The organism is Radiobacillus sp. PE A8.2 (assembly GCF_045635475.1).
In the GTDB taxonomy this organism is placed as follows: domain Bacteria; phylum Bacillota; class Bacilli; order Bacillales; family Amphibacillaceae; genus JBJGXI01.
Genome location: NZ_JBJGXI010000050.1, coordinates 1 through 40,556 on the forward strand (window position 1 = coordinate 1; position 40,556 = coordinate 40,556).

A 40,556-nucleotide genomic window follows, 5' to 3' on the forward strand; every position below is an offset into this window, starting at 1 on the left:
GAAGACTAATTACTAGTTGAACTAGTTCGTGAATTATGATATATTACTTGTTGTGCCCTGCGTAATTTGGAGGGTCGTATAAACGATGTTCCGCTTTCTGTCAATTAGGTGTGGTATACCTATGGATATGAACATTGGTTTGGAAGGAGTGTGACAGGATGCAAAACATAATCGAAGCAGTAACGAAAGAACAACTTCGTACTGATCATCCTGATTTCCGTCCTGGAGATACGGTAAAAGTCCACGTGAAAGTTGTGGAAGGAACCCGTGAGCGTATCCAGGTGTTTGAAGGCGTAGTAATTAAGCGTCAAAACGGCGGAATCAGTGAAACATTCACTGTACGTAAGATTTCTTACGGTGTTGGAGTTGAACGTACTTTCCCAGTACATTCTCCACGTGTTGATAAGATTGAAGTTTCTCGTCGTGGTAAAGTACGTCGTGCGAAACTTTATTACCTACGTGCTTTACGTGGTAAAGCAGCACGTATCAAAGAAATTCGCTAATTGTATTGTAAAAGGAGCTTGCATTGTCAAGCTCCTTTTTTCAGTATATCGTTATACAATTTTAAAATTAGGACAAATTTATTGTAAGAAGCACAATTTTTTTGGGGGTAAAGATTATGGCAAGTAACAAAAAGGAATGGTTGGATTGGGTTAAAGCTCTTGTAATCGCAGGTGTTTTGGCTTTTGTCGTCCGCATGTTCTTTTTTACGCCTATTGTTGTAGATGGTCTATCAATGGAACCGACCCTGGAAAATGGTGACCATATGATTGTCAACAAGATTAGCTACAATTTTGGAGAACCACAGAGGTTTGATATCGTAATATTTCATGCAACAATACAAAAAGATTATATTAAGCGTGTGATTGGTCTTCCTGGTGAGCATGTAGCTGTTCAAGATGATGTGCTATACATAAATAATCAACAAGTGGTAGAACCTTTCTTAGAAGAGTCTAAAGCACAGCTCACAGATAAGATGTATACAGAAGATTTTAGTTTAGAACAGCTTCCAGGAGGCTACGAAACAATTCCAGAAGGGCATGTGCTAGTTCTTGGTGACAATCGAGGCGACTCAACTGATAGTCGATTATTAGGTTTAATCCCTTATGATCAATTGGTTGGTAAGGCAGAGCTATTATATTGGCCATTAGATCGACTTCGATTTGTTAAGGATTAGGAGGATATTATGACTATTCAATGGTTTCCCGGACACATGGCGAAAGCAAGAAGGGAAGTACAGGAAAAATTAAAGTTAGTTGATTTTGTAATTGAGCTAGTTGACGCAAGGGCACCAGGTTCATCTCAAAATCCAATGCTTCATCAAATATTACAAAATAAGCCACGTATGGTGGTATTGATGAAAAAAGATTTAGCTGATCCTGTCATAACACAGCAATGGTTATCGTATTGGAATTCAGCCAACATTCCTGCGCTTGCAGTCGACGTTCAACAGAGGCAAGACATTCAGCAGGTGATTACAGCTGCAAAAGAACTTGGTAATGAAAAATTGGAAAAATTAAAGAAAAAGGGTGTTCGTCCAAGAGCTTCACGTGCCATGATTATCGGTATCCCGAATGTAGGTAAATCAACATTGATTAACCGTCTAGCAAACAAAAAAATAGCTAAAACAGGTGATCGGCCAGGTATTACTACGAATCAACAGTGGATCAAAGTTAAAAAAGATTTTGAATTGTTGGACACACCTGGAATATTGTGGCCAAAGTTTGAAGAGGAGATCATAGGTTATCGGTTGGCTTCTATAGGTACAATCAGAGACCAAATTCTCTCGCTTGAAGATATTGCTGCGTTCGTTGTCAGGTATTTACAGCAGAATTATCCAGACATTCTTGCTTCTAGATACCAAATACCTTCAAAAATGACGGATATGATGGAAATATTTGAGACAATCGGCAAACTGCGCGGCTGTCTTGAAAGTGGTGGAAAAGTTAATATCGATAAGACTGCTGAAGTGGTTATAAGAGATCTTCGTTCAGCTCGGCTTGGACAAGTATCCTTAGAAATTCCAAGTGAATAAAAAACACTAAGGCATTAGTTATGAATAATGCCTCTTATAAGTTTTAAAATGGGGGAATAGAGTTCGTGGGCGACAAATTTTCGATTACAGAAATCAAACAATTACTATTGGATGAAGAAGTTAGTGTCGTCCAATTGGATCAGCTTAAGCAGGATGTACGAATCGGCGTGCAACGATTGTTAAAGCAATATGAAAAAAAAGTAGCAAAACAGCAACAACTTGAGCAGTTATACCATAAAATGTTACATTTTGAGAGAGTGCAGTACCAGCTTGGCAAAAAGATGATTGCTGGTGTAGATGAAGTTGGCAGAGGTCCCCTAGCTGGGCCAGTTGTTGCTGCTGCCGTAATTTTACCTGATGACTTCTACTTGCCAGGAATAAACGATTCTAAACAACTCTCACAACAGCAAAGAGATAAATATTTTGATGTGATTTCAAGTGAAGCAATTAGTTTTGGAATAGGAATGGTACATAATCAAGAAATTGATGAAATTAATATATATCAAGCTACTAAACTGGCTATGAAAAAAGCTATCAATCAATTAACGCTTACCCCAGAGCATGTGTTAATTGATGCTATGCAATTAGAAGATCTGCCTTGTTCGAGTGAGTCTGTAATAAAAGGAGATCAAAAAAGTGTTTCTATTGCGGCTGCTAGTATTGTCGCAAAAGTAACGAGAGATAGATTTATGGAAAATATAGATCATAAATATCCAATGTACAAATTTTCTTCTAATATGGGATATGGAACAAAGGATCATATCCACGCCATAGATAGGTATGGTACCTGTCCCTACCATAGGACATCATTCGCTCCAATAAAACAAGTTCTCACTAATGCCTAATCAATTTAAATGAATTGATGACTAATTGTGGACAGTAGGAGACTTTTTTTTATACAATAAACATGTATGTTAATTAGATAGGGAGGAAGGAAGATGAACATTCACGAGTACCAGGGTAAAGAACTACTTCGAAAATACGGGGTTGCTGTACCTAATGGACACGTTGCCTATACAGTCGAAGAAGCTGTCAAAGCAGCAGAATCATTAAGTAGCAGTGTTACCGTAGTAAAAGCGCAAATCCATGCCGGTGGTAGAGGAAAAGCTGGTGGTGTAAAAGTAGCTAAAAGCCTTGATGAAGTACGTACATATGCGGATGAAATTTTAGGTAAAACCTTAATTACACATCAAACTGGTCCAGAAGGTAAAGAAGTAAAGCGTTTGCTTATTGAAGAAGGTTGCGATATTAAACAAGAATATTATGTAGGCCTAGTATTAGACCGTGCCACTTCAAGAGTTACGATGATGGCTTCTGAAGAAGGCGGTACAGAGATTGAAGAAGTAGCAGCAGAATCGCCGGAAAAAATATTTAAAGAAGTTATTGATCCGGTTGTTGGCTTACTCCCATACCAAGCCCGTAGACTTGCATTTAACATTAATATTCCAAGCGAATATCTTTCAAAAGCGGTTAAATTTATGATGGGCCTTTATCAAGTTTTCGTTGATAAAGATTGCTCAATCGCTGAAATTAATCCTTTAATTACAACCGGCGATGGCGATGTATTAGCACTAGATGCAAAAATGAATTTTGATGATAATGCACTATTTCGTCAAAAGGATATTGTTGCCTACCGTGATTTAGAAGAGGAAGATGAAAAGGAAATCGAAGCTTCTAAATATGATTTAAGTTATATTGCCTTAGATGGAAATATTGGATGTATGGTAAACGGTGCTGGCCTTGCCATGGCAACGATGGATATTATTAAGCATTATGGCGGAGACCCCGCTAACTTCCTTGACGTTGGGGGCGGTGCCACTACAGAGAAAGTTACGGAAGCCTTTAAAATTATCTTATCGGATAAAAATGTTAAAGGAATTCTTGTAAATATATTTGGCGGAATTATGAAATGTGATGTCATTGCAGAAGGTGTAGTTCAAGCAACTAAACAAGTCGGTTTAGAAATTCCACTCGTTGTTCGTTTAGAGGGAACTAATGTTGATCTTGGTAAGAAAATCCTTGCTGAGTCTGGTTTAAACATTACAGCTGCAGAATCGATGGCTGATGGTGCAGAGAAAATCGTATCATTAGTTTAATTCATAATTATATTGCTAAGTTCGTCGGAACTAATAACGAAAGGATGGACCGAAATGAGTGTATTCATAAATAAAGATACAAAGGTTATCGTTCAAGGTATAACTGGTTCTACCGCACTTTTCCATACTAAACAAATGCTTGAGTATGGTACAAAGATTGTTGGTGGGGTAACACCTAAAAAAGGTGGATCAGAGGTTGAAGGAGTACCCGTATTTAATACGGTAAGAGAAGCTGTTGAAAAAACTGGAGCAAATGCATCAGTTATCTATGTGCCTGCTCCATTTGCTGCAGATGCTATTATCGAAGCTGCAGATGCAGAACTTGATTTAGTGATTTGTATTACTGAGCATATTCCAGTCTTGGATATGGCTAAAGTGAAACGTTATTTAGAAGGTAAGAAGACTCGTCTTGTTGGACCAAACTGTCCAGGAGTAATTACGCCGGAAGAATGTAAAATCGGTATTATGCCGGGCTATATTCATAAAAAAGGACATATCGGTGTTGTTTCACGTTCAGGTACATTAACATATGAAGCTGTGCATCAACTGTCTGAGAAAGGCTTTGGCCAATCGACTGCTGTTGGTATTGGTGGAGATCCTGTCAATGGAACGGATTTTATTGACGTGCTACATGCATTCAATGAAGATCCAGAAACAGAAGCGGTTATGATGATTGGTGAGATCGGTGGTACAGCTGAGGAGGAAGCTGCTGAATGGGTTAAAGCCAATATGACAAAGCCAGTTGTTGGCTTTATTGGTGGAGCTACAGCACCTCCAGGAAAACGTATGGGACATGCTGGAGCGATTATCTCAGGCGGTAAAGGTACAGCTGATGAAAAAATTAAAGTATTAAATGCGTGTGGCATTGAAGTTGCTGAAACGCCTTCTGTCATGGGTGAGACTATTATAAGCGTACTAAAAGCAAAAGGCTTGTACGACAAATGTAAAACACATTAACAATTTTTGGGCTGATTCGATGATCGGATCAGCCCAAAAAAATAATATAGTAAGGGAAAGATGTCTGTGAATAATAAAAAATGGTTGTTACTCCTGCTACACAGAACAAGAGGTATAACAAGACCGCTAATTCGAAAAATGTTAAAAAAAGACCCCACATTGGAAAGTATATATCCTTTATCAGCTGCTAATCTTGCACAGACATTTTCTTTGAAACAATCACGAGCAGCTACAATTTATCATGACTGGCACCATGTTTCTACCTCGAAATCATTAGAGAATGATCTTCAATGTTACGATATCCTCACCATTTTTGACCACAACTATCCACCTATGCTTAAAATGATCCAAGATCCTCCACTTATATTGTACCTGCTAGGAAATAGAAATCTATTAAATCATCTACCATCTTTAAGTGTAGTTGGTACTAGAAATCCTACACGCGAAGCAAAAAGAAAAATGGATTATATTTTACAACCGTTAGTAAAGAAAGATTGGTTGTTTGTTAGCGGTATGGCTAGAGGAATCGACACCTATGCACACCAGCTTGCGTTAAATAATAACGGTAAAACAATTGCCGTACTCGGCGGTGGGTTTGACCATATATATCCAAAAGAAAATGAACATCTTTTTTCCGTTTTAGCGAACGCACAATTAGTAATTTCTGAATATCCACCTCATATTCCACCTCAACGTTATCACTTTCCTGAAAGAAATCGAATCATAAGTGGTCTTAGTTTTGGTACAATTGTAATTGAGGCAAAAGAAAGAAGTGGTTCGTTAATAACTGTTGATCAGGCATTAGATCAAGGCAAGCAAGTATTTGCAGTACCAGGGTCTCCTTATATAGCACAAACAACCGGATGTCACAAAATGATTCAAGATGGCGCTAAATTAGTAATAAATACCTATGATTTGGAAGAAGAATGGGAACAAGAACAGCTGAAATGGTGTCGAAATTAATCGAAATTTAATGAATATTGTAGCAATTTATAGGTGTGGAAAGAAATTCATGTTTGACAAATCATTAGTAATTATTTAATAATAAGTAGGATTTATCATTCATATAAAAACACATTATATAAATGTAAAAACGAAGTACCTCTTGGGAGGAAAAGATATGGCAGATTACCTAGTAATTGTTGAATCACCGGCAAAAGCTAAGACAATTGAAAAATATTTAGGAAAGAAATACAAAGTAAAAGCTTCTATGGGACATATTAGGGATTTACCGAAAAGTCAGATGGGAGTCAATGTAGAAGAGCAATTTGATCCTAAGTATATCACTATTAGAGGTAAGGGCCCCGTCCTTAAAGAATTAAAAACCGCAGCGAAAAAAGTAAAAAAAGTTTTCCTAGCGGCTGACCCGGATCGCGAAGGGGAAGCAATTGCATGGCATTTAGCTCATAGCCTTGACATTGATGAAACATCAGAGTGTCGCGTTGTATTTAACGAAATTACCAAAGATGCTGTTAAGGAATCTTTTAAGCATCCTAGAACGATTAATATGGATCTTGTCAATGCGCAACAGGCGCGCAGAATCTTAGACCGGCTTGTCGGATATAACATTAGTCCTTTGTTATGGAAAAAGGTTAAAAAAGGACTTAGTGCGGGTCGGGTACAATCTGTTGCGGTAAAAATGATTATGGACCGGGAAAGAGAAATAGGCAGATTTGAGCCAGAAGAATACTGGTCTATTGAAGCAAGCTTTATGACAAATAAAGAGGAATTTGAAGGCGCTTTTTATGGAATAGATGGTAAAAAGCAAGACCTACCTAACAAAGAGGAAGTAGATCAAATTTTAGCTAAGCTAAAAGGTAAGAGCTTTCAAGTTGATAAGGTAAATAAACGTGAGAGAAAAAGAAACCCAGCATTGCCTTTCACGACTTCTTCCTTACAACAGGAGGCAGCGCGCAAACTTAACTTTAGAGCTAGGAAGACCATGATGGTTGCGCAGCAATTATATGAAGGAATAGATTTAGGCAAGGCAGAAGGCGGTATAAACGGGTTAATAACTTATATGCGTACAGATTCAACAAGATTATCGGAAACAGCAAAACAGGAAGCCGCTAATTATATCACCGATAACTTCGGAAAAGAATATTTAGGATCTTACAAGCAGGGGAAAAAGGCTGAAGGAGCACAAGATGCACACGAAGCGATTCGTCCAACATCTGCTTTCCGTGATCCGAAATCAATTAAAAGTATCTTATCCCGTGACCAGTATAGACTGTATAAATTAATATGGGACCGCTTCACTGCTAGCCTTATGGCACCTGCGGTCATGGATACGATGACTGTTCATCTACTAAACGAGGGTGTAGAGTTTAGAGCAACCGGCTCAAAGGTTAAGTTTAATGGGTTTATGAAAGTTTACATCGAAGGTAATGATGATAATAAAGAAGAGAAAGATAAATTTCTACCAGATTTACAAGAAGGAATGACTGTTGCCGCAGAGGAGATTATACCAAATCAACATTTCACACAACCACCTCCAAGGTACACAGAAGCTAGATTAGTCAAAACGATGGAAGAACAGGGCATCGGCAGACCTTCTACTTATGCGCCGACTTTGGACACCATACAACGCAGAGGTTACGTTACGTTAGATAATCGACGTTTTGTGCCAACAGAGCTTGGGGAAATTGTTATTGATTTGGTTGAAGAATTTTTCCCGGAAATCATTGATGTAGATTTTACAGTAAAGATGGAGTCTGACCTAGACTCTATTGAAGAGGGTAAAATAAAATGGGTTAGTATCATCGATGGTTTTTATCAAGGATTTGAAAGTCGTTTAGAAATTGCCGAGAAAGAAATGGAAACGGTAGAAATAAAAGATGAGCCAGCAGGAATTGACTGTGAAAACTGTGGTCATGGCATGGTTTATAAAATGGGTAGATATGGAAAGTTTCTGGCTTGTTCAAATTTCCCGGAATGTAGAAATACAAAACCAATTCTTAAAGAAATTGGAGTAAATTGCCCGAAATGTAAAGAAGGCAATGTGGTTGAACGTAAAACAAAGAAAAGAAGAACATTCTATGGATGCGATCAATATCCAGAATGCGATTTTATTTCCTGGGACAAACCAATATCAAGACCGTGTCCAAAATGTGACGAATTACTTGTAGAAAAGAAAATGAAAAAAGGAACACAAATTCACTGCACCAATTGTGACTATAAAGAAGAGCCGCAGAGTTAAGTTAAGAAAAAAAGCTACTGAAAATCAGTAGCTTTTTTTGCTGTTGTAATCATAACAATATCGATCGGTGAAAGACTAGTATCAAAATCAAAAAAATATTTTGTCAATTTAGATGGATTAAGTGTAGATTTGTATTATAATGGCTATGCTTTATTAATAATAAAGTGAATTAAATAGGATTATAAACAATTCAGAATTTTATTGCAATTTAGTAAAATTTATTGCATATACAGATTAGTTATGTTACTATTTATCTGCCTTAAAGCGAGGTGAATAATATGGAAAAGTTTGAAGATTACGGCAAATCATTTCTTGAATATTTACAAATAGAAAAGAATGCTTCACCGTACACAGTTAAATTTTACTTACAGGATTTAGAAAGCTTTTTCAGTTTTATATCTCGAGAAGGTGTAAATTCTTTTGATGCAGTAGACTATCAAATGGTGCGAATTTATCTAACAATGTTATATGAGCAAAAATTGTCAAGGCGAAGCGTGTCCAGAAAGATTTCAAGTTTAAGGTCCTTTTTCCGGTTTTTAGAAAGAGAACAAAAAGTTGAAAGCAATCCATTTGTTAACGTTACCTTGCCCAAAGCGTCACAGCCTGTGCCTGAGTTCCTATATAAGGAAGAACTAAAACAATTGTTCTCCGTAAGTGATATAAGCACCCCCACTGGTCAAAGAAATCAGGCTATATTAGAATTAATGTACGCAACCGGTATTCGCGTAAGTGAGTGTATAGGGTTATCAATTGAAGATATTGATTTTTATTTAGGTACGATACTAGTAACTGGTAAAGGAAGAAAAGAGCGTTACATCCCTTTTGGACGTTTTGCGGAAACGGCATTACAGCAATACATAAATCATGGTCGTTTAGTCTTGTCTGAACACACAGATAAGCATACTTCGAAGCTATTTCTAAATCATCGAGGTGCGCCAATTACCGCAAAGGGAATAGCTTATATTCTAGAAAAACTGGTTGAGCAAGCCGCACTAACAATAAATATTCACCCACACAAACTAAGGCATACATTTGCTACACATATGCTGAATGAAGGTGCTGATCTCAGAGCGGTTCAGGAGTTGTTAGGTCATGAACACCTATCAACAACTCAAATCTATACGCATGTAACGAAAGATCACTTACGTAACATTTATATGAACAGTCATCCTCGATCTGGGAAACAGAAAAAATAAGGAGTGAGGTGGATCGATGAATCACGAATTTCATGCAACCACCATATTCGCTGTACAACATAATGGACAATGTGCAATGAGTGGTGATGGTCAAGTTACAATGGGAAATGCAGTTGTAATGAAACATAAAGCTAAGAAGGTCCGTAGATTATTTAAAGGGCAAGTGCTTGCTGGTTTCGCTGGATCTGTAGCAGATGCTTTTACCTTATTTGAAAAGTTTGAAGCTAACTTAGAAGCCTTTAACGGAAACCTTTCCAGGGCTGCTGTTGAACTAGCAAAGGAATGGAGAAGTGACAAGGTATTGCGCAGGCTTGAGGCAATGCTGATCGTGATGAATAAAGACGAAATGTTGCTCGTTTCAGGCACTGGTGAGGTCATAGAACCGGATGACGGTATTCTGGCAATTGGGTCTGGTGGGAATTACGCATTGAGTGCAGGTAGGGCATTAAAACGCTATACAAATGAATTTACTGCTAAACAAATTGCGCAAGCAGCGTTAGAAATTGCCGGTGAGATTTGTGTTTACACGAACGATCAAATAACGTTAGAAGTGCTTGAATAATAAGGAGGCTTACAATAGTATGGCGATAACGATGACGCCTAGACAGATTGTCGAGCAGCTAGACCAATATATTATCGGTCAAATGAGCGCCAAGAAATCCGTTGCTATTGCACTGCGTAACCGCTATAGACGAATGCAACTGGATGACAAAATGCGCGATGAAATTGTACCGAAAAACATATTAATGATTGGTCCTACCGGGGTCGGAAAAACAGAAGTTGCTCGAAGGCTCGCAAAATTAGTTGGTGCCCCATTTGTAAAAGTTGAGGCAACCAAATTTACAGAAGTTGGTTATGTGGGTCGTGATGTAGAATCAATGGTCCGTGACCTAACTGAAATGTCTATACGCATTGTAAAAGAAGAAAAAATGAAGGGTGTTATGGAAAAAGCCGAGCATTTGGCGAATAAACGATTAGTAAAAATAATCGTCCCCTCAGAGAAAAAGCAAAACAATTTTAAGAATCCATTAGAAATGTTCTTTACTCCTCAAACAGATGAGGAGCCAAAAGCGCAGGAAGATGATAAACAAGAAATTGAATCTAAACGTAAGCAAATAGAACACCAGTTGTCACTTGGCGAGTTAGAGGACCGAATGGTTTCTATTGAAGTAGAGGAACAAACATCATCATCCATGTTTGATATGCTTTCAGGTTCTGGTATGGAGCAAATGGGCATGAACATGCAGGATGCGCTCGGTCAGTTTATGCCTAAAAAGAAAAAGAAACGAAGGTTGCCAGTATTAGAAGCACGAAAAGTTCTCATTCAACAAGAGGCTCAGAAGCTAATTGATATGGATGAGGTAATCCAAGAAGCTGTTGAGAAAACAGAACAAGCAGGTATCATTTTCATTGATGAAATTGATAAAGTTGCCGGGAAAAGTGATCAACAGTCAGCAAATGTTTCCAGAGAAGGCGTCCAGCGTGATATTCTACCAATAGTAGAAGGTTCTACTGTAGTAACAAAATATGGTCCAGTCAAAACAGATCACATTTTGTTTATAGCTGCGGGAGCATTTCATATGGCTAAGCCTTCTGATTTAATTCCTGAACTACAAGGTCGTTTTCCAATTCGTGTTGAATTTGAAAAGTTAACTGTTGATGATTTTAAGCGTATTTTAATTGAACCATCCAATGCATTATTAAAGCAGTATACAGCACTTCTGAAAACAGAAGGAATTAATGTTGTATTCAAGGATGAAGCGATAACCAGGTTGGCTGAAGTAGCATTTGAAGTTAACCAGGAGACTGATAATATTGGTGCAAGAAGATTACACACGATTTTAGAAAAATTATTGGAAGACTTGTCTTTTGAAGCTCCTGATATTAATATGGAAACGATTGAAATTACAAAAAGCTATGTAGATGATAAACTAAGTACAATTGCAAAAAACAAAGACCTAAGTCAATATATACTATAACTGCGAACAACAACCTATACAAGTCAAGGAAGGGATAGATACACAACATGGAATTATTAGATCGAGCAAGGAAAGTCAACTCAATGCTACAAAAAACAACAGGGAAGACAGTTAATTTCAATCAAATGGCTGCAACACTAAGAGACATTATTTCTGGAAATATCTTCGTAGTTAGCCGTCGAGGCAAGCTATTAGGATTCGCTATTAACCAGCAAATTGAAAATGAGCGCATGAAAACAATGCTAGAACAAAGACAGTTTCCTGAAGAATATACAGATAGCCTGTTCACTATTCAATCAACAACATCAAATTTAGATATTGAAAGTCCATATACTGCTTTCCCGATTGAAAACAAAGAACTATTTAAAACAGGCCTAACTACAATTGTGCCGATCATAGGCGGTGGAGAGCGCTTAGGTACATTAATTCTTAGCCGTTTAACACAAAGCTTTAGCAATGATGATTTGTTGTTAGCTGAATACGGAGCTACAGTAGTTGGAATGGAAATATTACATCAAAAAACAGAAGAAATTGAAATGGAAGCAAGAAGTAAAGCTGTTGTTCAAATGGCAATTAGTTCGTTATCTTATAGTGAATTAGAAGCGATTGAACATATTTTCGAAGAACTAGATGGCGATGAAGGCCTACTTGTTGCTAGTAAAATTGCAGATCGCGTAGGTATCACAAGATCAGTAATCGTTAATGCTTTAAGGAAGTTAGAAAGTGCAGGCGTAATTGAGTCTCGTTCTCTAGGAATGAAGGGAACATATATTAAAGTATTAAACGGAAAATTCTTAAATGAACTTCAAAAAATAAAATCTAGCTAACCATCCAATTTTTAATTGAGTGATTATAAAAATGATGAAGTTGACACAAACACAAAAGTATTCCTCCTAACTTTTTGGCGGAATGCTTTTTCTTTTGTTTTTTGTTTAGATAATGAAACATAAGGAAATAATCTAATAGAAGCTAGTATACATATTGTTGTATTTTATTCAGTTAGTACTCGCTAGTACATCGACTGTAGAATTTAACACAATCAATCTCGCAGAAACAGTTGGATTCTGCTACAAAAGGACAATTAGTCTGTACTATTAAATAAAATCAGACAGAATCATTCAAAATTGCTTGATTGCAAGTGATGGCTATGGTATATTTACTTTTGGTGTTATTACACACGTTTGTGGATTTGGTAAGGGGTGCTAATGAATCCATTAGTCTTTACGAATGATGAAACAAGCGGAGGGACACAAAACCAATCTTAGGAGGAAATTTTCATGGCAGTTATTTCAATGAAACAACTACTTGAAGCTGGTGTACACTTTGGTCACCAGACACGCCGTTGGAATCCGAAAATGAAGAAGTATATCTTCACGGAACGTAACGGTATTTATATCATCGACCTACAAAAAACAGTGAAAAAGGTCGAAGAAGCGTACAACTATATTAAGGACGTTACTGCTGATGGTGGTACTGTACTTTTTGTTGGTACGAAAAAACAAGCACAGGAATCTGTGAAAGAAGAAGCAATCCGTTCTGGTATGTATTTCGTTAACCAACGTTGGTTAGGCGGTACATTAACGAACTTCGAAACAATCCGTAAACGTATTAGCCGCTTAAAAGACATTAAGCGTATGGAAGAAGACGGTACATTTGATGTACTTCCTAAAAAAGAAGTTGTTGGACTTCTTAAGGAAAAAGAACGTCTTGTTAAATTCCTAGGCGGTATTGAAGATATGAAAAAAATACCTGATGTATTATTTATTATTGATCCACGTAAAGAACGTATTGCGGTAGCAGAAGCTCATAAATTACACATTCCTATCGTTGGAATCGTCGATACAAACTGTGACCCAGACGAAATCGATTATGTAATTCCAGCTAACGATGATGCTATTCGTGCTGTAAAACTTCTAACCGGTAAAATGGCTGACGCTATTTTGGAATCAAAACAAGGTGAAGTTACTGAAGAAGTAGAAGAGCAAACAGCTGAAACTGAAACTGTAACAGAGTAGTAAAGGTTTAGGGAGGTGATAAGAGGGAAACCTTTTATCACCTTTTTTACAGATAATCTGAATTAATTTTCCATAAGGAGGAAAACAAAATGGCAGTAACAGCTCAAATGGTTAAGGCACTTCGTGAAAAAACTGGTGCAGGTATGATGGATTGTAAGAAGGCTTTACAGGAAACTGATGGTGATATCGAACAAGCAATTGAATATCTACGTGAGAAAGGTATCTCAAAAGCTGCTAAAAAAGCAGACCGAGTTGCAGCTGAGGGCTCTACACACATTGAGGTAGACGGAAATACCGCTGTATTATTTGAACTTAACTGTGAAACAGACTTCGTAACGAAGAACGATCAATTCAAAAACTTACTTAGTGAATTAGGTAAGCACTTAGTACAACAAAAACCAGCATCGGTTGAAGAAGCTATGAAACAGAACCTTCACGGAGATGGTCAAAACGTAGAAGAATTTATCAACTCTAATATTGCAAAAATTGGAGAAAAATTATCACTTCGTCGTTTCGTTATTGCTGAGAAATCAGATAATGACGCATTTGGTGCCTATATACATATGGGTGGTAATATCGGTGCATTATCTGTTTTAGAAGGTACAACTGATTCAGATTTTGCAAAAGACATTTCTATGCACATTGCAGCTGTTAACCCACGATACGTTTCTCGTGACGAAGTGGCAACAGAAGAAGTTGATAAAGAGCGTGAAGTTCTTAAAACACAGGCGCTTAATGAAGGTAAACCAGAGAAGATCGTAGAAAAAATGGTTGAAGGACGCCTAGGTAAATTCTTTGAAGAAATTTGCTTATTAGAGCAAAGCTTTGTTAAAGATCCAGATCAAAAAGTGAAAAAAATCGCAGAAGCAAAAGGTGCTACTGTTAAAGGATTTGTACGTTATCAAGTTGGAGAAGGTATGGAAAAACGTGCAGATAACTTTGCAGAAGAAGTAATGAGCCAAGTGAAAAATAAGTAAGAGTCAAATAGGGGACACAGCGTGTTCCCTATTTTCAAAATCATTTCGAGGTTTAACTGAAAAGCCGAATTAATTGATGAGAGATGCCGATTTTTATCAATTATCAGCAAAATCGTTTATAATAACCTTAAAGCTTGACTGAAAAGATAGGGGAAATTATGTTTTTCAAAATACATATAAAGTGGAGGTAATTATGACAACTGCTCGCTACCAAAGAATCGTATTAAAACTGAGTGGAGAGGCTTTAAGTGGGGAATTGGGATTCGGAATCGAACCACAAGTCATTCAATCAATTGCCAAGCAGGTAAAAGAAGTTGCTGAACTAGGTGTTGAAGTTGCTGTAGTCGTAGGTGGCGGTAATATATGGCGCGGTAAAGTTGGTAGTGAAATGGGTATGGATCGAGCGAACGCAGATTATATGGGAATGCTAGCAACAATTATGAACTCATTAGCACTCCAAGATAGTTTAGAAAATCTTGGAATACCTACACGAGTACAGACATCGATTGAGATGAGACAAGTTGCAGAGCCATACATTCGTAGAAAGGCGATCAGACATTTAGAAAAGAAACGTGTAGTCATTTTTGCTGCAGGCACTGGCAATCCTTACTTTTCTACAGACACGACTGCTGCATTAAGAGCAGCAGAAATCGAAGCGGAAATTATTTTAATGGCTAAAAATAATGTTGATGGGGTTTACAGCGCAGATCCAAAATTCAACAAAGACGCGAAGAAGTATGACCGATTAACTTATTTAGAGATTCTAAATGAAGGGTTAGCCGTAATGGACTCAACAGCGTCTTCACTATGCATGGATAACGATATTCCTTTATTGGTTTTCTCTGTATCAGAAGAAGGCAACATTAAACGAGCAGTTCTCGGTGAAAATATTGGCACTATTATAAGGGGGAAATAACTCATGACAAAAGAGATTATTAAAGATACGAATCAAAAGATGTCTAAATCAGTTCAAGCATTTTCTAAACAATTAGCGACTGTTCGTGCAGGAAGAGCTAATCCTTCTATACTAAACAGCGTTGTAGTAGATTACTATGGTGCAGCTACACCATTGAATCAATTATCAACGATTTCTGTCCCGGAAGCGCGCTTGTTAGTTATCACACCATTTGACAAATCTTCTACAGGTGACATTGAAAAAGCTATCATGAAGGCTGACTTAGGCTTGTCACCTTCAAGTGATGGAAATGTCATTCGTATTAATATTCCTGCTTTAACGGAAGAACGCAGAAAAGAGTTAGTTAAAGTGGTAGGTAAATATGCTGAGGAAAGTAAAGTACAAGTAAGAAATGTGCGACGCGATTCCAATGATCAGTTGAAAAAGGCAGAAAAAGACGGCGAGTTAACAGAAGATGAATTGCGTGGATTCCAAGAAGAAGTACAAAAAGAAACAGATAAATATATTGCAGAAATCGATCAATTAGTTAAAGATAAAGAAAAAGAGATTTTGGAAGTTTAACAATCTGCTTATTTAAGTAATAAGAACCCTCTTAATAATAGGGGGTTTTTGCACTTTTTTACTGGATAGATAACTATAGATTACTTATATTGTGGTTATCTGTAAAGTTAGGGTTAGCCACGGTTGCTGATGATCGATATACAGTATTATTCACCTTTGTCTCCTTAAATATCAAATCCTTTATAAGTACATCACGATGCAAATCCTTATCTTTACATTATGACAGTGATTTGCTTTACGACATCATTAAATAGAATCAAAATAGGAAATATGGACAAGTATTCTTTATCTTCTTGCGCAAAAGTAATATACTAATCTTTAGGGTATAGATTTATTGAGGGATGCTTGACCTTATGGAGGATTTTTTATGCTTATCAACGGATTTCCTTTTTTTAAAAAGAAAAACCAATCAACTATAAATCACTCAGAATTACATTTGGGTGTGATACCTAAGCATGTAGCAATCATTATGGACGGTAATGGACGATGGGCCAAAAAGAGAGGTCTGCCACGTATTGCTGGTCATAAAGAAGGAATGGACAATGTTAAAAGAATCGTAAGAGTGGCTACAAAACACAAATTAGAAGTATTGACATTGTATGCCTTCTCAACGGAAAATTGGAAAAGGCCAAAAAAAGAAGTGGATTTTCTAATGGGACTGCCAAGTGAGTTTTTAAGTACATATTTACCGGAATTAATTGAAAATAATGTCCGAATACAAACAATTGGTGATTTTGAACCTTTACCAAGTTTAACAAAGCAAGCAATGACCAATGCTATACATAAAACGAAAGATAATGATGGTTTAATTCTTAATATTGCATTAAATTATGGTAGCAGATTTGAAATGTTAGAAGCTGTTAAAAAAATTGTTGAAGATGTGAAAGTAGACCAATATCCAATTGAAAATATAAATGAAGAATTATTTTCTAATTATTTATATACAAAACATATTAGCGATCCGGATTTTCTTATTCGTACGAGTGGTGAACAACGATTAAGCAACTTCTTATTGTGGCAGTGCGCTTATTCGGAGTTTTGGTTTACAGATGTGTTATGGCCAGATTTTGATGAAAAACTATTTGAACAAGCTCTGAGTGATTATGAAAAGCGAAAAAGACGCTTTGGGGGCTTATAGGGTGTGTGTATATGAAGCAAAGAACAATTACTGCTATAGTAGCCATTTTATTATTTTTTCCGTTTGTATTTTATAGCGGATGGCCTTTCTATTTACTTATTTACATTTTGGCAACGATTGGTGTATTAGAATTGCTTAGAATGCGAAAAACAACCATTTATCCAATCCCTACGATGTTTACATTGATTTTGTTATGGGCGTTATTGTTTCCTTACACAGAAGAAAATCCGTTTTTTGAGTTTGACATAACAAAATCAGAAATTATCTTGATGGTTGTCTTATTGTTGTTAGCGTACACCGTTTTAGTAAAGAACAAATTCACTTTCGACGATGCCGGTTTTTTATTGTTGTCTGGGTTATATGTTGGCCTTGGTTTTTATTACTTTATGGAAACTAGGGATGCCGATCAAGGCTTAAAATACGTGTTTTATGCGATTGTTGTAATATTATCGACTGATACAGGAGCATATATTTTTGGTCGTCTGCTAGGAAAACGAAAGTTGTGGCCTGAAATAAGTCCGAACAAGACAATCGAAGGTGCAATTGGTGGAATGCTTTTAGCTGCTATAGTTGCAATTACTTATCATACGTTTGTAGATTTGCCACATTCATATGTTGTTATTTTAATTGTTACTGTCTTAGCTTCTGCTGTTGGTCAAATCGGTGATTTAGTAGAATCAGCTTTTAAAAGACATTATGAAGTGAAGGACTCTGGTACAATTTTACCAGGACACGGAGGCATATTAGACCGATTTGACAGTTGGATATTTATTTTTCCGTTTTTGCATTTTATTCATTTTGTTTCATAGAATGGATTAGACATGGGGACGTGACTAGATGAAAAGAATTACGCTTTTAGGTGCTACTGGATCGATCGGATTACAAACATTAGACGTCATTCGTAATCATCCAGAGCAATTTAATTTATACGCTTTGGCTTTTGGAAGCAATTTTAGTAAAGCCATTCCATTAATTAAAGAATTTCAACCTAAGGTTGTTGTCGTAAAAGACATAGAAACAAAAGAAAAACTTTCACTAGAATTTTCTAGTACGAGCATTTTAGTCGGGAATACTGGTATGGTTGAAATAAGTGTTGATCCAAATACAGATATGCTTGTAAATGCTGTCATGGGAAGTGTAGGGCTAGAAGCTACGTTGGCTGCAATTAAGGCAAAAAAGAAGATTGCTATTGCGAATAAAGAAACGTTAGTTACTGCTGGTCACCTAGTTATGGAGGCAGCAGCAAAATATCAAGTACAGTTGTTACCAGTTGATAGTGAGCATTCAGCAATTTTTCAATGTTTGAACGGTGAGAAGCATCAAGAAATTAACAAACTGATCATAACGGCCTCAGGTGGTAGTTTTCGTGATAAAACACGAGATCAATTAGAAGGCGTTACTTTAGAAGATGCATTAAAGCATCCAAATTGGAGTATGGGGGCCAAAATAACCATTGATTCAGCAACAATGATGAATAAAGGATTAGAAGTTATTGAGGCACATTGGCTATTCAATATCCCATATAAACAAATTGAAGTAATTCAGCACACAGAAAGTGTTATTCATTCCATGATAGAATTCGCGGATAGCAGTGTAATGGCACAGCTAGGTACTCCTGATATGAGAGTTCCGATACAATACGCATTATCTTATCCTTCCAGACTTGATTTTCCAACAGCTAAAAAGTTAAACTTAGTTGACATAGGAAAGTTACATTTTAAGGAAATGGATTTCGTGCGATTTCCTTGTTTGCAAATGGCTTTTGATGCAGGAGAAGAAGGCGGAACAATGCCAACTGTACTAAATGCTGCCAATGAAGAGGCGGTTAGTCTATTTTTACAAGGGAAAATTTCTTTTCTAATGATAGAAACATTAATATATCGTGCGATGGAAAATCATCTATCGATTAAGGACCCAGATTTAGAAACGATTATACAGGTTGATCAACAAACACGAAAGCTTATTTCGTCTTATTTATAATAAAGGAGCGTGCTACCATTGAACACCATCATTGCATTTATTTTAATGTTTGGTCTACTCGTGTTTGTTCATGAGTTTGGTCATTTTATTTTTGCTAAAAAAGCAGGAATGCTCGTGCGAGAATTTGCGATTGGAATGGGACCGAAAGTATTTTCTATAAAAAAATCTGAAACACTTTATACCATTCGCCTGCTGCCGCTTGGTGGTTATGTTCGAGTAGCTGGAGAAGATCCTGAAATTGTTGATCTCAAGGCTGGACAACATATCGGATTGGAATTTAATAGTCAAGGCAATGTAAATAAAATTATCGTAAATAATAAGTCAAAGCACCCTAATTCCCGAGTAATTGAAGTAGAGCGTGCAGATTTAGATCATCGCCTCGTAATTGAAGGTTATGAAGTGGATGAAGAAGAGAAGTTGTTTTTCAATATTGATCCGCAAGCTGTATATGTTATGGATGAAAATGAAACACAAATTGCGCCTTACGATCGTCAATTTGCGTCTAAAACCAAACGCCAACGAGCGATGCAACTTTTTGCAGGTCCACTAATGAACTTCTTACTAACCGTAGTAATTTTCTTAGTGCTTGGCTTGTTACAAGGTGTACCTGCAAATAATGCGCTAATAGGTGATGTGTTAGAAGATAGTCCTGCCGCAGAGGCTGGTTTCCAAAAAGGTGATGAAGTAGTTCAGATAGAGGGATCGACGATTTCTACTTGGAATCAATTTCAAACATTAGTGCAGGACAGTCCTGAAGAAGAACTAGCAATGACAGTTATTCGAGATAATGAAAGAGTTGATTTAACTGTTGTGCCCGCTAGACTTGAAGCACAAGACAGAGTTGTTGGCCAAGTTGGTGTTCAAATAGCGTTAGAAAAATCTGTTTTCAAAGCAGTTCCGTATAGTATTGAACAAACATATTCATGGGCGAAAATGATTCTTGTTAACTTAGGAATGCTCGTTACTGGTCAATTCTCAATTGACATGTTATCTGGACCAGTAGGCATTTATGACGTTACAGATCAAGTCGTTCAAACTGGATTTTATAACTTCCTAACATGGACAGCAGCATTGAGTGTTAATTTAGGGATCATTAACTTGTTGCCATTACCTGCACTAGATGGTGGAAGATTAATGTTTGTCGGATTAGAAGCCGTTCGTGGTAAACCAATTGATCCACAAAAAGAAGGTATTGTACACTTTATTGGATTTGCCTTATTAATGCTACTCATGATTGTTGTAACCTGGAATGATATCCAGAGGTTATTTTTGTAAGTTTGTTGCGATATAAAATTCAAAATTGAAGTAATATCCGTCGTAGTAGTGATTGCTAATCCGGCGCTGTGGAAATATACGCCCTTTCCGCGGGGAACGCTCTACTCCTCCTCCCTCGCAAAAGGCGCTCACTGCGGGGTATTCAGACTGTTCCTTTCCCGCTGGAGTGGTGTATTTTTCCACAGCTTAGGGTAGTTTTCTGTTACACACCTTTTATGAAGCGTAAGGCCTACACTTTGAATCCTGAGGCCAGGTAAGGGTCATGCAGGCGTTGTCCGACAAAGACGGTTTTAGCCTGTAGTCCATAAGAGACTCACTAGCCCCCTGCGGAAAGAAAAGTGGATTTCCGGAGCGGTGCTAGCACTCTCAAACTACGATGGATATTAGGTATATTGTGCAGTAACAATTATCGGTTAGAAAACAGAGTGTAAGAAAAAGACGTATTCGGATTAAAGATATTTATAGAGGTGAAAGTGGATGAGGCAAAGCCAAACATTAATACCTACACTAAGAGAAGTACCATCAGACGCAGAAATTAAAAGTCATCAGTTATTAGTTAGAGCTGGTTTCATTCGTCAGACTGCTTCAGGCGTGTATAGCTATTTACCGTTAGGGAAAAAAGTATTGCGTAAAGTTGAAGAAATTGTTCGGCAAGAAATGGACAAGGCTGGCGCTAATGAAATGCTGATGCCTGCCCTTCAACCTGCAGAGCTGTGGAAAGAGACTGGTAGGTGGAACACATTTGGTCCTGAACTTATGCGAATGCATGACCGTCATAATCGTGAATTTGCACTTGGAGCTACACATGAAGAAGTAATTACGAGTCTCGTGCGTGATGAAGTATCGAGTTATAAAAAGCTACCGATAAATCTTTATCAAATTCAAACAAAATTTCGTGATGAGAAACGCCCTAGATTTGGCCTGTTAAGGGGGAGAGAGTTTATCATGAAAGACGCCTATTCTTTTCATGATTCTTTTGAAAGCTTAGATGAAGGTTATCAAAAAATGTACGCAGCATATAGTAATATTTTTAAAAGGTGCGGACTAAACTTCCGTGCTGTTATTGCTGATTCGGGTGCAATGGGTGGGAAAGACACTCATGAATTTATGGTGTTATCTGAGGTTGGTGAAGATACCATAGCATATTCAGATTCATCAGACTATGCTGCCAATATAGAAATGGCTCCTGTCTTGAATAATTATACAAAACAGGTTGAAGCTTTTAAAGAGTTGAAAATGGTGGAGACACCAACCCAAAAGACAATGCAAGAAGTTGCTGACTATTTAGGTCATTCTCTAGAAAAAGGCTTAAAATCGATCATGTTCAAAGTGGATGATCAGTTGGTACTTGTCGTTACTCGTGGTGACCATGAAGTAAACGATATTAAGTTAAAGAACTTAAATCAGGCTTCAGATGTTGAATTGGCAACAGAAGAGGAAACGAGAGCAGCTTTAGGTGCTGGATTTGGCTCGTTGGGTCCTGTAGATATTGAGGATAAAGTGGAAGTTGTTGCTGATTATGCCGTAGCGGCTGCAGTAAATGTATCATGTGGAGCGAACAAGGATGGTTACCACTATATTAATGTTAATCCTGACCGAGATTTCAAAATAAATAACTATGCTGACTTACGTTTTATTCAAGAAGGTGATGCTTCTCCTGATGGTAAAGGTGAAATTAAATTTGCTAAAGGGATTGAAGTTGGACACGTCTTTAAACTAGGGAAGTTATATGCTGACAAGCTAGGAGCGAGTTTTTTAGACGATCAAGGTAAATCCCAAACAATGATTATGGGTTGTTATGGTATTGGTGTGTCCCGAACAGCAGCATCAATTGTAGAACAATATAATGATGATAAGGGTATTAATTGGCCAATTGCAGTAGCACCGTTCCATGTCCATTTATTATCGGTCAATGCTAAAAATGATGAACAAAAACAGTTTGCAGATGAACTTTACCAGAAATTAATCGCAAAGGGCATCGAAGTTTTATACGATGACCGTAAAGAACGTGCAGGCGTTAAATTTGCAGACAGTGACCTGATCGGAATTCCTTTCCGGATCACGGTAGGTAAACGCGCAAACGAAGGGTATGTGGAATTTAAATACCGTAGTACGGGAGAACAAGAGGATATACATGAGGCTACAATAATTGGAAAATTATCAAGCTTATTAAAATAAAGGAATACAAATTAGGTAATTAAACCCTTGTCATATCAATTAATGACAAGGGTTTTAATTCGTAGTAGAATAATAAAATAAGCTTCTGTACTACATAGGTTTTAAGGATTATGTGTACTGGATACGGGGAGGAAGAAACATGAACATATCCAGCATGGAAAAAATGAATATGTTGTTAGAACAAATAGAGATATCTGAAGAAATGAAAAATGATTACTTCCAGGAAAGTGCGCTCATAAAACTAGAAATATATAAACAGCAAAAGAAATGGCACTTCCATTTTCAATTACCTAGTGTTTTGCCACCTTCCGCCTATCGTATTTTTACGATGAAATTACAAGAAACCTTTTCCAAATTTGCTACGATCGTAGACTGGACGATTTATACTGATAATAAAAAGCTAGACGATGATGCCATTTGTGATTATTGGATGGATTTCATCCGTTCATTGGAGGATTTATCGCCAGCTTATCGAGACCTAGTATATGAGCAAAGGCCAGCAGTAAATGGAGCTAAGCTTGTTTTAACTGCCCGTAATGGTGCAGAGGCAAATGCGCTTTCAAAACGATTAGATGGTGCTTTTAAAGCATATTGTGTTCGTATTGGCACATTAGCTTATACGTTACAGGTAGATGTGAAAACTGAAATAGATGCCATTGAAAAGTTTAGGGAGCAAAAAGCGATTGAGGATCAAAAAATCGTTCAACAAGCTGTGCGAGATAAAGAAGAACGAGCGAAACAAAAACCAGATGAATCGCAAAAAGGACCAATCTTTATTGGTGCCCAAATTAAAGACGATCCGATTCCAATGGAGCAAGTGCTAGAAGAAGAACGGCGCGTGGTTTTCCAAGGATATGTGTTCGATTCAGATGTAAGAGAGCTAAGATCAGGACGGCATTTACTTATTGCGAAAGTTACCGATTATACGAGCTCGTTTCACATTAAAATGTTTTCTAAAGGAGACCAGGATGAGGTCCAGTTTGCACAATTAAAAAAAGGTATGTGGGTCAAAGCGCGTGGTAGTATTCAAACAGACACCTTTACAAACGAACTGACGATGATGGCTAATGATATTAATCAAATCACACCATACGTAAGGAAAGACAATGCACCAGAGGGTGAGAAGCGCGTGGAGCTGCATGCTCATACAACGATGAGTCAAATGGATGCCGTTGTTTCTGCTTCAAGATTAGTTGAACAAGCTGCTAAATGGGGGCATACAGCTATTGCGATAACAGATCATGCTGTTGCACAATCCTATCCTGAAGCATATGGAGCTAGCAAAAAGCATGGTGTTAAGGTTTTATACGGATTGGAAGCTAATATTGTTGATGATGGCGTACCAATCGCATATAACGAAGCAGATATAGAACTTGAACAAGCAACTTACGTCGTTTTTGATGTGGAAACAACAGGTCTGTCTGCAGTTTATGATACCATCATTGAACTTGCCGCAGTTAAAGTCGAAAATGGAGAAATTGTTGATCGGTTTGAACGATTTGCCAATCCGCACCATCCATTGTCTCAAACTACAATAGATTTAACAGGGATTACGGATGACATGGTTAAGAATGCTCCTGAAGTAGAAGAAGTTTTAAAAGACTTTAAGGCATGGATGGGTGATGCGATCTTGGTTGCCCATAATGCAAGCTTTGATATGGGCTTTTTAAACCAAGGATTTAAGAGAATTGATATAGAAAAAGCACCTAACCCTGTTATAGATACGTTAGAATTAGCGCGATTTTTATTTCCTAACTTTAAAAACCATCGTCTTAACACGTTGTGTAAGCATTTGAATATTGAACTAACACAACACCATAGAGCGATTTATGATGCGGAAGCGACTGGCTATTTAATGTGGAAATTACTAAAAGATGCGTTCGAAAAAGAAATCGTTAATCATAAGCAATTGAATCAACATATGGGGGAAGGGAATGCGTATCAAAGGTCTCGTCCTTTTCACGTTACATTACTTGCTAAAAATGAAGTCGGCTTAAAAAATATATTTAAGCTTGTTTCCTATTCACATATCGACTATTTTTATCGTGTCCCGCGAATACCTCGTTCAGTGCTCACCAAGCATCGTGAAGGACTAATTATTGGATCTGGGTGTGATAAAGGGGAAGTATTTGAAACAATGATGCAAAAGTCAAAAGAGGAAGCAGAAAACGTTGCAGAATTCTATGATTATATAGAAATTCAACCACCGAGTAATTATAATCATTTAATTGAAAGGGAATTGGTCCAAAATGAAGCACAGATCTTTGACATTATCAGAAATTTAGTTGATATGGCCGAGAGAATGGGTAAAAAAGCAATAGCTACTGGGAACACGCATTATATCGAGCAACATGAAAAATTATATCGACAAATTTTGATAACATCACAAAAAGGTAACCCGCTCAACCGCCAAACACTTCCGGACGTTCATTTCCGGACGACGGATGAAATGCTACAATGCTTTGATTTCTTAGGTGACCAAAAAGCGAAGGAAGTAGTTGTAACAAATACACAGTATATTGCAGATTTGACAGAGGATATCAAGCCAGTAAAAGATGACTTGTATACACCGAACATTGATGGTGCTGAAGATGAAATTAGAGAAATGAGTTATGTGAAAGCACGAAGTATCTATGGGGATGATTTGCCGGAAATTGTGGTGAATCGGATCGAAAAGGAATTAAAAAGTATTATCGGACATGGATTCGCTGTTATTTATCTAATTTCGCATAAACTTGTAAAAAAGTCGTTGGATGATGGTTATCTTGTTGGGTCACGTGGTTCCGTAGGTTCATCACTTATTGCTACATTAACGGAAATCACTGAGGTCAATCCATTGCCACCTCACTATGTTTGTGAGTCATGTCACCATCATGAGTTTTTTAATGATGGTTCCGTAGGTAGTGGCTTTGATTTGGCAGATAAAAACTGTCCTAATTGTGGGTTAAACCTAACAAAAGATGGACAAGACATTCCCTTTGAAACATTTCTCGGTTTTAAAGGTGACAAAGTACCCGATATTGATTTGAACTTCTCTGGGGAATACCAGCCAAAAGCACATAATTACACGAAGGTATTATTTGGCGAAGATTATGTCTTTCGTGCTGGGACGATCGGTACTGTTGCAGAAAAGACTGCTTTTGGATATGTAAAAGGCTATGCGAGTGATAAAGGGATCCAATGGAAGGGCGCGGAGACAGAACGTCTTGTACAAGGTTGTACAGGCGTCAAGCGAACATCTGGTCAACATCCAGGAGGAATCATCGTTGTTCCAAGCGACAAGGAGATTTATGATTTTACTCCGATTCAGTTTCCAGCAGATGATCGTAACTCAGAGTGGAAGACGACTCATTTCGACTTCCATTCTATCCATGATAATTTGTTAAAGTTAGACATCCTTGGTCACGATGATCCAACTGTAATTCGTATGCTACAAGATTTGACGGGAATTGATCCGAAGACAATTCCAACCGACGACGCAGAAGTAATGAAGATATTTTCTGGAACAGATGCACTAGGTGTTACGCCTGAACAAATTAATTGTAAAACCGGCACATTAGGTGTGCCTGAGTTTGGTACAAAATTTGTGCGACAGATGCTTGAAGATACTAGTCCAAAAACATTCGCAGAACTAGTAATTATTTCAGGACTATCACATGGAACAGATGTATGGTTAGGGAATGCACAAGAGCTAATCAATAACGGAATTTGTGGGCTTCCTGATGTTATTGGTTGCCGAGACGATATCATGGTTTATCTGATGCATAAAGGTTTAGATGCTTCATTGGCATTTAAAATAATGGAATTTGTACGAAAAGGTAAAGGATTGCAGGATGACTGGATTGAAGAGATGAAAAAAAATCAAGTTCCGGATTGGTATATTGATTCTTGTAAAAAAATAAAATACATGTTTCCAAAAGCACACGCAGCTGCATATGTGTTAATGGCAGTTAGAATTGCTTATTTTAAAGTCCATCATCCACTGTTTTTTTATGCAGCGTATTTTTCTGTGCGTGCAGATGATTTTGATTTAGACACAATGGTCAAAGGGGCAACGGCAATTAGATCTCGAGTTGATGAAATTTCTAAAAAAGGCAATGATGCTTCTCCAAAAGAGAAAAATTTGCTGACCGTATTAGAAATCTCCTTAGAGATGAACGAGCGAGGCTTCTCCTTTGCAAAAGTTGACTTATACAAGTCTAGTGCAACCGATTTTCTAGTTGAAGATAATACGTTAATTCCTCCATTTAATGCGGTTGATGGATTAGGTACCAATGCGGCATTAAATATTGTAAAAGCAAGGGAAGAAGGAGAATTTCTTTCTAAGGAGGATTTACGAGAGCGAAGCCGGATCTCTAAGACGGTGTTAGAGTATTTGGATAATCATGGTTGTTTAGACGGAATGGCAGATGCCAATCAATTATCACTATTTTAGATAAATGTGTATAACTAAAAGCAAAATGGTAATACTGAATTACTAGAAATTGATTTCGGATATTTATCCCTGTACTTAGAAAAAAGGGATAATCTTGCATTAACAGCAAACTTGTGGTATATTTTCTATGGTGAGTAAGATACAGTTAGTCGAGAGAGTGGGTATATCCTACTCTTTTTGCTTACTACGGCTCGTTTGCAAGTTTTTTGAAGAGTCTCTCGCAATTGTATGGAAGTGGATGTAATCCCTTGCCGAAGCTACTGGCAAGGGATTTGTAATTGCCCTTTTATGTTTTCAGCAATTATTTTATACCACATAACTGATAAATGATTGTGTTCACCTTACATATGTTAAATGAATGGGTTGGAATTGAATATACTAACAAAAAATGAATCTAATGCAGCAACATTTTCTATATGAAGGAGGGATTATTTTGAGTAACCAAGTAGTCGAAAAAACAGAAGAGTTAGTAACACCAATCCTAGATGAAATGAACTTATATCTAGTAGACGTAGAGTTTGAAAAAGAAGGAAAAAATTGGTTCCTTCGTGTATACATCGATAAAGATGGCGGAGTTGATATAGAAGAGTGTGGGAAAGTTTCAGAACAATTGAGTGAAAAATTGGATGAAAATGATCCTGTGTCAGTTCCGTACTTTTTAGAGGTATCTTCACCAGGTGTAGAGCGTCCATTGAAAAACAAAAAGGATTTTGAAGAAAATATTGGTAAAACAGTTTACGTCAAATTATACGAGCCTTTAGATAATAGTAAGGAGTTCGAAGGGGTTTTAAATGAATTTACGGGTGATAGCCTAAAGTTAGAAATTAAAGTAAAATCCCGGAAAAAAGAAGTAGAGATTCCTTACGAAAAAATAGCTAAGGCCAGGTTGGCAGTAACGTTTAATTAAAGGGGGAAATACGGTGAGTAGTGAGCTTTTTGAAGCCATTCAGTTTTTAGAAAAAGAGAAGGGTATAGATAAAAATGTCCTCTTGGAAGCCCTAGAGGCTGCATTAATTTCGGCTTATAAAAAGAATTTTAAATCAGCTACAAATGTACGCGTAGATTTAAATGAAACAACAGGCAGTATGCATGTATTTGCGAGAAAAGATATTGTCGAAGAAGTTGAAGATAGCCAACAACAGATATCATTGGAAGAAGCGAAACAAATTAATCCGAATTATGATATTGGTGATGTTGTTGAGTTAGAAGTTACACCTAAGGATTTTGGTCGAATTGCTGCCCAGGCTGCAAAGCAAGTTGTAACGCAAAGAGTAAGAGAAGCAGAACGAGGCGTGATATTTAATGAGTATATTGATCGCGAAGAAGATGTCATGACTGGAATAATCCAGCGTATGGACCCTCGTTTTATCTATGTTCACTTAGGTAAAGTAGAAGCTAGATTACCGGAAAGTGAGCAAATGTCAACAGAGGAATATAATGTACATGATCGACTCAAAGTATTTGTGACTAAAGTGGAAAATACAAATAAAGGACCACAAATTTTTGTTTCACGCACACATCCTGGACTTCTAAAAAGATTATTTGAAATGGAAGTTCCAGAAATTTATGATGGAACTGTAGAAATAAAATCTGTTGCTCGAGAAGCTGGCGATCGATCTAAAATCTCTGTACACGCAGAAAATCCAGAAGTTGATCCTGTAGGCTCATGTGTCGGTCAACGTGGTCAACGTGTTCAAACTATCGTAAATGAGCTGAAGGGCGAGAAAATTGATATCGTAGAGTGGTCTGAGGATCCTGTAGTTTATGTGTCCAATGCACTTAGCCCTTCTAAAGTAGTTGAAGTGTTAGTGAAAGAAGAAGAAAAAGCGACTACAGTTATTGTTCCGGACTACCAGCTTTCTTTAGCCATTGGTAAACGAGGTCAAAACGCTCGACTTGCAGCTAAATTAACTGGTTGGAAAATTGACATAAAAAGTGAATCAGAAGCTAGAGAACAAGGTCTCCTATCCGAAAAGCCAGAAGATGATTTTTATGAGCAAGATATATATACTGATCTTGACGATGATGACGATTTATTCAAATAAGGAGGGGAATTTATGGCACGTGTGAATAAGAAAATTCCTCTTAGAAAATGTGTAGTGACCCAAGAATTAAAGCCGAAAAAAGAGTTGATTAGGGTTGTCCGCAATAAAGAAGGCGAAGTATTTGTAGACCCAAGTGGGAAACAAAATGGTCGCGGAGCTTATGTGTCAAAAGACGCTACAATTGTGAACCAAGCGAAGAAAACGAAAGTACTTGAACGTCATTTAAACGCACAGATTGATGAACAACTATATGAACAATTACAATTAATTATAGAAGGTAAAAAAATTGAGTAAAGATTATTTAAATTTATTAGGTCTTGCATATCGAGCAAGAAAATGTACTTTAGGCGAAGAATTGATTATACGGGATATTCAAAGTAAAAAAGCAAAGCTAATTTTATTAGCTAACGACACTGGTCCACAAACTACGAAAAAAATTACAGATAAATGTAATTTTTATAAAGTACCTTTGTTGGTTGTTGATGATCGGGAAACCATTTCTCGTGCAATTGGAAAGTCAGGGAGAGTTGCAATTGCTATTCTAGATCAAGGATTTGCTACTAAAATTACATCGTTACTCGATTAATCTATTCGGGGGTGAACGTATGAGTAAAATACGCGTTTATGAGTATGCCAAACAAAAAAATGTTCAAAGTAAGAATGTAATTGATAAGCTGAAAGAATTAAATATTGAAGTGACTAATCATATGTCAACAATATCAGATCAAACGATTAAAACATTAGATCAAACATTTAGTCCAGATGAATCAGCTAGTTCATCAAAAGTAGAGCAACAACCGACGAAAACGAAACAGACAAAGTTCAATGACAAAAGATCAAATGATAAGCCAACAACTCAAGGGAGAGGCAACAACAATAATCAACCTAGAAATGGTGGCAAAGCAAAAGGAAATCCGAATAATAGAAATAATCAGCATTTTAATAAAAGGAATAGACAACAAGGGCAAAGTAATAATCAACAGCAACATCAGCCTAAAAAAGTTGAGGTTCCTTCAAAGATTACTTATAGTGGTTCCTTATCCGTTAGTGAATTGGCACAAAAGTTAACGAAGCAAACAGCAGAAATTATCAAAAAATTAATGGGTCTAGGTATAATGGCTACTAAAAACCAAGATTTAGACGAAGAAACAATTGAGTTGATTTGTGCTGAATACGATGTTGAAGTAGTGCAAGAGGTATTAATTGATGAAACAGACCTCGATATTTATAAGGCTGATGAAAACGAAGAAGAGCTTATAGAGCGTCCTGCAGTTGTAACTATTATGGGGCACGTTGACCATGGTAAAACTACACTTCTTGATTCCATCCGTGATACAAAAGTAACGGAAGGAGAAGCTGGTGGTATTACACAGCATATTGGTGCCTATCAAATTGAGGAAAATGGTAAGAAAATAACTTTCTTAGATACACCGGGACACGCTGCATTTACGAGTATGCGTTCGCGTGGTGCTAAAATAACAGACATCGCAATTCTAGTTGTAGCTGCTGATGATGGTGTTATGCCACAAACAGTTGAAGCAATCAACCATGCGAAGGCTGCTGAGGTACCGATTATCGTAGCTGTAAATAAAATTGACAAAGAAGGCGCAAACCCTGATCGTGTTATGCAGGAATTAACAGAGCATCAATTAGTTCCTGAGGTTTGGGGTGGCGACACCATCTTTGTTCCACTTTCCGCTTTAAAACGTGAAGGTATTGACGATTTATTAGAAATGATATTGTTAGTTACTGAAGTGGAAGAATTAAAAGCGAATCCAACTCAAAATGCTTTTGGTACTGTCATTGAAGCACAGCTCGATAAAGGACGTGGATCTGTTGCTACGTTACTCGTTCAAAATGGTACCCTTCACGTTGGGGATGCTATCGTAGTCGGTAATACCTTTGGACGCGTAAGAGCCATGGTAAATGATCTTGGTCGACGTGTAAAGGAAGCACCACCTTCAACTCCAGTAGAAATAACTGGATTAAGTGATGTGCCTCAAGCAGGAGATCAATTTGTTGTCTTTAAGGATGAGAAAAAAGCTCGTCAAGTTGGTGAAGCACGACAACAGCAACAAATTGAAGCTAATCGAAATGATAAAGTAAAAGTTAGCTTGGATGATTTGTTTGAACAAATTAAACAAGGTGAAATCAAAGATATCAATCTAATCGTTAAAGCTGATGTGCAAGGTTCGTTAGAGGCAATGGCATCTTCTCTTGAGAAAATTGAAGTCGAAGGTGTTAAAGTTCGAATCATCCATACGGGCGTAGGTGCGATAACAGAATCTGACATTATTTTAGCTTCTGCATCAAATGCAATTGTTATTGGGTTTAATGTTAGACCTGATGTAAATGCTAAGAAAGCAGCAGAATCTGAAAAAGTTGATGTTCGCTTGCACAGAATTATTTATAAAGTAATCGAAGAAATTGAATCAGCAATGAAAGGGATGCTTGATCCAGAGTTTAGAGAGAAAGTTATCGGTCAAGCTGAAATCCGTGAAATATTTAAAGTGTCAAAAATCGGCACAATTGCAGGAAGCTATGTTACTGACGGCAAGCTAACTCGTGATGCTGGTGTTCGAGTAATCAGGGACGGAATTGTCATTTATGAAGGTGAAATTGATACGTTAAAACGATTCAAGGATGATGTGAAGGAAGTTGCACAAAACTACGAATGTGGTATAACGGTTCAAAACTTCAATGACCTAAAAGAAGGCGACGTTTTTGAAGCATATATTATGGAAGAAATTAAACGCACATGATTTTAATGGCTGAAGTAGAATGCTTTCTTTATGAACCGCAGTCACTGAAGCAAAAACGATCAGTCATTAAAAAAATAATAACTCGGATACAAAATGATTATAATATTGCTGTAAGCGAAATTGATTATCAGGATTTGTGGCAAAGAACTTTAATAGGTCTGGTTACGATCTCGAGTGACAAAATTCAAGCAGAAAGGGTTATAGATCAGGCACTAAAGCTGATCGATTCCTTTCCAGAAATTGAACGTGCCACGACAAATAAAGAATGGTTGTAAAATACGTATTCCCTTCCTGACAGAAGAGGTGATGGATAATGAGTGATATTCGTGCAAACCGCGTTGGTGAACAAATGAAAAAGGAGCTAGGTGATATCCTAGGCCGCAAAATTAAAGACCCAAGAGTAGGGTTTGTTACCGTGACAGATGTAGAAGTTACAGGTGACCTACAACAAGCTAAAGTTTTCATCTCTGTGTTAGGAGAGGATAAGCAAAAGCAAGATACGCTTGTAGGGCTTGCCAAAGCAAAAGGTTTTATTCGCTCTGAAATTGGAAAAAGAATTCGCCTAAGAAAAACACCGGAGCTTTTCTTTGAATTTGATGAAGCGATAGAAACAGGTAATCGTATTGAACACATCTTACGTCATTTAAACGAAGATGATTCAACAGAAGATTAATCTAAGTTAAAACCCTTGCAAAGTTGAACTGCAAGGGTTTTAACTATTGTTAGAAGGTTGTTTTGTAAAAGGAGTTACTTTGTAAAATAGCTAATATTCATCGGTTTGAGAGTGCTTGCACCGCTCCGGAAATGCCCTTCGCTTTCCGCGGGGGGCTAGTGAGCCTCCTCGCGCTCCGGGGTCTCACTTAGGCCGTTTCTTAAGATTACAGGCTAAAACCGTCCTTGTCGAACAACACCTGCATGACCCTTGCCGGGCCTCAGGAGTCGAAGTGGATTTCCTTCGCTGCTAACGGGATTGCTCTTTGCGTCGGGTGATTGGAGCTCCGGGCAGTCGACTCCTGCGGGATAGCGCGAGCTGAAGATCCACTCAGAAGCGCATTTTGCTTCTGAGTTAGCTGAAGCCGTGCCCGCGGAAAGCGACTGCCCGGAGCGGAAATCACGAGTACTACGCCGGATTTTACTTAAAGTATGAATTATAAAGTGCGGCAAACTTTACGAAGAGAGCCAGAACAAATAACAATAGACGGAGGAAGACCAAATGGATGGAATACTACCTTTATGGAAGCCTAAAGGACTAACTTCTCATGACTGTGTATTTAAAATCAGAAAAATATTTCAAACAAAAAAAGTTGGTCACACAGGAACGCTAGACCCAGAGGTGGAAGGGGTGCTTCCAATTTGTATTGGTCAAGCGACTAAAATCGTACCCTTTCTTACAGAAACAAGGAAAACTTATAGTGCTGAAATTACTTTAGGTACAGCTACTGAAACAGAGGATCGCTATGGTAAAATAATTGAAGAAGCAAATGTCCTTGATGAATTTAGTAGTGTAGATATAAAACAAGTCCTTTCATCCTTTCATGGTGAAATTAAGCAAATACCTCCAATGTACTCAGCGGTGAAGATAAACGGCAAGAAGCTCTATGAGTATGCTAGAGAGGGAAAAGTCATTGAACGACCACAACGAACAGTTGCGATTCATCACATCCAATTGTGTGAAGGGTCTATCAACAAATCATCCAATAGACTATCTTTTAAATTTGATGTAGAATGCTCAAAGGGAACATATATTAGAACCTTATGTGTAGATATTGGCAAAGAGCTTGGTTACCCGGCGCATATGTCCGGTTTAGTAAGAACAAAAACAGGTTGTTTTGATAAGGACAATACCTATACATTTGAAGAAATTAATCAAGCCACTGACCTTGCATCACTGCTTGAACCGATCGTCAAAGGTGTGGAGGATTTGTCGGTATATTATGTAGATGAACACATAAAGAAAAAAGTTTTAAACGGACAAAAGCTAAATTTGCCTGATTTGCTACCGGCGACTGACCCGTTTCGTGTCCAATATCATGACGAATTGCTCGCCATTTACAAGTCTCACCCCGATGATAAGCAACTTATGAAACCTGTTCGTGTTTTTAATTAGTTATAAGAGGTTGTTCAAAAAGGTGCCAAATGATCAGCGGCGAACTCTAGAGTTGGTTCATCTTTCCGGTTATGGAAAAGCAAATCACTTTTCCTTATCTCATCTAGGAAAAGCCTACACTGCGGTCGCGGGGACTTCACCGCCTCGACCTTCTTGCTGCTAATTAGTCACCTTTTTGAACACGCACTATAATCAAAAAAATTCGTTATAAGGAGATGATCTCCGGATCTCTCCATTTAGAAATAAGTAGGTGATAACATGCAATGCATTCGATTATCTTATCCACATCATCTTTTGAAAGTAGAATTACCCGAAACTATAGCTGCAATTGGCTTTTTTGATGGCATTCATAAAGGACATCAAAAAGTCATAAATACTGCAATAAAAGAAGCAGACCGACAAAACAAGAAAAGTGCTGTTATTTCCTTCTTTCCACATCCTTCTGTCGTATTAAGAAAAGACAAGCAGCATGTACATTATTTGACGCCGTTACGAGAAAAAGAAGCAATTCTAGAGGAGATGGGTGTTGACCTATTTTATATCATCACTTTTGACCCTCAATTGTCTAAATTGTTACCTGAGGAATTTATCAACCATTTTATTATAGGTTTAAACATAAAGCAGTTAGTTGCAGGATTCGATTTTACGTATGGGCACAAAGGGGAAGGATCGATGAAAACGATCGCGACTCATGCTAAAGGTGAATTTGGCTATACCATTATTGATAAACTAGAAGCTGGCGACGAAAAGATAAGTTCGACTTTAATAAGAACCCTTTTGAAAGACGGTAAAATCGAGCGCGTTAATGAACTACTAGGTAGGGCTTATATGGCAAGAGGTATTGTAGTAGAAGGTGACAAAAGAGGACGAACGATAGGTTTTCCAACAGCGAATATTGAGCCTGCTATTGACTTTCTGATGCCTAGAGTAGGGGTATATGCTGTTCTTGTTAAGCACAATGGTAAAGAATACAAAGGAATGGCTAATTTAGGCTATAAGCCTACATTTCATGAAGATGCAAATCTGCTAACAATAGAAGTTCATATTTTTGATTATAAAAATGATCTGTATGGGGAAGAATTATGTATAGAATGGCGAAACTATATTCGAGATGAGAAAAAATTCAATGGAATAGAAGAATTAGTTAGTCAGATTAAAAGAGATGAGCAAGAAATTCGGACAATCCTGACGCAGATTTAGGTTTATCCCTTGCTTTTTTTGTCAAAAAGATGTACTCTAAAATACGGAAACCTTCTCTTGGCAATACGAGTCTCCGACGGTTGCTGGGAGGATGGGGATCTTCGAATAATAATAGGAGGTGAAACGGATGGCAATCACAAAAGAGCGTAAAAATGAACTTATTGGTGAATACAAAACGCATGAAAATGATACAGGTTCACCAGAAGTACAAATCGCTGTCCTAACTGAAGAAATCACAAGTCTTAATGAGCATTTACGTGTTCATAAGAAGGATCACCATTCACGTCGTGGTCTTTTAAAAATGGTAGGTAAGCGTCGTAATCTACTTAACTACTTGCGTACAAAAGACGTAACACGTTATCGTGAGTTAATTAAAAAGCTTGGCTTACGTCGTTAAGTGTACTTAAAAGCGGGAGAATTCCCGCTTTTTCTGTACAAAAAAAATTATACATAAAGCTTATCCTTTAGAGGTTTTTTTAGAAATAGTATAGTTTTCTTCAAAATATTTCTAATAATTTTTAACAACCTCATATAGAAGGGCACCTTTAATACTTATTTTTGAGAGGAGTATAACTACACAATGGCAGAAGAAAAGAAAATTTTCTCAACGGAAATTTCTGGCCAGCCATTCTCCGTTGAAATTGGAGAATTAGCAAAGCAAGCGAATGGGGCTTGTATGGTACAGTATGGAGACACATCTGTATTAGCAACGGCAACAGGGTCAAAAGAACCAAAAGATTTGCCTTTTTTCCCTTTAACAGTAAACTATGAAGAACGATTATACGCTGTTGGTAAAATTCCAGGAGGTTTCATTAAACGAGAGGGACGTCCTAGTGAAAAAGCTGTACTTACATCAAGATTAATTGACCGTCCAATACGACCTCTTTTCCCAGATGGATATCGAAATGATGTACAAGTAATTAGTATCGTAATGAGTGTAGATCAAAACTGTCCATCTGAGATAGCAGCGATGATCGGCTCATCAATCGCGCTTTCCATTTCAGATATACCTTTTGGTGGCCCTATAGCAGGCGCTATTGTCGGTAGAGTAGATGGTGAATTTATTATTAATCCTTCTACTGAGCAACGCGAGAAAAGTGATCTTGATCTTATAGTTGCTGGTACGAAAGATGCAATTAACATGGTAGAAGCTGGTGCTCAAGAAGTACCTGAGGAAATCATGCTCGAAGCGATTATGTACGGTCATGAGGAAATTAAACGTTTAGTTGAATTCCAAGAGAAAATAATTGCAGAAGTTGCTAAAGAAAAAATGGAAATCACTTTGTTTGAGCTTGATAAAGCATTAACAGTTGAAGTTGAAAGTAAAGCAAAGGCGACGTTAGTGGAAGCAATCCAAGTGCAAGAGAAGCATGCACGTGAGGATGCAATTAACAAAGTTAAAAAAGAAGTAGTCGCTGCTTACGAAGAGCAAGAAGCTGATGCTGAAACAATGAAGCATGTTAAAGGCATTCTTGATAAAATCGTAAAAGAAGAAGTTCGTCGTTTAATTACAAAAGAAAAAATTAGACCTGACGGACGTAAAATCGATGAGATTCGTCCATTATCATCACGCATTGGTGTTCTTCCTAGAACACACGGTTCTGGATTGTTTACTCGTGGACAAACTCAAGCACTAAGTGTTTGTACTCTAGGCGCACTAGGCGATGTTCAAATTCTTGACGGTCTGGATCTAGAAGAATCAAAACGATTTATGCACCATTATAATTTCCCTTTATTTAGTGTTGGTGAAACAGGACCAATAAGAGGACCAGGTCGTCGCGAAATTGGTCACGGAGCGTTAGGGGAACGTGCACTAGAGGTTGTTATTCCTTCAGAAAAAGACTTCCCTTACACGATACGATTAGTTTCCGAAGTATTAGAATCTAACGGTTCAACTTCTCAAGCTAGTATTTGTGCTAGTACATTAGCAATGATGGATGCAGGTGTGCCAATTAAAGCACCAGTAGCTGGGATTGCAATGGGTCTAATAAAATCTGGAGAAGATTACTCGATTTTAAGTGACATTCAAGGTATGGAAGACCATTTAGGTGATATGGATTTTAAAGTAGCTGGAACTGCAAATGGTGTAACAGCACTACAAATGGATATCAAAATTGAAGGTCTTTCTAAAGAAATATTAGAAGAAGCACTAATACAGGCGAAAAAAGGTCGTATGCATATTCTTTCTCATATGTTAGAGGTAATAGGCGAGCCAAAGGAAGAACTTTCTCGCTATGCGCCTAAAATTCTTACAATGAGCATTAAACCTGATAAGATTCGTGATGTAATTGGACCAAGCGGAAAACAAATTAATAAAATCATTGAAGAAACAGGCGTTAAGATCGACATTGAACAAGATGGATCTGTATTTATTTCATCAACAGAAATGGATATGAACCAAAAAGCGAAGAAAATTATCGAGGACATTGTCCGTGAAGTAGAAGCTGGAGAAATGTATCTTGGTACTGTTAAACGCGTTGAAAAATTTGGTGCCTTTGTGGAATTGTTTAAAGGTAAAGAAGGTCTTGTTCATATTTCTGAGTTGGCAGAAGAACGGATTGCTAAAGTGGAAGACGTTGTAAAAATTGGCGATCAAATTATGGTGAAAGTAAAAGAGATCGATAATCAAGGAAGAGTGAATCTTTCAAGAAAAGCTGTCCTTGTTGAACAAAAACAACAAAATGGATAATGAACGACTAAGTAAGAAGCTGGCATGCCAGTTTCTTTTTTAATACCGTTGAACACTACTATAAGAGGTTGTTCCAAAAGACACCAATTGGTTAGTGGAATGCTTGAACTGGATCATCTTGCTGGTTATGGAAAAGGTAATCACTGTTCATTACCTTACCTTTTTACGCATTCGTTTCTTTTTGAGCACGTAGTGTAAGGATAACATTGTTAAATTCGTTCTACCTTGTCCCTTTCATTCATAAAGTTTTAATGGGAGGGATACAATTGAAACGAACACTTATCCATATCGTTACTTTTTTGTTGATTGTCTTTATAGCATATCAGCCACAATCAAACTATTTCAGTATGAATAATCTATCTAATTATATGCAACTGTCACAACAAGTAACTTCGAATCAAGACCAATTAATGGCCGATATTAAGAAAAAAAGTCAGGAATACGAAGAACCTCCTCAAAACGCAAGAGTTGATGAAGTGTGGAAGAAGTTACCTGGACGCAATGGAATCCGTGTGAATATAGAAGAATCATATAAGCAAATGAAGGAAAACGGTAAGTTCGATGAATCATTACTTGTTTATGAACAAGTGCGTCCAGAGGTTAGTATAGAAGATTTACCACCTTCACCAATTTATCGAGGGCATCCTGATAAACAAATGGTAGCACTTTTAATCAATGTTGCATGGGGGGAAGAAAATATTCCCAGTATGCTTAATACGCTTAAAAAAAATAGTGTGAAAGCAACTTTTTTTATCGAGGGGAAATGGGCTAGCAATAATGCAGATCTCGTAAAAATGATAAAAGAAGAAGGTCATCTAATCGGTAATCACGCATTTAATCATCCAGATATGAAACATCTCACGAAAGAGCAAAATTTAGAGCAAATAAAGAAAACAAATGACATTATAAAAGCGATAATAGGTGAAGCGCCGAAGTGGTTTGCACCACCAAGTGGAAGTTTTAATGACGAAGTAGTCAAAATTGCTTCGGAATTGAAAATGGAAACAATCCTATGGTCTGTGGATACGGTTGACTGGAAGAAGCCAAGCACATCGGTTATGTTGAATCGAGTTATATCAAATATACACCCTGGGGCAATGATTCTCATGCATCCTACAGATGTAATAGAACAAGGAATCGAACAACTAATTTTGAATCTTAAAGAAAAAGGGTATAAAATTGGTACGGTTGACAGACTATTAAGTGAAAATAGATAAACATGGATGAATGATTGGGAGGATTTACTTTGCTACAGAAACATACATGTCAGAATGGTCTACGAGTTGTATTAGAAGAAATCCCTGCTGTTAGGTCAGTAACGATTGGTATTTGGATTCTTGCTGGCTCAAGAAATGAACAAGAACATGAAAACGGGATGTCACATTTTTTAGAGCATATGTTTTTTAAAGGAACAAAAACACGTTCTGCAAAAGATATTGCCGAAGCGTTTGATGCAATCGGTGGACAAGTAAACGCATTTACGTCAAAAGAATATACGTGCTATTATGCTAAAGTTCTCGATACACATAAAGAGTATGCGATGGAAATACTGGCAGATATGTTTTTCAACTCTGCTTTTGACGCTGCAGAGATGGAAAAAGAAAAGAAAGTAATAGAAGAAGAAATCAAGATGTCTGAAGATACACCAGATGATATCGTGCATGATCTACTTTCAGTGGCTTCCTACGGTAAGCATCCGCTTGGTTACCCGATTTTAGGTACTGAAAAAACATTAGCGGCATTTACAAGAGACGATTTAAAAGCTTATAAGGACAGATATTATATACCAAAAAATATTGTGATATCGATTGCGGGAAATGTAGATACCTCTTTTGTAAACAAAGTGGAATCGCACTTCGGTACTTTCAAGTCTGACCAAGCATTATACACTTATCAAAAACCGGAGTTCATTGCAGACCATATGGAACGAAAGAAAGAGACAGAACAAGCTCATCTGTGTATGGGTTTTAATGGCCTCTCCGTGGAAGCTGATAATATGTTTAGTCTCGTTGTTATGAATAACATTCTTGGTGGTAGCATGAGTTCTAGACTATTTCAGGAGGTTCGTGAACAACGAGGATTGGCCTATTCCGTTTTTTCTTATCACAGTTCGTTCTTAGATAATGGCCTATTAACGATTTATGCTGGTACTGGTAAAAACCAATTACCAATCTTAAAAGATACAATTGAAGAGACAATTAGTGATTTGGTTGCTAATGGACTTTCTGACAAAGAGTTGAAAAATAGTAAGGAGCAGCTTAAAGGTAGTTTAATGTTAAGCTTAGAAAGCACAAATAGTAGAATGAGTCGAAACGGGAAAAATGAATTACTTCTAAAAAGACATCGTACACTTGACGAAATGATTGACGAAATTGATGCAGTCAACCATGACAGTATTGAGAAAGTAATACACACATTATTCACCGGCTCTTACTCAAGTGCGTTAATTGCTCCATAACATGAATCACCTGTGATTTTTTATCATAGGTGATTTTGTTTTTACATATGTATTAATAGTCCAAGTATGTTAGGAGGAAAAAAATTGAGATATAAAGATTTAAGTGGAAAAGAAATTGTTAATGTTAAAAAAGGAGCTCGGTTGGGTGTTCTAGGTCAAACAGATTTAGAATTAAATGAGAAAACAGGACAAATAGAATCCTTTCTTATTCCAAATTACAGTTGGTTTGGATTAAAAAAAGAAGGCGAAAGTATTCGGATAGATTGGCAGGATATAAAAAAAATCGGAGAAGATATGATTATAATTGAATCTTAATGGTCACCAAACTCTGCTATGTAGCAGAGTTTTTTTATTGTCT

Annotated in this window: 36 protein-coding genes; all 36 read left to right on the top strand. The window is 37.3% G+C overall.

The features are described from left to right. Nucleotides 1-158 precede the first annotated feature (158 nt). The 36 genes from rplS to ACI6MV_RS20545 all read left to right on the top strand — a co-directional run bounded on the left by rplS (nucleotide 159) and on the right by ACI6MV_RS20545 (nucleotide 40,513). The gene (gene rplS / locus ACI6MV_RS20370) at nucleotides 159-503 is read left to right on the top strand and encodes a 50S ribosomal protein L19 (RefSeq protein WP_407272163.1); all 345 of its coding nucleotides are present in this window, start codon (nucleotides 159-161) and stop codon (nucleotides 501-503) included. A 116-nt stretch (nucleotides 504-619) separates the two neighbouring features. Continuing rightward, nucleotides 620-1,177 carry a signal peptidase I gene (gene lepB, locus ACI6MV_RS20375; RefSeq protein ID WP_407272164.1) on the top strand — a complete coding sequence of 186 codons (558 nt, stop codon included), beginning with the start codon at nucleotides 620-622 and terminating at the stop codon, nucleotides 1,175-1,177. 9 nt (nucleotides 1,178-1,186) lie between these two features. Continuing rightward, entirely contained in the window at nucleotides 1,187-2,035 is an 849-nt protein-coding gene (ylqF, locus tag ACI6MV_RS20380; RefSeq protein WP_407272165.1) for a ribosome biogenesis GTPase YlqF, read from the top strand. 65 nt (nucleotides 2,036-2,100) lie between these two features. Continuing rightward, nucleotides 2,101-2,880, top strand: a complete 780-nt coding sequence (locus ACI6MV_RS20385) for a ribonuclease HII (protein WP_407272166.1) — start codon at nucleotides 2,101-2,103, stop codon at nucleotides 2,878-2,880. A 93-nt stretch (nucleotides 2,881-2,973) separates the two neighbouring features. Continuing rightward, nucleotides 2,974-4,131, top strand: a complete 1,158-nt coding sequence (gene sucC / locus ACI6MV_RS20390; protein WP_407272167.1) for an ADP-forming succinate--CoA ligase subunit beta — start codon at nucleotides 2,974-2,976, stop codon at nucleotides 4,129-4,131. A gap of 54 nt (nucleotides 4,132-4,185) precedes the next feature. Then, complete coding sequence (gene sucD / locus ACI6MV_RS20395) at nucleotides 4,186-5,088, top strand: succinate--CoA ligase subunit alpha (RefSeq protein WP_407272168.1); 903 nt, start codon at nucleotides 4,186-4,188, stop codon at nucleotides 5,086-5,088. Between the two features lie 138 nt (nucleotides 5,089-5,226). Next, nucleotides 5,227-6,051 carry a DNA-processing protein DprA gene (dprA, locus tag ACI6MV_RS20400; RefSeq protein WP_407272169.1) on the top strand — a complete coding sequence of 275 codons (825 nt, stop codon included), beginning with the start codon at nucleotides 5,227-5,229 and terminating at the stop codon, nucleotides 6,049-6,051. Nucleotides 6,052-6,208: 157 nt separating this feature from the next. Then, nucleotides 6,209-8,287: a type I DNA topoisomerase gene (gene topA, locus ACI6MV_RS20405; RefSeq protein WP_407272170.1), complete on the top strand. Its 2,079-nt coding sequence runs from the start codon at nucleotides 6,209-6,211 to the stop codon at nucleotides 8,285-8,287. A gap of 278 nt (nucleotides 8,288-8,565) precedes the next feature. After that, complete coding sequence (gene xerC / locus ACI6MV_RS20410; protein ID WP_407272171.1) at nucleotides 8,566-9,483, top strand: tyrosine recombinase XerC; 918 nt, start codon at nucleotides 8,566-8,568, stop codon at nucleotides 9,481-9,483. Between the two features lie 16 nt (nucleotides 9,484-9,499). After that, nucleotides 9,500-10,045 (top strand): ATP-dependent protease subunit HslV, encoded by a 546-nt coding sequence (gene hslV / locus ACI6MV_RS20415; protein WP_407272172.1) that lies wholly within the window; start codon nucleotides 9,500-9,502, stop codon nucleotides 10,043-10,045. A 19-nt stretch (nucleotides 10,046-10,064) separates the two neighbouring features. After that, nucleotides 10,065-11,462, top strand: coding sequence for an ATP-dependent protease ATPase subunit HslU (gene hslU, locus ACI6MV_RS20420; RefSeq protein WP_407272173.1), 1,398 nt, complete (start codon nucleotides 10,065-10,067; stop codon nucleotides 11,460-11,462). A 47-nt stretch (nucleotides 11,463-11,509) separates the two neighbouring features. Next, nucleotides 11,510-12,289 (top strand): GTP-sensing pleiotropic transcriptional regulator CodY, encoded by a 780-nt coding sequence (codY, locus tag ACI6MV_RS20425; protein ID WP_407272174.1) that lies wholly within the window; start codon nucleotides 11,510-11,512, stop codon nucleotides 12,287-12,289. Nucleotides 12,290-12,739: 450 nt separating this feature from the next. Continuing rightward, on the top strand, nucleotides 12,740-13,477 hold the full coding sequence (gene rpsB, locus ACI6MV_RS20430; RefSeq protein ID WP_407272175.1) for a 30S ribosomal protein S2: 738 nt from the start codon (nucleotides 12,740-12,742) through the stop codon (nucleotides 13,475-13,477). Between the two features lie 89 nt (nucleotides 13,478-13,566). Then, the gene (tsf, locus tag ACI6MV_RS20435) at nucleotides 13,567-14,454 is read left to right on the top strand and encodes a translation elongation factor Ts (protein WP_407272176.1); all 888 of its coding nucleotides are present in this window, start codon (nucleotides 13,567-13,569) and stop codon (nucleotides 14,452-14,454) included. A gap of 193 nt (nucleotides 14,455-14,647) precedes the next feature. Then, nucleotides 14,648-15,370 carry a UMP kinase gene (pyrH, locus tag ACI6MV_RS20440; RefSeq protein WP_407272177.1) on the top strand — a complete coding sequence of 241 codons (723 nt, stop codon included), beginning with the start codon at nucleotides 14,648-14,650 and terminating at the stop codon, nucleotides 15,368-15,370. A 3-nt stretch (nucleotides 15,371-15,373) separates the two neighbouring features. Further along, a complete protein-coding gene (gene frr / locus ACI6MV_RS20445; RefSeq protein ID WP_407272178.1) occupies nucleotides 15,374-15,931 on the top strand; it encodes a ribosome recycling factor in 558 nt (185 codons plus the stop codon). Nucleotides 15,932-16,298: 367 nt separating this feature from the next. Continuing rightward, entirely contained in the window at nucleotides 16,299-17,069 is a 771-nt protein-coding gene (locus ACI6MV_RS20450) for an undecaprenyl pyrophosphate synthase (protein ID WP_407272179.1), read from the top strand. Nucleotides 17,070-17,080: 11 nt separating this feature from the next. Next, nucleotides 17,081-17,878, top strand: a complete 798-nt coding sequence (locus tag ACI6MV_RS20455) for a phosphatidate cytidylyltransferase (RefSeq protein ID WP_407272180.1) — start codon at nucleotides 17,081-17,083, stop codon at nucleotides 17,876-17,878. Between the two features lie 28 nt (nucleotides 17,879-17,906). Then, nucleotides 17,907-19,049, top strand: coding sequence for a 1-deoxy-D-xylulose-5-phosphate reductoisomerase (locus tag ACI6MV_RS20460; protein ID WP_407272181.1), 1,143 nt, complete (start codon nucleotides 17,907-17,909; stop codon nucleotides 19,047-19,049). An 18-nt stretch (nucleotides 19,050-19,067) separates the two neighbouring features. Beyond that, nucleotides 19,068-20,324, top strand: coding sequence for an RIP metalloprotease RseP (gene rseP, locus ACI6MV_RS20465; RefSeq protein ID WP_407272182.1), 1,257 nt, complete (start codon nucleotides 19,068-19,070; stop codon nucleotides 20,322-20,324). Nucleotides 20,325-20,801: 477 nt separating this feature from the next. After that, nucleotides 20,802-22,502 carry a proline--tRNA ligase gene (locus ACI6MV_RS20470; protein ID WP_407272183.1) on the top strand — a complete coding sequence of 567 codons (1,701 nt, stop codon included), beginning with the start codon at nucleotides 20,802-20,804 and terminating at the stop codon, nucleotides 22,500-22,502. A gap of 139 nt (nucleotides 22,503-22,641) precedes the next feature. After that, nucleotides 22,642-26,937 carry a PolC-type DNA polymerase III gene (locus ACI6MV_RS20475; protein WP_407272184.1) on the top strand — a complete coding sequence of 1,432 codons (4,296 nt, stop codon included), beginning with the start codon at nucleotides 22,642-22,644 and terminating at the stop codon, nucleotides 26,935-26,937. 433 nt (nucleotides 26,938-27,370) lie between these two features. Continuing rightward, complete coding sequence (gene rimP, locus ACI6MV_RS20480) at nucleotides 27,371-27,844, top strand: ribosome maturation factor RimP (protein WP_407272185.1); 474 nt, start codon at nucleotides 27,371-27,373, stop codon at nucleotides 27,842-27,844. 13 nt (nucleotides 27,845-27,857) lie between these two features. Next, the gene (gene nusA, locus ACI6MV_RS20485) at nucleotides 27,858-28,982 is read left to right on the top strand and encodes a transcription termination factor NusA (RefSeq protein WP_407272186.1); all 1,125 of its coding nucleotides are present in this window, start codon (nucleotides 27,858-27,860) and stop codon (nucleotides 28,980-28,982) included. A gap of 12 nt (nucleotides 28,983-28,994) precedes the next feature. Beyond that, the gene (rnpM, locus tag ACI6MV_RS20490; protein WP_407272187.1) at nucleotides 28,995-29,276 is read left to right on the top strand and encodes an RNase P modulator RnpM; all 282 of its coding nucleotides are present in this window, start codon (nucleotides 28,995-28,997) and stop codon (nucleotides 29,274-29,276) included. After that, nucleotides 29,269-29,568: a YlxQ family RNA-binding protein gene (locus tag ACI6MV_RS20495; protein WP_407272188.1), complete on the top strand. Its 300-nt coding sequence runs from the start codon at nucleotides 29,269-29,271 to the stop codon at nucleotides 29,566-29,568. The genes rnpM and ACI6MV_RS20495 overlap by 8 nt, the downstream gene beginning before the upstream one ends. Nucleotides 29,569-29,587: 19 nt before the next feature. Next, nucleotides 29,588-31,744, top strand: a complete 2,157-nt coding sequence (gene infB, locus ACI6MV_RS20500; protein ID WP_407272189.1) for a translation initiation factor IF-2 — start codon at nucleotides 29,588-29,590, stop codon at nucleotides 31,742-31,744. After that, complete coding sequence (locus ACI6MV_RS20505; RefSeq protein ID WP_407272190.1) at nucleotides 31,741-32,019, top strand: DUF503 domain-containing protein; 279 nt, start codon at nucleotides 31,741-31,743, stop codon at nucleotides 32,017-32,019. Before infB ends, ACI6MV_RS20505 begins: the two co-directional genes overlap by 4 nt. A 38-nt stretch (nucleotides 32,020-32,057) precedes the next feature. Further along, nucleotides 32,058-32,417, top strand: coding sequence for a 30S ribosome-binding factor RbfA (gene rbfA / locus ACI6MV_RS20510; protein ID WP_407272191.1), 360 nt, complete (start codon nucleotides 32,058-32,060; stop codon nucleotides 32,415-32,417). Between the two features lie 540 nt (nucleotides 32,418-32,957). After that, the gene (truB, locus tag ACI6MV_RS20515) at nucleotides 32,958-33,851 is read left to right on the top strand and encodes a tRNA pseudouridine(55) synthase TruB (RefSeq protein ID WP_407272192.1); all 894 of its coding nucleotides are present in this window, start codon (nucleotides 32,958-32,960) and stop codon (nucleotides 33,849-33,851) included. A gap of 258 nt (nucleotides 33,852-34,109) precedes the next feature. Continuing rightward, a complete protein-coding gene (locus ACI6MV_RS20520) occupies nucleotides 34,110-35,051 on the top strand; it encodes a bifunctional riboflavin kinase/FAD synthetase (RefSeq protein WP_407272193.1) in 942 nt (313 codons plus the stop codon). A gap of 127 nt (nucleotides 35,052-35,178) precedes the next feature. Continuing rightward, nucleotides 35,179-35,448: a 30S ribosomal protein S15 gene (gene rpsO, locus ACI6MV_RS20525; protein WP_407272194.1), complete on the top strand. Its 270-nt coding sequence runs from the start codon at nucleotides 35,179-35,181 to the stop codon at nucleotides 35,446-35,448. Nucleotides 35,449-35,631: 183 nt separating this feature from the next. Further along, complete coding sequence (pnp, locus tag ACI6MV_RS20530; protein ID WP_407272195.1) at nucleotides 35,632-37,740, top strand: polyribonucleotide nucleotidyltransferase; 2,109 nt, start codon at nucleotides 35,632-35,634, stop codon at nucleotides 37,738-37,740. Between the two features lie 266 nt (nucleotides 37,741-38,006). Next, the gene (locus tag ACI6MV_RS20535) at nucleotides 38,007-38,957 is read left to right on the top strand and encodes a polysaccharide deacetylase family protein (protein WP_407272196.1); all 951 of its coding nucleotides are present in this window, start codon (nucleotides 38,007-38,009) and stop codon (nucleotides 38,955-38,957) included. A gap of 29 nt (nucleotides 38,958-38,986) precedes the next feature. Beyond that, a complete protein-coding gene (locus ACI6MV_RS20540) occupies nucleotides 38,987-40,198 on the top strand; it encodes a M16 family metallopeptidase (RefSeq protein WP_407272197.1) in 1,212 nt (403 codons plus the stop codon). An 84-nt stretch (nucleotides 40,199-40,282) separates the two neighbouring features. Next, nucleotides 40,283-40,513, top strand: coding sequence for a YlmC/YmxH family sporulation protein (locus tag ACI6MV_RS20545; RefSeq protein WP_407272198.1), 231 nt, complete (start codon nucleotides 40,283-40,285; stop codon nucleotides 40,511-40,513). Nucleotides 40,514-40,556: the final 43 nt, after the last annotated feature.

What these genes read in the sequence shown, in the direction of transcription:
- rplS (WP_407272163.1), top strand. Translation starts at nt 159, where the DNA reads ATGCAAAACATAATCGAAGCAGTAACGAAAGAACAACTTCGTACTGAT.
- lepB (WP_407272164.1), top strand. Translation starts at nt 620, where the DNA reads ATGGCAAGTAACAAAAAGGAATGGTTGGATTGGGTTAAAGCTCTTGTA.
- ylqF (WP_407272165.1), top strand. Translation starts at nt 1,187, where the DNA reads ATGACTATTCAATGGTTTCCCGGACACATGGCGAAAGCAAGAAGGGAA.
- sucC (WP_407272167.1), top strand. Translation starts at nt 2,974, where the DNA reads ATGAACATTCACGAGTACCAGGGTAAAGAACTACTTCGAAAATACGGG.
- sucD (WP_407272168.1), top strand. Translation starts at nt 4,186, where the DNA reads ATGAGTGTATTCATAAATAAAGATACAAAGGTTATCGTTCAAGGTATA.
- dprA (WP_407272169.1), top strand. Translation starts at nt 5,227, where the DNA reads ATGTTAAAAAAAGACCCCACATTGGAAAGTATATATCCTTTATCAGCT.
- topA (WP_407272170.1), top strand. Translation starts at nt 6,209, where the DNA reads ATGGCAGATTACCTAGTAATTGTTGAATCACCGGCAAAAGCTAAGACA.
- xerC (WP_407272171.1), top strand. Translation starts at nt 8,566, where the DNA reads ATGGAAAAGTTTGAAGATTACGGCAAATCATTTCTTGAATATTTACAA.
- hslV (WP_407272172.1), top strand. Translation starts at nt 9,500, where the DNA reads ATGAATCACGAATTTCATGCAACCACCATATTCGCTGTACAACATAAT.
- hslU (WP_407272173.1), top strand. Translation starts at nt 10,065, where the DNA reads ATGGCGATAACGATGACGCCTAGACAGATTGTCGAGCAGCTAGACCAA.
- codY (WP_407272174.1), top strand. Translation starts at nt 11,510, where the DNA reads ATGGAATTATTAGATCGAGCAAGGAAAGTCAACTCAATGCTACAAAAA.
- rpsB (WP_407272175.1), top strand. Translation starts at nt 12,740, where the DNA reads ATGGCAGTTATTTCAATGAAACAACTACTTGAAGCTGGTGTACACTTT.
- tsf (WP_407272176.1), top strand. Translation starts at nt 13,567, where the DNA reads ATGGCAGTAACAGCTCAAATGGTTAAGGCACTTCGTGAAAAAACTGGT.
- pyrH (WP_407272177.1), top strand. Translation starts at nt 14,648, where the DNA reads ATGACAACTGCTCGCTACCAAAGAATCGTATTAAAACTGAGTGGAGAG.
- frr (WP_407272178.1), top strand. Translation starts at nt 15,374, where the DNA reads ATGACAAAAGAGATTATTAAAGATACGAATCAAAAGATGTCTAAATCA.
- ACI6MV_RS20450 (WP_407272179.1), top strand. Translation starts at nt 16,299, where the DNA reads ATGCTTATCAACGGATTTCCTTTTTTTAAAAAGAAAAACCAATCAACT.
- ACI6MV_RS20455 (WP_407272180.1), top strand. Translation starts at nt 17,081, where the DNA reads ATGAAGCAAAGAACAATTACTGCTATAGTAGCCATTTTATTATTTTTT.
- ACI6MV_RS20460 (WP_407272181.1), top strand. Translation starts at nt 17,907, where the DNA reads ATGAAAAGAATTACGCTTTTAGGTGCTACTGGATCGATCGGATTACAA.
- ACI6MV_RS20470 (WP_407272183.1), top strand. Translation starts at nt 20,802, where the DNA reads ATGAGGCAAAGCCAAACATTAATACCTACACTAAGAGAAGTACCATCA.
- ACI6MV_RS20475 (WP_407272184.1), top strand. Translation starts at nt 22,642, where the DNA reads ATGAACATATCCAGCATGGAAAAAATGAATATGTTGTTAGAACAAATA.
- rnpM (WP_407272187.1), top strand. Translation starts at nt 28,995, where the DNA reads ATGGCACGTGTGAATAAGAAAATTCCTCTTAGAAAATGTGTAGTGACC.
- infB (WP_407272189.1), top strand. Translation starts at nt 29,588, where the DNA reads ATGAGTAAAATACGCGTTTATGAGTATGCCAAACAAAAAAATGTTCAA.
- ACI6MV_RS20505 (WP_407272190.1), top strand. Translation starts at nt 31,741, where the DNA reads ATGATTTTAATGGCTGAAGTAGAATGCTTTCTTTATGAACCGCAGTCA.
- rbfA (WP_407272191.1), top strand. Translation starts at nt 32,058, where the DNA reads ATGAGTGATATTCGTGCAAACCGCGTTGGTGAACAAATGAAAAAGGAG.
- truB (WP_407272192.1), top strand. Translation starts at nt 32,958, where the DNA reads ATGGATGGAATACTACCTTTATGGAAGCCTAAAGGACTAACTTCTCAT.
- ACI6MV_RS20520 (WP_407272193.1), top strand. Translation starts at nt 34,110, where the DNA reads ATGCAATGCATTCGATTATCTTATCCACATCATCTTTTGAAAGTAGAA.
- rpsO (WP_407272194.1), top strand. Translation starts at nt 35,179, where the DNA reads ATGGCAATCACAAAAGAGCGTAAAAATGAACTTATTGGTGAATACAAA.
- pnp (WP_407272195.1), top strand. Translation starts at nt 35,632, where the DNA reads ATGGCAGAAGAAAAGAAAATTTTCTCAACGGAAATTTCTGGCCAGCCA.